General features: G+C 52.3%; 44 protein-coding genes and 1 pseudogene (2 of these 45 running past the window's edge). 24 read left to right on the forward strand and 21 right to left on the reverse strand.

The window, feature by feature from the left end; genetic code table 11:
• The 3 genes in view from treZ to glgX are tightly spaced (at most 35 nt apart) and all read left to right on the forward strand, a layout consistent with a single transcriptional unit that may run on beyond the window.
• Positions 1-1628: the 3' portion of a malto-oligosyltrehalose trehalohydrolase gene (gene treZ / locus ACYAC5_RS22735; RefSeq protein WP_462063139.1), read on the forward strand. It extends 157 nt beyond the left edge of the window; the window shows 1628 of its 1785 coding nt (coding positions 158-1785); the start codon falls outside the window, past its left edge; the stop codon is at positions 1626-1628.
• The gene (gene treY, locus ACYAC5_RS22740; RefSeq protein WP_137387022.1) at positions 1625-4111 is read left to right on the forward strand and encodes a malto-oligosyltrehalose synthase; all 2487 of its coding nucleotides are present in this window, start codon (positions 1625-1627) and stop codon (positions 4109-4111) included. Before treZ ends, treY begins: the two co-directional genes overlap by 4 nt.
• A 35-nt stretch (positions 4112-4146) precedes the next feature.
• A complete protein-coding gene (gene glgX / locus ACYAC5_RS22745; RefSeq protein ID WP_192412792.1) occupies positions 4147-6219 on the forward strand; it encodes a glycogen debranching protein GlgX in 2073 nt (690 codons plus the stop codon).
• 73 nt (positions 6220-6292) lie between these two features.
• On the opposite strand, the gene ACYAC5_RS22750 is transcribed toward glgX, so the two are convergent.
• Positions 6293-9589 (reverse strand): autotransporter outer membrane beta-barrel domain-containing protein, encoded by a 3297-nt coding sequence (locus ACYAC5_RS22750; RefSeq protein ID WP_462063140.1) that lies wholly within the window; start codon positions 9587-9589, stop codon positions 6293-6295.
• Between the two features lie 289 nt (positions 9590-9878).
• On the opposite strand from ACYAC5_RS22750, the gene ACYAC5_RS22755 reads away from it, so the two are divergent.
• The 4 genes from ACYAC5_RS22755 (at position 9879) to ACYAC5_RS22770 (ending at position 13027) form a co-directional block, all read left to right on the forward strand.
• On the forward strand, positions 9879-11522 hold the full coding sequence (locus tag ACYAC5_RS22755) for a methyl-accepting chemotaxis protein (protein WP_462063142.1): 1644 nt from the start codon (positions 9879-9881) through the stop codon (positions 11520-11522).
• 215 nt (positions 11523-11737) lie between these two features.
• The gene (locus tag ACYAC5_RS22760; RefSeq protein WP_462063143.1) at positions 11738-12205 is read left to right on the forward strand and encodes an STM2901 family protein; all 468 of its coding nucleotides are present in this window, start codon (positions 11738-11740) and stop codon (positions 12203-12205) included.
• On the forward strand, positions 12199-12525 hold the full coding sequence (locus tag ACYAC5_RS22765) for a DUF1493 family protein (protein WP_192235129.1): 327 nt from the start codon (positions 12199-12201) through the stop codon (positions 12523-12525). Before ACYAC5_RS22760 ends, ACYAC5_RS22765 begins: the two co-directional genes overlap by 7 nt.
• Before the next feature lie 16 nt (positions 12526-12541).
• The gene (locus ACYAC5_RS22770; protein ID WP_192235130.1) at positions 12542-13027 is read left to right on the forward strand and encodes an Hcp family type VI secretion system effector; all 486 of its coding nucleotides are present in this window, start codon (positions 12542-12544) and stop codon (positions 13025-13027) included.
• Positions 13028-13080: 53 nt separating this feature from the next.
• Here the strand turns inward: ACYAC5_RS22770 and ACYAC5_RS22775 are convergent, their stop codons facing one another.
• A complete protein-coding gene (locus tag ACYAC5_RS22775; protein ID WP_101761317.1) occupies positions 13081-13563 on the reverse strand; it encodes a cold-shock protein in 483 nt (160 codons plus the stop codon).
• Positions 13564-13753: 190 nt separating this feature from the next.
• On the opposite strand from ACYAC5_RS22775, the gene ACYAC5_RS22780 reads away from it, so the two are divergent.
• The gene (locus ACYAC5_RS22780; RefSeq protein WP_462063144.1) at positions 13754-14452 is read left to right on the forward strand and encodes an RluA family pseudouridine synthase; all 699 of its coding nucleotides are present in this window, start codon (positions 13754-13756) and stop codon (positions 14450-14452) included.
• Positions 14453-14472: 20 nt separating this feature from the next.
• On the opposite strand, the gene ACYAC5_RS22785 is transcribed toward ACYAC5_RS22780, so the two are convergent.
• Complete coding sequence (locus tag ACYAC5_RS22785) at positions 14473-15012, reverse strand: DUF2058 domain-containing protein (protein WP_101761315.1); 540 nt, start codon at positions 15010-15012, stop codon at positions 14473-14475.
• 306 nt (positions 15013-15318) lie between these two features.
• Between ACYAC5_RS22785 and ACYAC5_RS22790 the strand changes: the two genes are divergently transcribed.
• Positions 15319-16299 (forward strand): DUF1852 domain-containing protein, encoded by a 981-nt coding sequence (locus ACYAC5_RS22790; RefSeq protein ID WP_110867169.1) that lies wholly within the window; start codon positions 15319-15321, stop codon positions 16297-16299.
• 29 nt (positions 16300-16328) lie between these two features.
• Positions 16329-17360, forward strand: a complete 1032-nt coding sequence (locus tag ACYAC5_RS22795; protein ID WP_101761313.1) for a methionine synthase — start codon at positions 16329-16331, stop codon at positions 17358-17360.
• Positions 17361-17420: 60 nt separating this feature from the next.
• Here the strand turns inward: ACYAC5_RS22795 and ACYAC5_RS22800 are convergent, their stop codons facing one another.
• Entirely contained in the window at positions 17421-18890 is a 1470-nt protein-coding gene (locus tag ACYAC5_RS22800) for a glucosyltransferase domain-containing protein (protein ID WP_280173032.1), read from the reverse strand.
• Positions 18891-19100: 210 nt separating this feature from the next.
• Here ACYAC5_RS22800 and yajD point away from each other — a divergent pair, with 210 nt between their 5' ends.
• Positions 19101-19448: an HNH nuclease YajD gene (gene yajD / locus ACYAC5_RS22805; protein ID WP_101761311.1), complete on the forward strand. Its 348-nt coding sequence runs from the start codon at positions 19101-19103 to the stop codon at positions 19446-19448.
• A gap of 198 nt (positions 19449-19646) precedes the next feature.
• Here yajD and fliD read toward each other — a convergent pair whose 3' ends face one another.
• Positions 19647-21059 carry a flagellar filament capping protein FliD gene (fliD, locus tag ACYAC5_RS22810; RefSeq protein ID WP_110867167.1) on the reverse strand — a complete coding sequence of 471 codons (1413 nt, stop codon included), beginning with the start codon at positions 21057-21059 and terminating at the stop codon, positions 19647-19649.
• Positions 21060-21353: 294 nt separating this feature from the next.
• Between fliD and licT the strand changes: the two genes are divergently transcribed.
• Positions 21354-22217 (forward strand): BglG family transcription antiterminator LicT, encoded by an 864-nt coding sequence (gene licT, locus ACYAC5_RS22815; protein ID WP_462063147.1) that lies wholly within the window; start codon positions 21354-21356, stop codon positions 22215-22217.
• Positions 22218-22256: 39 nt separating this feature from the next.
• Here licT and ACYAC5_RS22820 read toward each other — a convergent pair whose 3' ends face one another.
• The 4 genes from ACYAC5_RS22820 to ACYAC5_RS22835 form a co-directional block, all read right to left on the reverse strand.
• A complete protein-coding gene (locus ACYAC5_RS22820) occupies positions 22257-23651 on the reverse strand; it encodes a glycoside hydrolase family 1 protein (protein ID WP_277975259.1) in 1395 nt (464 codons plus the stop codon).
• Between the two features lie 15 nt (positions 23652-23666).
• Positions 23667-25535, reverse strand: coding sequence for a PTS beta-glucoside transporter subunit IIABC (gene bglF, locus ACYAC5_RS22825; RefSeq protein WP_462063148.1), 1869 nt, complete (start codon positions 25533-25535; stop codon positions 23667-23669).
• A gap of 214 nt (positions 25536-25749) precedes the next feature.
• Positions 25750-26454 (reverse strand): YoaK family protein, encoded by a 705-nt coding sequence (locus ACYAC5_RS22830; RefSeq protein ID WP_110867163.1) that lies wholly within the window; start codon positions 26452-26454, stop codon positions 25750-25752.
• A 64-nt stretch (positions 26455-26518) separates the two neighbouring features.
• Complete coding sequence (locus tag ACYAC5_RS22835) at positions 26519-27967, reverse strand: sugar porter family MFS transporter (protein ID WP_462063150.1); 1449 nt, start codon at positions 27965-27967, stop codon at positions 26519-26521.
• Between the two features lie 242 nt (positions 27968-28209).
• On the opposite strand from ACYAC5_RS22835, the gene ACYAC5_RS22840 reads away from it, so the two are divergent.
• From ACYAC5_RS22840 to map, 3 genes are all read left to right on the forward strand, one after another.
• Positions 28210-28395, forward strand: a complete 186-nt coding sequence (locus ACYAC5_RS22840) for a con-10 family general stress protein (RefSeq protein ID WP_176972698.1) — start codon at positions 28210-28212, stop codon at positions 28393-28395.
• Between the two features lie 112 nt (positions 28396-28507).
• On the forward strand, positions 28508-28750 hold the full coding sequence (locus ACYAC5_RS22845) for a ParD-like family protein (protein ID WP_008106304.1): 243 nt from the start codon (positions 28508-28510) through the stop codon (positions 28748-28750).
• On the forward strand, positions 28750-29532 hold the full coding sequence (map, locus tag ACYAC5_RS22850; protein ID WP_462063152.1) for a type I methionyl aminopeptidase: 783 nt from the start codon (positions 28750-28752) through the stop codon (positions 29530-29532). Before ACYAC5_RS22845 ends, map begins: the two co-directional genes overlap by 1 nt.
• 43 nt (positions 29533-29575) lie before the next feature.
• Here map and ACYAC5_RS22855 read toward each other — a convergent pair whose 3' ends face one another.
• Positions 29576-31078, reverse strand: coding sequence for a methyl-accepting chemotaxis protein (locus ACYAC5_RS22855; RefSeq protein ID WP_462063153.1), 1503 nt, complete (start codon positions 31076-31078; stop codon positions 29576-29578).
• 492 nt (positions 31079-31570) lie between these two features.
• Positions 31571-32065: a DUF892 family protein gene (locus ACYAC5_RS22860; protein ID WP_110867160.1), complete on the reverse strand. Its 495-nt coding sequence runs from the start codon at positions 32063-32065 to the stop codon at positions 31571-31573.
• Between the two features lie 425 nt (positions 32066-32490).
• Between ACYAC5_RS22860 and ACYAC5_RS22865 the strand changes: the two genes are divergently transcribed.
• Together ACYAC5_RS22865 and uraH are read left to right on the forward strand one after the other, a co-directional pair.
• Complete coding sequence (locus ACYAC5_RS22865; protein WP_064740224.1) at positions 32491-32694, forward strand: con-10 family general stress protein; 204 nt, start codon at positions 32491-32493, stop codon at positions 32692-32694.
• 587 nt (positions 32695-33281) lie between these two features.
• Positions 33282-33704, forward strand: a complete 423-nt coding sequence (gene uraH / locus ACYAC5_RS22870) for a hydroxyisourate hydrolase (RefSeq protein WP_192412768.1) — start codon at positions 33282-33284, stop codon at positions 33702-33704.
• Positions 33705-33741: 37 nt separating this feature from the next.
• Here uraH and ftrA read toward each other — a convergent pair whose 3' ends face one another.
• The gene (gene ftrA, locus ACYAC5_RS22875) at positions 33742-34746 is read right to left on the reverse strand and encodes a transcriptional regulator FtrA (protein ID WP_192414470.1); all 1005 of its coding nucleotides are present in this window, start codon (positions 34744-34746) and stop codon (positions 33742-33744) included.
• 116 nt (positions 34747-34862) lie between these two features.
• Between ftrA and ACYAC5_RS22880 the strand changes: the two are divergent.
• Positions 34863-35846, forward strand: a pseudogene (locus ACYAC5_RS22880) (MFS transporter); the annotation flags it as partial.
• On the opposite strand, the gene ACYAC5_RS22885 reads toward ACYAC5_RS22880, so the two are convergent.
• The 6 genes from ACYAC5_RS22885 to ACYAC5_RS22910 form a co-directional block, all read right to left on the reverse strand.
• Entirely contained in the window at positions 35832-36380 is a 549-nt protein-coding gene (locus ACYAC5_RS22885) for a pyridoxamine 5'-phosphate oxidase family protein (protein ID WP_312463691.1), read from the reverse strand. The pseudogene ACYAC5_RS22880 and the gene ACYAC5_RS22885 sit on opposite strands and share 15 nt — an antisense overlap.
• A 28-nt stretch (positions 36381-36408) precedes the next feature.
• On the reverse strand, positions 36409-36984 hold the full coding sequence (locus ACYAC5_RS22890; protein WP_192414474.1) for a TetR/AcrR family transcriptional regulator: 576 nt from the start codon (positions 36982-36984) through the stop codon (positions 36409-36411).
• The gene (locus ACYAC5_RS22895; RefSeq protein ID WP_217547949.1) at positions 36981-37574 is read right to left on the reverse strand and encodes an NAD(P)H-dependent oxidoreductase; all 594 of its coding nucleotides are present in this window, start codon (positions 37572-37574) and stop codon (positions 36981-36983) included. Before ACYAC5_RS22895 ends, ACYAC5_RS22890 begins: the two co-directional genes overlap by 4 nt.
• Positions 37575-37708: 134 nt before the next feature.
• Positions 37709-42274 carry an autotransporter outer membrane beta-barrel domain-containing protein gene (locus ACYAC5_RS22900; RefSeq protein WP_462063154.1) on the reverse strand — a complete coding sequence of 1522 codons (4566 nt, stop codon included), beginning with the start codon at positions 42272-42274 and terminating at the stop codon, positions 37709-37711.
• Positions 42275-42576: 302 nt separating this feature from the next.
• Entirely contained in the window at positions 42577-43977 is a 1401-nt protein-coding gene (locus ACYAC5_RS22905) for a YfcC family protein (RefSeq protein ID WP_192414478.1), read from the reverse strand.
• Positions 43964-45106 (reverse strand): M20 family metallopeptidase, encoded by a 1143-nt coding sequence (locus ACYAC5_RS22910; RefSeq protein WP_462063155.1) that lies wholly within the window; start codon positions 45104-45106, stop codon positions 43964-43966. The genes ACYAC5_RS22905 and ACYAC5_RS22910 overlap by 14 nt, the downstream gene beginning before the upstream one ends.
• 111 nt (positions 45107-45217) lie before the next feature.
• Here ACYAC5_RS22910 and ACYAC5_RS22915 point away from each other — a divergent pair, with 111 nt between their 5' ends.
• Positions 45218-46138 (forward strand): LysR family transcriptional regulator, encoded by a 921-nt coding sequence (locus ACYAC5_RS22915; protein WP_192414483.1) that lies wholly within the window; start codon positions 45218-45220, stop codon positions 46136-46138.
• A 124-nt stretch (positions 46139-46262) separates the two neighbouring features.
• On the opposite strand, the gene ACYAC5_RS22920 is transcribed toward ACYAC5_RS22915, so the two are convergent.
• Positions 46263-46766, reverse strand: a complete 504-nt coding sequence (locus ACYAC5_RS22920) for a DUF2569 family protein (protein WP_462063157.1) — start codon at positions 46764-46766, stop codon at positions 46263-46265.
• Between the two features lie 564 nt (positions 46767-47330).
• Here ACYAC5_RS22920 and eptB point away from each other — a divergent pair.
• A complete protein-coding gene (gene eptB / locus ACYAC5_RS22925) occupies positions 47331-48998 on the forward strand; it encodes a kdo(2)-lipid A phosphoethanolamine 7''-transferase (protein ID WP_192414487.1) in 1668 nt (555 codons plus the stop codon).
• A gap of 24 nt (positions 48999-49022) precedes the next feature.
• Positions 49023-49559, forward strand: a complete 537-nt coding sequence (locus ACYAC5_RS22930; RefSeq protein WP_192414489.1) for a GNAT family N-acetyltransferase — start codon at positions 49023-49025, stop codon at positions 49557-49559.
• Between the two features lie 2 nt (positions 49560-49561).
• On the opposite strand, the gene ACYAC5_RS22935 is transcribed toward ACYAC5_RS22930, so the two are convergent.
• The gene (locus tag ACYAC5_RS22935; protein WP_192414491.1) at positions 49562-50440 is read right to left on the reverse strand and encodes a LysR family transcriptional regulator; all 879 of its coding nucleotides are present in this window, start codon (positions 50438-50440) and stop codon (positions 49562-49564) included.
• A gap of 138 nt (positions 50441-50578) precedes the next feature.
• Here ACYAC5_RS22935 and ACYAC5_RS22940 point away from each other — a divergent pair, with 138 nt between their 5' ends.
• Positions 50579-51412 carry an MBL fold metallo-hydrolase gene (locus tag ACYAC5_RS22940; protein WP_225614569.1) on the forward strand — a complete coding sequence of 278 codons (834 nt, stop codon included), beginning with the start codon at positions 50579-50581 and terminating at the stop codon, positions 51410-51412.
• A gap of 20 nt (positions 51413-51432) precedes the next feature.
• On the opposite strand, the gene malT is transcribed toward ACYAC5_RS22940, so the two are convergent.
• Complete coding sequence (gene malT / locus ACYAC5_RS22945; RefSeq protein WP_462063158.1) at positions 51433-54135, reverse strand: HTH-type transcriptional regulator MalT; 2703 nt, start codon at positions 54133-54135, stop codon at positions 51433-51435.
• Between the two features lie 274 nt (positions 54136-54409).
• Here malT and malP point away from each other — a divergent pair, with 274 nt between their 5' ends.
• Complete coding sequence (malP, locus tag ACYAC5_RS22950) at positions 54410-56803, forward strand: maltodextrin phosphorylase (protein ID WP_277975239.1); 2394 nt, start codon at positions 54410-54412, stop codon at positions 56801-56803.
• A protein-coding gene (gene malQ, locus ACYAC5_RS22955) for a 4-alpha-glucanotransferase (RefSeq protein ID WP_277975238.1) crosses the window boundary here: on the forward strand, positions 56800-57671 show its 5' end (the start). 1174 nt of this gene lie beyond the right edge of the window; the window shows 872 of its 2046 coding nt (coding positions 1-872); the start codon lies at positions 56800-56802; the stop codon falls past the right edge of the window. The genes malP and malQ overlap by 4 nt, the downstream gene beginning before the upstream one ends.

Here is a 57671-nt window from a genome sequence, read left to right on the forward strand (position 1 = left end):
TGCAAGTCAGCGGCGTGGCGCCCGGTGCAGAGTATAACTTTGTGCTGGACGATGGGACGGTGGTGCCGGATCCCGCCGCGCGTGCGCAAAAGGCTGATGTTAACGGCCCTTCACTGGTGGTCGATCCGCAAAGCTATCGCTGGCAGCACACCGAATGGCAAGGTCGTCCGTGGCATGAAACGGTGGTGTATGAAATGCACATCGGTACCTTCACGCCCGAAGGCACTTTCCAGGCGGCGATAGCTAAATTGCCGTGGCTGGCCGAATTAGGCATCACGCAGCTGGAAGTGCTGCCGGTGTCGCAGTTTGGTGGCAATCGCGGTTGGGGCTACGACGGCGTGCTGCTCTACGCTCCGCATGCGGCTTACGGATCGCCGGATGATTTCAAAGCCTTTATCGATGCCGCGCACGCGCACGGTTTGTCGGTGGTGCTGGATATCGTGCTCAACCACTTTGGTCCGGAAGGCAACTACCTGCCGCTGCTGGCACCAGCGTTTTTCCACCAGGAACGCATGACGCCATGGGGCGCGGGCATTGCATATGATGTCGATGCTGTGCGGCGCTACATTGTCGAAGCACCGCTCTACTGGCTGCAGGAATTTAATCTTGATGGCCTGCGTTTTGATGCCATTGACCAGATTGAAGACAGCTCCAGTAAGCATGCGCTGATTGAGATTGCCGAACGCATCCGTCAGGAAATTCCCGAGCGCCCTATTCATCTCACCACCGAAGATTGCCGCAACGTTATCTTCCTGCATCCGCGTGACAAACAGGGCAACGCACCGCTGTTTACCGGTGAGTGGAACGATGATTTCCACAACGCGGTGCACGTGTTTGCAACCGGTGAAACACACGCCTATTACGAAGATTTCGCCGACGTGCCGGAGAAGCTGGTGGCGCGCGTACTGACTGAAGGCTTTGCTTACCAGGGCGAACTTTCACCGCAGAGTGGGCAGCGGCGCGGCGTGCCGAGCGCCAGCCAGCCGCCGGTGGCGTTTGTTGATTTCATCCAGAACCACGATCAGGTGGGTAACCGCGCGCAGGGCGATCGTTTGATCAGCCTGGCGGGCAGCGATCGCACCAAAGTGCTGCTGGCGACGCTGCTGCTGTCGCCGCATATTCCGCTGCTATTTATGGGCGAAGAGTATGGCGAAACGAATCCCTTCCTGTTCTTCACCGATTTCCACGGCGATCTGGCCAAAGCGGTGCGTGAAGGGCGCGCGAAGGAGTTCACCGGGCACGCCGGGCATGACGAAGAGGTGCCGGATCCTAACGCCGAGCAGACCTTTACCCGCTCAAAACTTGACTGGGATAAGTTACAAACGTCTGAAGGCCAGAGCTGGCTGGCGCTCACGCGCGAGCTGCTGGCGCTGCGTCAGCAATATATCGTGCCGCTGCTGGCCGATGCGGGCGGCAACAGCGGCAAAGTGCTCGCCACCGCTGAAGGCTTTGTGGCAGTCAGCTGGCATTTCCCACAGGGCGAACTGTCGCTGGCGCTGAATATCGGCAAGCAGACGCAACCTTTACCCGCCACGCCAGGTCGCACGATTTTCGCCTGGCCGCAAGAAACTGAAGCATTATCACAAAACGCCATCGTGGTGCGTTTGGATCAGGGAGCAACAAAATGAGTATTCCAACCGCGACGTATCGCATTCAGTTTCGCAACGGCATGACGTTTGATCGCGCCGCGGCGCTGGTGCCCTATCTGCAACGCCTTGGCATCAGCCATCTTTACGCGTCGCCGATATTTAGCGCCACCGCCGAATCCACCCACGGTTACGACGTCATCGATGCTAATGAGATCGAACCGGCGATTGGCGGCCGCGACGGCTTTAATCGTCTGGTTGAGGCGTTGCAGGACGCGGAGATCGGCTTGATTCTCGACATCGTGCCAAACCATATGGCGGCCTCGCTGGAGAATGCCTGGTGGCGTGATGTGATCGAGTATGGCGAGAGCAGCCGCTATGCCAATCATTTTGATATCGACTGGACGCGCCGCCTGACGCTGCCGTTTCTCGGCGACAGCTTCGAGAACGTGCTGGAAAACGGTGAGCTGAGCATTAAAGCGCATCCGCAAACTGGCCATCCCGCGTTGGCGTATTACGACAGCTTTTACCCGCTGACGCCCGCCAGCTGGCAGGATCGCGCCGACGAGGTGCTGGCGATGACTGAAGCCAAAGCGATTGCTGAACTGCATGAGCAGCAGCCGTGGCGTTTGATGAGCTGGCGCGATGCACGCAGCGAGCTCTCTTATCGCCGCTTCTTTGAGATCACCGGTCTGGTCGGCGTGCGCGTTGAAGATGAAGCGGTGTTTGCCGATTCCCACCGGCTGATTCTTGAACTGGTGCGCTCGGGCGCGGTCAGCGGCCTGCGCGTCGATCACGTTGATGGCCTTGCCGATCCACAAGGCTATTTGCGCCAGCTGCGCCAGGCCACCGGCCCGGATTGCTATATCACGGTAGAAAAGATCCTCGCCGAAGGGGAAAAGATCCCTGACGATTGGCCGATTTCCGGCACCACCGGCTACGAATTTATTGCCGCGCTGTCGCACGCGCTGGTGGATGATTCGCAGATCGACACGCTGCATCTCGCCTATGAAGCCACCACCGGACAACGCAACGACGTTGAAGGCGGACTGCGCGTGGCGCGTGAATTGATGGTTGACCGCAATTTCGCCGGTGAGTTTGCGCGTCTGCTTAAGCTGGCGACGCAGATTGCCGGTTCCGAACATCGCAACCTTGGCGAAGCGGAACTGCACGTCGCACTGCGCGAAATCCTCATCGCCTTCCCGGTGTATCGCACCTACGGCCAGCAGGACGGCATGCCGCTTGAGGGCGAAGAGCTGCTGCAACAGGTGCTGGAAACGGTGAAAAACAGCGCGTCGCCAACGGTGTTGAGTTTGCTGCAGGCGATGCTGCTGGGCGCGGTTTCTGAAGAGAGCGAAAAAGACGCGCACGAATTCCGCATGCGCTTCCAGCAGCTGACCGGACCGCTGATGGCGAAATCGGTGGAAGACACGCTGTTCTTCCGCAATCACGTCGCGTTAGCCATCAATGAAGTGGGCGCAGAACCGCTGCCGCACGCCTTCTCGCTGGCGCATTTCCACAGTGAGATGCAAACGCGGCTGCAACAGCAGCCCGATGGCATCTCATCCACCTCAACCCACGACACCAAGCGTGGTGAAGATGCGCGTGCGCGGCTGTATACGCTAAGCGAAGCCCCCGCGCTGTGGGCGGAACACGTAGCGCGCTGGCGGCAGATTAATCAGGCGCAGGTAGTGGAACTGGACGATGGCGCCGCGCCGGAACCGGCAGTGGAATGGATGCTGTATCAGGCGTTAGCCGGCGTGTGGCCGACCACCTTGCAGCCGCAGGATGCCAGCCAACTCGAAGAGCGCTTTATTCCTTTTGTCGAAAAAGCGTTACGCGAAGCCAAACTGCGCACCGACTGGGCAGAGAGCAACGAAGCCTACGAAAAAGCGGTGCTGGATTACGCGCGTCATCTGCTTTCACCGGCCAATCAGTTGTTCCTCAGCGATTTCAGCCACGCGTTGCAACCGTTTATTCAGGCCGGATTAATCAATAGCCTGACGCAAACGGTAATTAAACTCACCGCGCCGGGCGTACCGGATATCTATCAGGGTAGCGAAGCGCTGGATTTCAGTCTGGTCGATCCCGACAACCGCCGCACGCCGGACTTCGCGCTGCTGGAGCAGCAGCTGGAAGAGTCCGCTTCGCCCGACTTCAACGACGCGCAAAACTGGCTGAGCGGCAAACTGAAACAACAGGTGATTGCACGCCTTCTGCATCTGCGCCGCGATTATCCGCAGCTGTTCCGCGTGGGCGATTATCAGCCGCTAGACGTCAGCGGCGAGCATCAGGAGAAAGTCATCGCCTTTGCGCGTCAGGACAGTAATCACGCGCTGCTGGTGATTCTGCCGCGCCTGAGTTTTGACAACGCGCAGTGGACGCAAACCGAAGTGGTACTGCCCGAGTCACTCGCCCATCGCCACTATCGCAACTTATGGAGTGGCGAAACCGTGACGATTGGCGATTACATCGCGCTGGATGAGGCGGCCTCAAGTGCGCCGTTAGTGCTGCTGAGCAGCTGATGCATTACCCGATTAATCTGTGTGGAGAATAATGGATGACAAGTAAGCCTCTAGAAATTACAGCAGGTTCGGGACAAGTGCTTGGCGCTAACTATGATGGCCAGGGCGTGAACTTTGCGCTGTTTTCGGCCTGCGCTGAGCGGGTCGAACTGTGTTTGTACGATGAGAGCGGCGAAAACGAAATCGCCCGCTTCGATTTGCCGGAATACACCCATGAAGTGTGGCACGGCTACATTCCCGGCTTGCAGCCCGGCGCGCTCTATGGCTATCGCGTACACGGCCCGTACGAGCCGGAAAATGGCCATCGCTTTAACCCTAACAAACTGCTGCTCGACCCTTACGCACGCGAACTGGCGGGCGAATTGCAGTGGGACGAGTCGCACTTCGCGTATGACCTGCTGCATGAAGATAAGGATTTGAGTTTCGATACCCGCGACAGCGCACCGTTTACGCCCAAATGTGTGGTCATCGATCCCAATGAATTTGACTGGCAGGATGCTAATCGACCGAATATTCCGTGGTCGAAAACGGTCATTTATGAGGCCCACGTTAAAGGTTTTAGTCAGCTTAATCCGGCGGTACCCGAAGAGATGCGCGGCACTTACGACGGTTTAAGCAATCAGGCTTCGATCGATTACATCAAAAGCCTGGGCGTAACCACCGTGGAGCTGCTGCCGGTGCACGGTTTCCCGGACGATCAGCATCTGCTGGATCGCGGTCTGAAAAACTTCTGGGGTTACAACACGCTGGCGTTCTTCGCCCCGGCCACGCGCTACTTTGGTCCGCGCGGGATTCAGGGCTTCCGCGATATGGTGCGCGCCTTCCACGATGCTGGCCTCGAAGTGATCCTCGACGTGGTTTACAACCACACCGCCGAAGGCAATGAACTCGGCCCCACGTTGTCGTTTAAGGGCATCGATAACTACTCTTATTACCGCACGCTGCCGGATCAGCATCGCTACTACATCAATGACACCGGTACCGGTAACACCGTGAATACGTCGCATCCGCGCGTGCTGCAGATGATTTTGGATTCGCTGCGTTATTGGGCCGAATCCATGCACGTTGATGGCTTCCGTTTCGATCTCGGCACCGTACTGGGCCGTGAACCGGAAGGCTTTGACCAGCGTAGTGGCTTCTTCGATGCCATCATGCAGGATCCAGTGTTGTCCAAACTGAAACTGATCGGTGAGCCGTGGGATATCGGGCCGGGCGGTTATCAGGTTGGCGGCTTCCCGCCGGGCTGGGCGGAGTGGAACGATAAGTATCGCGATACGGTGCGTGAGTACTGGAAAGGTGACATGGTCACTAATGACTTCGCCGCGCGCCTGCTCGGTTCTGGCGATCTCTACGATCAGCGCGGTCGCCGTCCCTGGTCCAGCATTAACTTCCTTACCGCGCATGATGGCTTCACGCTCAACGATTTGGTTTCGTACAACGAGAAACACAACGAAGCCAACGGTGAAGATAATAATGACGGCCATAACGAGAACCGTTCGTACAATTACGGTGCGGAAGGCCCGACGGACGATGAAGGCATCAACGCGGTACGTGAGCGGCAGAAACGCAACTTCCTCGCCACGCTGCTGTTCTCGCACGGCACGCCGATGTTGCTGGCGGGTGATGAGTTTGGTCGCAGTCAACTCGGCAACAATAACGGCTACTGCCAGGACAGCGAAATTTCCTGGCTGCATTGGGAAAACCTGCCGCCTTCTGCTGATGCGCTGCGCGACTTTACCCGACATATTCTGGCGTTACGCGCTCAACAACCGCTGCTGCGGCGTGAAAGCTGGCGCGATGGTATGGAAATCAAATGGTTTAACGCCGGTGGCGGCTTCCAGCAGGATGATCAATGGGACGATGGCACCACGCTCGGGGTGTATCTCGGTCGCCCGGATTTAGAGCCGGAGGAAGGCATCTGGCATGACGTGTTGATGCTGTTTAATCCGTATGAAGGCAATGTGCCGTTCAGTATTCCACAGTTTGGTGAAGGCGGCTGGGTGCTGGAGCTTTCGACGTCTGACAGCGTTGAGAAAGGGTTAGTGATTACCAAGGAGAAGGATTTCGAGCTGGAAGGCCGCAGTATGGCGCTGTTCCGCAGGCCGTAATTATATAAATTTGCGCAATAAACTGCGCCGCTACAGAAGCATGCATGCATTCGTAGCGGCGCGATTTGTGTTATCAGAAATTAACTTTCACGCCCACCATCGCGCTGTTATCGCTGTAACCCTTATCCCCCATCTGCTGACCCATATTGCCCCAAAGATTAACGGTTTTATTCAGCTTCGCATCGACACCCACTTTCACTTCACCGAGGTTACGCGCTCCGGCTTGCTGCACGCTGATGCCATTCATGCTGCTGCCAAAGGTTTCGGTGTTGTGCACCCAGTTGGCTTCGATAAACGGCTCGAAGGTGCGGTTTTTACCATCATCAATGGCATTGTGGCCTTTGATGTAAGCGCGAACACCCAGACGCGTTTGCAGATTGTTGTCGCCTTCACCCACCACGCGCGTGCCATTTTGCTCTTGATGATCTTTCGCTTTCACGCCCATCCAGGTCACCTGCGCCTTCGGCTGCAGATAGACGCTGGAACGCTCGCTCATCTCCGCGACTTTGACGCTGTAACCGGCTTCAACTGACGCGGTGATGCCTTTCGATTGGTAGCTCTCTTCCGCGATGCCATCACCTTTCACGCTGTTATCAAACCAGTTGTAGAGCATCCAGCTGTCAACATAGGCACCGGTCTTGTCAGCGTTGTCCTGCAACCAGGTCGCGTAAACGCCCGTGCTGTAACCGTGCACCTGACCTTTTGCGGTGTAACCTGTCACGTTGGAGTGTGTGTTACTTTGCGCATTAGCGTAGCCGCCCATGACACCCAGATGGAAACGGTCCGCACCATTACTGCTCCACTTGGCGATATTGCCGCCTAACTGCATCACATAACGGTTACCGGTGGTTTTCAGCTGGCCGGAATTATCGCTGAAGCGCGTGTGTCCACCTGCGTTACGCAACCACAAGCTGGTGGCGTGTTTCTTACCGTCTGCGCCAATGTAGTGAGTCTCACCCAGACGATCATCCAGCGAGGTGGTGAATAAGGTATTCGCCGCAGCGAGGTTAGCCGCATAGCTGCCCGCTTCCGGACGCGTAATCGGGAAGCCTTTAACCGGCTTGCCCACATCGCCCGCATTACCTGAACCACTGCCCGGCGTGCCGGTATCATCGCCTGGCGTGCCGGAGCCGTTGTCAGGATCGCCAGGATTAACCGGATTGCTGCCTGGATTGCCCGGTGCCACGTTGTTGCTGTTGCTCTCCAGTACCCATTTATTGGCATCCTGCACCAGATGATAATCGTAAGCACCGGCCACAATACGGCCCTGCTGGGTGAACGTACCGTTTACGTTGCCATCGACGCGAATCAGCTCGATACCATCGATGGTTTGCGCGCCGGTGCCGCCGGCGTTCTGCACCACCACGTTGCTGTTACCGTTGTAATCACCGGTGATGTGCAGATGATCGGTCTCTGAGTGGTCATCCATCAGATGGGTTTTGAAGTCGATGGTACCGTTGGTGCTGTTCAGGCTGCTCAAGGTCACCTGGCTAAAGCCGGTGCCGGGCGCGGTCATATTCAGCGTGGCGTTATTCAGCGTCAGATTATCCACCGCAGAGCTCGACGTAACATTCCACTGGCTGCCATTCGCCAGGTTCAGATTTTCCAGTGAGCTGGTCGCACCACTCCAGACGGAGTTGTTATCGAGGTTGATGATGTTAGTCGCGGTGTTGGCGCGATCGATGATGACATCACCGTTAAATACTGAGCCGTTATCACCGGTCAATGTCACATTGCTCACCGTGCCGCTATTGCCAATGCCTGCGGATAACAGCGTCGCGCCGGTTAATGCGGTGCCGGAAGTGGTGACTTTGGTATCGGCAGTGCCGGAAACCACCATTGCACTACCTTCACTCGCAGTAACCGCGCTGTTGCTCAGCGACACGGTGTTGTTGCTGACCGCATCAGACTGGAACAGCATACCCGCACTGTTCGCGCCGGTGAGCGTGATCTGTGAATTGGTTAAATCGACGCGGTTGTCACCATCACGCATCCCCATCCAGATACCCGAAGACAAAGCTGCGCCATCCTGACCCGCGATATTCACGCTGACACGGTCGCCCCTCAGCGTTCCACCCTTAAGAACAGCCAACCCATCAGCATTACTAACGTGGTTGAATTCAACATTATCCAATTCAACCAGGGCGCCTTCGCTAACGCGAACGCCGAGTAAATTTCCACGTGTACTGTTGACCTGGACATTCTTCAAGCTGGCTAATCCACCAGTATAACGGGCTGCCACTGCGGCTCCTAAGCTCGTCAAATCGTTGGTCACCATCGTATCAGGCGCCTCAAGGCCATTATTATTAATAACGGTATTAAACGCTGTTACTGTGCCTGATGTTGCTGCAAGACCCAGAGCTGAGGTATTTATCGTCGCGTTACGAATGTTTACTTCACTGCCCGCATTTAGTGCCTGAACGGAAGTGGTGGGTCCGGAGGTAGTAATTGTGCCGTTATCATAATTCACTACCGCTCCGCTGCCGCTAGCACGTAATCCATAAGAGTTAATTCGGTCGGTAAAAATGGTTGTGTTGGTTAAATTGACCGTGCCACCGTTCTGCGCCATTACCGCTTCTGAAGAAGACCCAGTCGTGCTTATTTTGCTGTTAGTAATATCTATTTGACTTCCAGCTCCTGTCGCATAGGCACCTAATGCCAGATGTCCGGAAGTTGCGAGTGTGCTGCCATCGATGGTGATTTTTCCGCCTCTTGATGCGTAGGCAGAATGACCGCGTTCACCTGAAGTGCTGGCAATGGTGTCGCTAAGATTAATATTGCCATTAGAACCTTGCGAAACCAGACCATAGGCCGATGATGTAATTGAACTATTGCTGAGCGTGGCTGAGCCATCAACAACATGTACACCGTAGCTCGATGAGCCGCTGGTGTTGATATGGACGCCATCCGCATTAATGTTGCTGTTGTTTTGCGACATCATGCCCTGCGCAGAGGACCCCGAGGTCTTAATTTCAGTGTTCTTCAGCGTGATGGTTGCGCCCGTATTTGCCATCGCACCCACACCGGCGGTGCCGCTGGTGGTCAGCGAACCGTTGGTAAAGGTGATCGAACCCTTATTCGATGCGCTCAAGCCGCGCCCGCTTTCACTGTTGTTTGCGGTCGAGACGATATCCTGTCCGTCGTAGTTTAAGATTGCACCGTTGGCGATAATCGCCGCGGCGAATACGTTGCTGACAGGTAATGTGACAGCGACAGCCATCGCCAGGCCAGAGAGCACCGCTGTTTTCCGCGCTGCACTGCCCATCGCATTACCCGAAGATTGGGATTTAACTTTGCCCTTAGCCAGCTCCGAGGCCACCACATAACGCTGCGTTGCAGCATGCCAAATCACGCGGAAAATTTTATTCATGGGATTTTACTCTCTTTAAGTTCAGAAACTTTCACGATTTCCGAAATCATAGAGAGCGGGTCTGTAAGGCAATATCGGAGGGAGCGCGGAGTTTTGTAGTCCTTTACTTATCCGATGCAATACAGCGCTGGTAGCCGGCAAAAATGTTAAAAATTAGCGTGATAACCAGTTGAAGACTTAAACCCTGAATAAAAAAATTAACTAATTTCCTCAATCTGCCGATGGTTATTAATCTGCCCTCTTCCCTACGCGGCTTTTGCCGGGACGCTTTAAGATTAAGGATAATAAAATGAACATCTCTCAACGTCTGTTTGCCACCTTTTCCATACTGTTTGGCGCCATCATCCTGCAAGCGATACTCGCCATTTCCTTACTCTCTGGTTTTCAGGATCGCTTTGAATATGTACAGGCCAATGCGATTCCCTCGATTAAAGATCTGGGAAAACTGATTGATGGCAGTAACCAGTTGGCGTTAACGCTCTACAAACACAAAAGCCAGACCGACGACAGCAAAATGCCGGCTATTGAGGACGAGATCCAGAAACAGCTGGCGGATTTGAAGGCGCAGACCGATTACTACATGGCGCACGATATCTCCAGCGATGAAGATAAGCGCTTAACCGAAGTCGCTTATGCCAATATTCAGCACGTCACCGCCGCACTGGCGCCATTTATCAACGCCTCGCGTGCGCATCAAAATGATATCAGCCTCAATCTGATTGATGGACAAACCGGTATCGGAGCCGCCATTCGCCAGCTGATTAGCGATTATCAAAAACAGCTGCAGCTGAATATCGCCATTGGCGATGAACTGCGCGCCACCAACCGCAGCACGTTCCACTCGGTGTTATGGACGACCATCACCGGCGTTATCGCCACCGTGCTGATTTTTGGCGTGCTGTCGCTGTTCACCGTATTGCGCATTCGTCGCAGCTTGTCTGCTGCGGGCAAAGTGATGATGACTGCCAGCGAGAACCTCGATTTAACGCTGAAAGCAGATGAGAGCCGTCGTGATGAAGTGGGCAACATGGCGCACTCGTTTAACGTCCTGATGGATCGCGTATCAGGCGCGCTCTCTTCGGTGCGTCAGGCGTCACAATCAGTGAGCAGCGCATCGGTACAGATTTCCGCGGGCAATGAAGATCTCTCATCACGCACCGAGCAACAGGCGGCATCGCTGGAGCAGACCGCGGCCAGCATGACCGAGCTGAGTGAAACCGTACGTCAAACCGCGGATAACACGCGCCAGGCCAGCCAGCTCGCCGCTAACGCCAGCGGATTGTCAGAGAAGAGCAGCACGTCACTGACCACCATGCTTTCAACCATGGATAACATTCGTGGTAGCTCGCGCAAAGTGACGGAAATCGTTTCGATCATTGAAGGCATCGCCTTCCAGACCAACATTCTGGCGCTGAACGCCGCCGTTGAAGCCGCACGTGCCGGTGAACACGGCAAAGGCTTCGCCGTTGTAGCCGGTGAAGTGCGCAGCTTGTCGCAACGTTCAACCACCGCCGCGCGCGAAATCAAAACGCTGATCGAAGAGTCACATCGTCTGACCGAAGCCGGTGCCGCGCAGGCCAGCGACGTAGGCCGTAATATGAGCGTGATGAACGATGCCATTCATCAGGTAAGTCAGCTGGTGGAAGAAATCGCCGCTGCCGCTGTCGAGCAGAGTCAGGGCATCGTGCAGGTGCAGCAAGCGGTGAATCAGATGGACGACGTTACGCAGCAGAACGCCGCGCTGGTGCAAGAAGCCTCTGCCGCTTCGCAATCGCTGCAGGAACAGGCCGGGAATTTGAATCAGCTGGTGGGTAAATTCCATGTCGCGGCGGCTGGCGAAGTTCAGCAAAAGCAGGCTGTGGTGCGTACGGCTTCATTCGTTAAACCCTCGCGCGTTGCGGTGGTGAATGATGCGGATTGGCAGAGTTTTTAAGCTGATTTAGCCGGTGCGCATAAATGTGCACCCTACGAAAACGCTGGGTCGCCAATCATGGTGACCACGCTGCCTTTGCCAGGCAAACGCTGCCATAATCTCCCTAAACTCTCCAATAGTTAACCCGCTATTAGTGGTTCCACTCCTCTCTTTTGAACAAAAAATAGCGTTCATCACGTTGTAATCTGGCCGCCTGTAATTCAGGGAGGATGATTATGGATACGGTTGAGCAGCTTAATGGGATGTACTTCTATGCTGGACGTTCGAATCTAACGAGCAGTGAACTCTTTTTTATGATTTTTTGTGAAAAGGTTGTCGAACAATATGGACTGGGTGTTGCTGATTTTTCAGCTGTTGCGGCTATCGTTTCAGGTAGAAATAACTTATCAACGAGAGGGAAGATTGGTGGTAATACCACGAAAGGAACTTCCTATGCCTCTAAGGCTTCACGAGCCGTATTCAAGAAAGCTAAATTCCCTTATGGGATTGAACTTCCAACATGGTTAGGGGGTTATACCCCATGGACTGCAAGGAAAATCTATGTAAGGAATATTGGCACTTTTGTGGGGCGAACCGTTCCACTACTCGGTGTCATTATACTCGCTGCCGATATATCCCAAATAGTTTACTGTACAATCAGGGACTACAACTTTATTGTCTCAGAAGCAGATAAAATATGGTAAGTAATATCGAACAGCAAATATATGATTTCATTCGGCCGTATGCCGGAACCTATTTGTTCAACATTAGAAAAGTGATTCTTACCCATGAGACTGATCTCGATACCGATCTGAGTATTGATGAGTATGAGGTTGAGGAGTTAATGAAAGAGTATTTTACGAAATTTAACGTTGACCCCGCTGGTTTCGATATCAAAGTTTATTACCCAGACATCCCATTTTCCTGGAATCCTTTTAAGAAAACTACTCCAGTTCAGGTTCCCGACTTTACGATAGGAATGTTAATAGAGTCCGCTAAAGCAGGCTGTTGGTTATATAAATAATACAAGGAGAATTGACATGGCAGTTCCAGTTCATATGTGGATTAAAGATGATGGCGGTGCTGTAATTCGTGGTGGTTCTGATGTGATGAACCGAGAAGGGAGTATCGAGCTGAGGGGTATTCACCATAATCTCAGCATTCCCACGGATAACAGCTCCGGCAAGTTGACTGGAACCCGGCAACATGCTCCGTTTCAGTTCGAGAAAGAAATTGATTCTGCCTCCCCTTATCTTTACAAGGCAGTAGCCACAGGCCAGACGCTGAAAGCTGCGGAACTCAAATGGTACCGCATCAGTGACGCCGGTCAGGAAGAAGAGTACTTCAACATATTAATGGAAGACGTAAAGGTCATCTCGATATCGCCGATCATGCATGACACGCGTAATTGTCCAGGAACCGGACATATGGAAAGCGTTGCGCTGCGTTACGCGAAGATCACGTGGAAATATGTTGATGGAAATATTCAATTCACCGACGCATGGAACGAAAGGCCAACGGCATAATCAATGCGGAAATCCTGCGTGAGGATTTCCGCTGAGAATTAATCACAATATCTTCACACCTTAAGCATTTTCACCGTGGCATCAATATCAATTTCATCCGCCGTGAAAATCAAAGTCGTTCCCTGAAAGGTGGTTACCGCCAGTTTTTTCAGTGAGCGCGTTTCATCCGGCTTAACGTCTGTTTTCGGCTTGATGCTATTCATCAGAATACCTACCGACAGCACGGTATTCTCTTTATCGATGCGCGTTTCAACCGGCACGTCTTCGCTGTAAACCACATAAGATTTGATCGAGGTGAGCTTCAGGCGCTCGCCGGCAATATAGATGTATTTGCTCTCAGGTGAGACCTTCACCGCATACGCGGACAAACCTTTGTTATTGGTGGTGGGTTCAAAGGTCACCGCCGCGTCTTTCTTGATCAGCTCAGGGTTAGCGACCTTAATCACATGGAAATAGCGGTTATCGCCATTTTCATCTTTGATAAATCCAAAACCTTTATCCTGAAACCAGGTTGTGATCGTTCCGTTCATCGCCATTGCCGCCTACCTAATCGTTATCTACTCAGTTTTTTCAGCGCGCAGTGTAAAGCACATTGCCTGCGCAGACCACGTCTTTGCTTTAAGTCTGGACGATAAATTTCGCCTGAGCGAAAAGACACATGCCCGGATTCGCCAGTTGCCGCAAAATTCGCTATTATCCGCATCCCTTCGCCAGCCGGGCAGCCTGATGTCTACGATTATCGATACCTTTATTGCCCCGCAATGTCTTGAAGAGATTGAGATTCTCTACCAGGACGATCATCTGCTGCTGATCAATAAACCAGCTGGTCTGCTCAGCCTGTCGGGGAAGAATCCGCGCAATCTCGATTCTGTGCATCATCGGTTAGTGAAGCTTTTCCCCGGCTGCACGTTGGTGCATCGTCTGGATTTCGGCACATCAGGGTTAATGGTGATTGCCCGCAATAAGGCGATCAATGCCGCAATTTGCCAGCAGTTTAGCCAGCGCAGCGTGACCAAGATTTATCGTGCACTGTTGTGCGGGCATCTGCATGACGACGAAGGTGTGATTGACGCGCCGATTGCCAAAGATCCGACGCTATTTCCATTGATGTCAATTTGCCCAATCAATGGTAAGCCAGCTCGCTCACGCTATCGGGTGATTGAGCGCACTCATCACCTATTGGAAGATAAGACGTTCATGCCATTAACGCGGGTGGAACTTACGCCAGAGACTGGACGCACCCATCAGCTGCGTATCCATTGCCAGCTGTTGGGCCATCCGATTTTGGGTTGCGACCTGTATGGCGGTCTTATGCTGGCGGGGACCGAACACGCCCCGCGTCTGATGTTACACGCCAGCGAGTTGAAGTTTGTTCATCCGGTCAGCGGCGAGTGCCTAAACGCCCGGTGTGCCTGCCCGTTCTGACAGCGCAACCGGCATTGTGCTTACCACATTAAATCATCAGGCACTTTGAAATCAGCGTACGGATCGTCTTCATCCTGCGCTTCCTGACTCAATGCACTATTCAACACGATGCTGTTCGCATCACGCTGCGCAATTTTATCGGCGACGCTGGCAGGAATAATCGCGTATTGGCTCTCGCCTTTGCTATCGACGGCCAGGCGCGCAATCGCCAATCGGCCATTAATCAGTTGTGTCTGCGTTTGCTTATCGACGTCGATTTTTTTGATCAAATTATTGTCGGTGAAATTAAAACCAATATTGCCTTTAGAGATATCGATTTTGTTCATTTCGATCAGCTGCTTAACCTGCGCTTTGTACTCTTTCGATAACGCCGCTTGCTTTTGCTGTTCGCTCAACTGCTTATCACGCTCAAGCTGAGCCTTTTTGTTCTCTTCCACCGCTTCTCTGGCCTCACGAGCCTGAACGCGTGATTTCTTAGCGGTTCTCTGGACCTTGTCCATTTTTTTGCTGCTGACTAAGCCTGCTTTCAGCAGCTGCTCTTGTAAGGTGAGTTTTGCCATTGTCGTGTCTTAACCGGTTAAAAATTTGTGGAAGAGTATACCTTTAATTGTAGAGCCTCTGCCAGGTTGAACAGGCTGGCTACAGTGAGCGCCGTTCATCCTCCTCTCCTCATCATGAAATTCCTTCATGTTCGATGAAATTAAATCACTTTTTTTCAACCAGTGACTCAGGCATAAAAGTACCATTGTTAATAACTTAAAATAATATCAAGCCTGCTGAATGAAAGTACCCTGCAAAAGCATTGGGAAATCCTGAAATCCAGCGACAGCAAGGCTTTTTATTGGTAACCGGGATAGCAGACTAAAATGAACAACGCCTTTACTTTTACTGTTAAGAGCCTTCGTTTCGACGAAAATTACAATCCTTCTGGCAATACACGCATCACCACCAATTTTGCCAATTTGGCGCGTGGTGAAAAGCGTCAGGAGAACCTGCGCAACGCCTTAGTGATGATTGATAACCGTTTCAATTCACTGGCGCATTGGGACAACCCTAAAAGCGATCGTTACGCGGTTGAGCTAGAGATTATTTCTGCTGAGCTGAATCTGGGTGCCGAGGGCAACAACAGCACCTTCCCGGTGATCGAAATATTGAAGACCAATATCGTTGATAAAAAAACCAACGAACGCATTGAAGGGATTGTTGGTAACAACTTCTCTTCTTACGTGCGTGATTATGATTTCAGCGTTTTATTGTCTGAGCACAACAAGAACCATACTGAATTCCGCACGCCAGATAATTTTGGCGATCTGCATGGCAACATCTTCAAGCATTTCGTTAACTCAGAAGCTTACAAAGCGAATTTCAATAAAGCGCCGGTTATTTGCCTGAGCGTATCCAGTAAAAATACCTATTACCGCACCGGTAATGAACATCCGGTGTTGGGTATTGAATATCAGCAGGATGAACTTTCTCTGACTGACGAATATTTCGGTAAAATGGGCCTGCGGGCGCGCTATTTCATGCCGGCAAACAGTGCTGCGCCTCTGGCATTCTATTTCCATGGCGATTTACTCAGTGATTACACCAATCTTGAGCTGATTAGCACCATCAGCACCATGGAGACGTTCCAGAAGATTTACCGCCCTGAGATTTACAATGCGAATTCTGCAGCTGGTAGACACTATCAGCCAAGCCTGAGCCATCAGGATTATTCTTTAACGCGAATTGTTTATGATCGAGAAGAACGTAGCCATCTGGCTATTGAACAAGGAAAGTTCACTGAAGAGCGCTTCATTAAGCCATATCAAACTCTTCTTGAGCAATGGTTTACTCCCGTTCTTTGATTACCGATAAAAATATAAGGTCACCTGCTATGAAAAAATTATTACCGACTTCCACTGCTGGTAGTTTACCGAAACCATCGTGGCTGGCTCAGCCGGAAACGTTGTGGTCACCGTGGAAATTGCAAGATCAGGAATTAACCGACGGCAAACAAGATGCGCTGCGTTTGTGCCTGGACGATCAACAGCAGGCAGGAATTGATATCGTCAGTGACGGCGAGCAAACCCGCCAGCACTTCGTCACCACCTTTATTGAACATCTCAACGGCGTAGATTTTGAGAAGCGCGAGATCGTTAAAATCCGCGATCGTTATGATGCCAGTGTGCCGACCGTTGTGGGTCCGGTGAGTCGTCAAAAATCAGTGTTTGTTGAAGATGCAAAGTTTTTACGTCAGCAAACGGATCGTCCTATTAAATGGGCGCTGCCGGGTCCAATGACCATGATCGACACGCTTTATGACAACCACTATAAAAGCCGCGAAAAACTGGCATGGGAATTCGCTAAAATTCTCAATGAAGAAGCGAAAGAGTTAGAAGCGGTGGGCGTCGATATTATTCAGTTTGATGAGCCGGCATTTAACGTCTTCTTCGACGAAGTGAATGATTGGGGTATCGCAACCTTAGAAAGAGCCATTGAAGGGCTGAAATGCGAAACCGCAGTGCATATTTGCTACGGCTATGGCATCAAAGCGAATACCGACTGGAAAAAGACGCTGGGCACAGAATGGCGTCAATATGAAGAGATATTCCCTAAACTGCAAAAGTCGAATATCGATATCATCTCACTGGAGTGTCAAAACTCGCATGTGCCGATGGAGTTGATGGAACTGATTCGCGGCAAAAAAGTGATGGTTGGTGCCATTGACGTGGCAAGCAATACCATTGAAACGCCAGAAGAAGTTGCAGCAACGCTGCGTAAAGCCCTGCAGTTTGTTGATGCTGATAAACTCTACCCTTGCACCAACTGCGGCATGATTCCTCTGCCACGCGGTGTGGCAAGAGGCAAGCTAGATGCATTGAGTGCAGGTGCAGAAATTGTTCGCAAAGAACTGTTGAATAAATAACACCAGATAAAAGCTCAGTCCGGGATTATTACCCACCCGCAACCGGACTGAGCCGTTGAATTAAAGTTTATTAATCTGCCCACCCGATTTTCTAAAATCAATCACCATCGTTTGCCCATCCTGAAAGGCGTCATAATCGGGTCCCTGCGCCAGAACCTGACGCGGTTTAATTACTCTCATTTCATCCGTTGCTTTCACCGCTTTCAATCTCAAACCTACATGTTTAATCAGCGCCAGCCATATCCACGGTTCAGACTCACCCAACATTTTCATGCGGATATGATCGATGATGGGGAAGTTACGAATATTGGTTTGTACTTCTGGAGCATCATTCAACTGCCCAATAAAGGCGAGTGAATCAATCGATTGGGCAGCGGGAGCAGAAAGCGTGATTTTGATCTGATTCATCACCTCCATTTGATAACGTTGATCGTTAACTACAGTGTTAAAAGTGACCAGCATCACCACCAGATGATAAAACAGCAATATCGCACTCAATCCCGCCAGCCAGCTTCTTATTGCAGGTAATGAATAAACGGCTACATAGAAACAGAACAGGAAAGTAATGCTGCATGCGCCCAGCATACGCGGTGCAAATAACGGCGTGGCTAAGGCCAATGAAAGCCCGGGGATGGCGATGATGACGATCAATCCCGCACTGAACAGCATTAAGACCGCACTTAGCGTCAACTTCTGCTGCTGTTTTAAGTTTCGAACCATCAAAACAAGGCCTGAAAACATTATCAGCATAGGCAGCCCTATAAATACCATCATGCCGCGCGGATAGGCGCTGAGAAAAAGGTCACTGAACGCCTTAATAGTGTTGATAAGGACTTGCAGAGAATCGGAATTCAGTGATAACAGCTTGCTGTGTTTCATGCTGTACCAGTCGATCTTCACCGGCAATAAATAATTCATCGCGAGTTTATAAGTTAGGATGGCAATGCCCAGCGCCACTATTTTCCCGCACAGCCACTTCCAGCTGGATTGATCATTTACCAGTCGAGAGACGACCAGCAAGGCTACACAGGCAATATAGACATTGAGCCCTGGCTGATAGAGTGTCTGAATCAGCAATAATATCAGCGCCGTGTAAACGATCTCCTGAAAAGGCTTTGCGCGATTAACCATGCTTGCCAGCATGGCGCCTGCAAATGACAGAAGTATGGTGAGACTGTCATAGGTATAGAGCATTCCCTGCGTCAGAAAGGGATTAAGAATGACAAATAGCGGCGGGAGAAATGACCAGAAACCCGCCAGCGGAATTCTCAATCTTTCCGTGAAAAATACCGCAGCAATACTTAGCGCCAGCAATCCGAGCAGTAAATTAAGCGGAGAAATATCGCTGACCGTATCACCAAAAGAGATCAGGGATTGTAATAACCAGGTGCCCGGCCTCCCGTTACTTAGCCATGTTGATCTATCCCCATCTAATATCCGGTAAAGATCATCCCGATAATAAATTTTGTTAGTCCATAGAGGGATGGTGGCCAGCAATGCCACCATCATCGTCAAAGCGATACGTTGCATCCGGCTTACCGACGGAGAATCATTAACGGGCATCATTTTATGAGTGAATTTCCATCGAACGGGGTCGGGCGGTCTTTTATTTCCGCGTAGTTACAAACTAGTGTAGGCGGTTTTTTAGAACGGATGCTCAGGAATGATAAACATCATTGGCAGCTGCGGGATGTGCAGATAACATGTCGCTTTATCTCTTTCTAACAGGTAACGTCTGCAATGGCTCTGATCCCTAAAAACTACTCGCGGCTGGAAAGCGGCTATCGTGAGAAAGCATTGAAAATCTATCCGTGGGTATGCGGCCGCTGCTCGCGTGAATTTGTTTATTCCAACCTGCGCGAATTAACCGTTCACCATATCGATCACGACCATACCAATAACCCAGAAGATGGCAGTAACTGGGAGTTGTTGTGCCTCTATTGTCACGATCACGAGCACTCGAAATACACCGAAGCGGATCAGTACGGCACACGTGTTGTGGCAGGTGAAGATGCGCAGAAGGATGTTGGTGAAGCCACCTATAATCCTTTTGCCGATTTGAAGGCCATGCTGAATAAGAAAAAGTAAGGCTAGTTTCAGAAATAGCGATCGCCATAAATGGTGTAACGCTCGCCAGTTAAGACATGAAAATCCCTCATTACCGAGAGCACACATTTTAGCGGCGCAATTCATTGCGCGATAAATCGCGCCGCTACGGAAGGTGCGGTGATTTGATACGGCGGTTAACTGATCGACATTACGCCATTTATGGCGACCGCGTTACGCTTACTTATTGGTCTTTGTACTATTGCTAAACTGCTCGGTGAGATAGTTGCTGGTGTTATTCAGCACGCTGACCATCTTATCCAGATTGGTGAACTGCTTTTTATACCGCGCAATCGTGTCATCAATACGTTTGCTGGCGGTATTGTACTGATCGGTTAGCGTATTCAGTTTTTTACTGATGGAATCCGTCGCGCCCTGCAACACACCTTTACTGCTGAGAAATGCGGTGAATGTGGTGTTCAGCACCGTCGAAACACCGGTTTTTTTGCCATCACCGACAAACATGTCCCGAATCGCTTCTGGTTTCACTTGCAAGCTGGTGGTCAGTTTGGTGGCATCCAGCTTAAGTTGGCCGTTAGTGGGATCGGTAGTAATGCCCGCCTGAGATAGCGTTTTATAAACACCTGAACCCGAGCTGTTGGCCAGAATACTTTTCAGTTGCACCTGAATATTACGCAGTGTGCCATCACCGAGTAGCGCTCCATTCTTCCCGTCCGGATCTTTACCCGCATCCACTGGCGTGTATTTAGTCAAACTCGCCATCGTATCCTGCAGCGAGTTATAGGCATTCACCCAATCGGTAATGGCGGTTTTCGCCTTGTTGGTATCGCTGCTCACCGTCAGCGTTTGGTTGCCGCTGGTTTCATCGTTAAGCTTCAGCGTGATGCCTTCCACCGCGTCGGTGATAACGTTGCTGCTGCTCTCAATCGCCACATTGTTTACGGTCAGCTTGGCATTCTGCGCCTCGACGCTTTGCGCCATCCCGCTGCTGGCCGCATCTGATGCATCAAAGCCGATAAAATCCTGCAAGGTATCATCGCCGGTCACGCTCAGCGATTTCACCGCATTGGCGGTGCCGGATGCCGATGATGTCAGCGACAAACGGTATTCCGTGGCGGAGACCTTGATCAGGCTTGCAGTAACGCCAACGTCGGATTTGTTGATGGTGTCACGAATCGCCGAAAGCGAAGTCTGATCTTTGGTTAGCGTAATGCTTTTCTCTTTACCTTCCGCGTTAACAAATTTCAGGGTTCTGGACGCGGCATCGCTACCTATCGCCGCTTTGATATCGGTTTTCGTCTCGCTGGTTAGCGTCTGGGATTGCGCCAGCTTCTGCACGCTGATGGTATATTTTCCCGCCAGCGCATTGCCGTTGGAATCGGCGCTAAACGCACTGGAACTGGATGCTGTGGTCGTCGAAGTATAAAGCGCGGCATCGTTTAATTTATTGTTTGCCGTCTGGAAGGTCTGAATCGCGGTTTTAAGGGTGCCGTAGGCGGACAACTTCGCGGTCGCAGCGGATTGTTGTTTGGAAATCGGTGCCAGCGATTGTTTTTCTGCCGCGGTCAGTTTGTCGAGAATGGTGCTTAAACCCAGTCCTGAACCGACGCCTAATGTTGAAATCCCAGTCATGTACGCAACTCCTGTTAATTTAACGTTACGGTACTATCGGCAGCCTTAACGCAAACTTTATAGAAATCTGATCATTTCCTTACGTTATCCTTACATTCATTAAATTGCGCCATCAACGCATCTGATTAATTGCGCTGGAAATATGATGCGTTTCACATTTAACTGTCGCTCTGCTTGTCGGGAAAGCAGAGCCGATTATGATCTGGCGAGATTGTTACTGCGTTCAGCGCAGGCAAAACCTGACACGCCGTCCTCCCGGTGGGTCAGGTTTTTTATTTTCAGGGCAGATAAAAAATGAAAATCGCGAAAATCCTCAACAATAATGTCGCGGTGGTGCTGGGCGACAACGGCAAAGAACAGGTGGTGATGGGACGCGGTTTGGCGTTTCAGAAGCGCGTTGGCGACGAACTGGATGCACAGCAGATCGAAAAAGTGTTTGCGCTACAAAGCGACACCTTAACGGGCCGGCTCAGCGAACTGCTGTCGGATATCCCGCTCGAGGTGATCACCACCAGCGAACTGATCATTGCCAACGCACGTCAGCAGCTGGGCCAGCCGCTGCATGAAAGCCTCTCCATCGCACTGTGCGATCACTGCCATTTTGCGATTGAGCGCCATCAGCAAGGCATCCCGATTCGTAACGTGTTGAAGTGGGAGATCAAAACGCTCTATCCGAAAGAGTTTTCATTGGGTATCGAAGCGTTGGAACTGATTAACCAGCGGCTGGGCGTAGCGTTGCCGGAAGATGAGGCCGGATTTATCGCGTTGCATCTGGTGAATGCGCAGCTTGGTAGTGATTTCGCCGATGTTTCGCACATCACGCAATTTATGCAGGAAATCCTGCATATCGTGAAGTATCGCCTGCAGCTGGATTACCGCACAGAGAGCCTGAGCTACAACCGTTTCGTCAACCATCTGAAGTTCTTTGCGCAACGCATGTTGGGCAAACGCGGCGTGTGGAGCGAGGATGAATCTTTGCATGATGTGGTGCGCGACAAATATCCGCTCGCCTATCAATGTGCAGTAAAGATTGACCAGAATATTCAGCAGAAATACCTGTATCAGCTCTCCAGCGAGGAACGCATGTTTCTCACCATTCATATTGAGCGGGTACGCAAAGAGACGCTGGCGTTGCAGGATGATGCGGACGAGGCGTAAACCAGGTGCGCATGATTGCGCACCCTTCATTCAACTCACTTATTTCAACGCTGCACCATGGCTACGAATCACGTCCTGATACCAGAAGAAACTCTTCTTACGTGAACGCGCCAGCGTGCCGTTACCCGCGTCATCGCGATCAACGTAGATAAAGCCGTAACGCTTGGAGAACTCGGCTTTTGACGCGCTGACCAAATCAATCGGCCCCCAGCAGGTATAACCCAATACCTCGACGCCATCTTCAATCGCTTCACGCACCTGCACCAGATGATCGTTGAGATACTGAATACGGTAATCGTCGTTAATTTGCCCGTCCGCTTCCACCACATCTTTGGCACCAAGCCCGTTTTCTACGATGAACAATGGCTTCTGATAGCGGTCATAGAGGATGTTAAGCAGAATGCGCAACCCTTCAGGGTCGATCTGCCAACCCCAATCGGAACTCGGCAGATGTGGGTTCGGCACCATCGAGAGAATGTTGCCGCGCGCTTTCTGGTTCTCCTCTTCGTTAGTGGTAACGCAGCCGGTCATGTAGTAGCTGAAGGAGATGTAATCGACGGTGTTTTGCAGGTCATGCTTATCGGCATCGGTGATCTCAATGCTGATGTTACGATCGGCGAAGAAGCGCTTCATATAGGCCGGATACGCGCCGCGCACCTGTACATCGCCAAAGAACAGCCATTCGCGGTTCTGTTGCAAGGTTTCCAGCACGTCCGCCGGACGGCAGCTCAGCGGATAGAGCAGCGCGCCCAGCAGCATGTTACCGATTTTGCCGTCCTTAACGATTTCATGGCAGGCTTTCACCGCGCGCCCGCTCGCCACCAGCTGATGATGAATCGCCTGATAGATTGCCTGCTGATCGCTCTCTTCCGCCAGACCTACGCCGGTGAACGGCGCGTGCAGCGACATGTTGATCTCATTAAAGGTCAGCCACAGCTTCACCTTGTGCTGGAAGCGGGTGAACACCGCGCGCGCATAGCGTTCGAAGCAATCAATGGTGATGCGATTGCCCCAGCCGCCGTACTTTTTGATCAAGCCGTACGGCATTTCGTAATGTGACAGCGTCACCAGCGGCGTGATGTTGTATTTCGCCATCTCATCGAACAGGCGATCGTAATAGGCTAATCCCGCTTCATTGGGTTCCGCTTCATCGCCCTGCGGGAAGATGCGCGTCCAGGCAATTGAGGTACGCAGCACGGTAAAGCCCATTTCGGCGAACAGTTTGATGTCCTCCGGGAAGCGGTTATAGAAATCGATGGCGGTATCCTTGATGCCAAAATCGTCATCGCTGCGCTCGACGCGTGCACCAAATATGCCCTTGGGTTGCAGGTCGGAGGTTGATAAACCTTTGCCGCCTTCCTGATACGCGCCTTCAACCTGGTTTGCGGCAACGGCGCCGCCCCATAAAAATCCGTCCGGGAAACGTTTAGTCATCTGTTTACTCCTCTATTATTTCAGCACGGCCAACAACGGAGCGCCTTCGCTCACGGCCGTGCGGCTCAGGGTTAACACATCCACAAAGTCATCGCTATTACTCACCAGCACTGGCGTAGTGAGGTCAAAGCCTGCGGCTTTAATCGCATCGAGATCGAACTCCAGCAGCAAATCGCCCACCTTGACCGGCTGATCGTTCACTACTTTCGGAGAGAAATAGTGTCCATCGAGCTTCACGGTATCGAGGCCAACGTGGATCAACACTTCTGCACCCTGCGCCGATGTCAGGCCAATCGCATGGCCGGTGCGAAACATTGACGACACCACGCCATCGATCGGCGATACCACACGGCCCCGCTGCGGGATAATCGCCGCGCCTTTACCGAGCAATCCGCTGGCAAAAGTTTCATCTTTAACCTGATCGAGCGGAATGACATCGCCCGACATCGGACTGACCACGCTTTCGCGGCGCGTCAGGCTGGTGGGCGGAGCAACCGCTGCCGGCGGCGCAACCGCTTCGGTTGCGAGCTCGGTCAGACCGAACAGATAAGTGCTGACGCAAGCGAAGATCAGCGCCACCGCCGCACCGGCAAATGCCGCCAGCACGCTGGCATCAATGCCGCTGTTTGGCACCACCTGAATAAAGGTGAAGACACTCGGGAAACCAAAGGAGTAAATGGTGGTGTGCCAGAAGCCAAGGATCGCCGCGCCCAAGGCGCCACCGATGCAGCCGAAGATAAACGGACGACGACGCGGTAGCGTCACGCCATATACCGCCGGCTCGGTGATGCCGAAGATGCTAGCGGTAAAGGCTGATCCCGCCATCGCTTTCAGTTTCGCTTCGCGGGTGCGCAGGAAAATACCAAGCGTGGCGCCCGCCTGGCCCAGCACCGCAGGCATCAGCAAGGGCAGTAGCGTGTCGTGACCAAAGTTGGCGAGGTTGTTCAGCATGATCGGCACTAAACCCCAGTGCAGACCGAAAATCACGCACACTTGCCAAATCGCGCCCATCACCGCACCCGCGATCATGGGGCTCAGGCTGTAAATCCACAGATAACCTTCGGCCAACATGCGGCTCAGCCAGGTCGCCGCCGGACCAATCGCCAGAAACGTCAGCGGCACGGTGATCAGCAGGCAGCACAACGGCGTAGTGAAGTTACGCACCGCGCTGGGCGAACGCGGATGCACCCAGCGTTCAATCAGGCTGGAAACCCAGGCCGCGAAAATAATCGGAATCACCGACGAGCTGTAGTTCAGCACTTCGAGCGGGATGCCGATGAAGGTCAGCGCATTGCCCTGCTGCTGCTGCTGCAGCACTTCGAGAATCATTGGATGCACCAGCGCAGCGGCAATCGCCATGCTGACAAACGGATTACCGCCAAATTTTTTACCGGCGCTGTAGCCGAGCAAAATCGGCAGGAAGTAGAACAAACCGTCGCTGGCGACAAACAGCACTTTGTAGCTGCCGCTGTCGGCACTCATCACGCCGAGCACCAGCGCCAACGCTAGCAACCCTTTGATGATGCCGGTGGCAATCATCACGCCGATAAAGGGGGTAAAGATGCCGGAAACCAGATCGATAAAGCGGGCAAATAAGCCTTGCGGTGCAGCGTTATCTGCGGCCTCGTTCTGATTATCCAGCGCATGGCGCGCGGTGAGTTCGCGATACACTTCCGCTACCTGATTGCCAATCACCACCTGATATTGGCCGCCGCTCTCTACCACCATGATCACGCCGGGATTGTCCTTTAACGCGGCGGTCTGCGCTTTTTGACTGTTTTTTAGTTTGAAGCGTAAGCGCGTGGCGCAGTGCATCACGCTGATGATGTTCTCTTTGCCGCCAACACCGGTAACGATGTCATCCGCCAGTTCCTGATATTGCATCACTCTTTCTCCTGAACAATGCCCTAAACTCATGCCCTGAATTTCGCGCAAAAAAAAACCTGAGACGCGCCCTCTTCAACTGAAAAAGGGCGCGTCTCAGGTTTTGCCTGCCGAACAGTAACAATCCTTAACGGGCGCTATCATGCTAACAGCGCGGAAAAAGTGGCAAGCAGTTTTAGCGAACGATGCGGAAAACTGTGAAGCTGCTCACCGATCAGATCCGTTTCAGTGCCGCTAAAGCCAGCACGCTGAGCAGCGCACCGATCACCATCAGCAGCAGATAACTCATCCACTGCAGCAGCCAAATTCCCAACACACCGCCGCCCAAAAACGCCAGCACGGTGTAAAAATGCAGCTTAAGCCGCTCAATGTAGAGCGGCGCATCTTTGGGGGATTCTTTGCGGCGCAGCACATCAAACAGCATCGCCAGCTCAATGCCGATATCGGTCGCGGTGCCAGAAACGTGCGTGGTGCGCACGCGGGCGTTGGAGATGCGCGTCACAACGGCGTTTTGCAATCCCATCAAAAAACTCAGGCTCAGCACCAGCAGCACGCCAGAGCCGCTAAAGCGAAACCAGCTTTCAATCACGCCGAGCAGCAGCAAAGCGATGCCTTCAATCAGGATGTTGATGGCGTAGATGCCGCGAATCTGGCGCCGTCTGCCGGAGTTGATTATTAGCGTTGAGACGGAAGATCCGGCGATAAACAGCAACACGATGAGCAGAAAAAACAGGCCGACGTGCAGATTAGCTTTGGCCAGATGGTCGGAAAGTGAGGAGACATTGCCGGTCATGTTCGCCGAGAAGAAGCCGACCGTTTCAAACGCTGCGGTGTTAAGTGCGCCCGCAACCGCGGCCAGCGTGCAGGCCAGGCGAATGTCGGTATTGAAGGTGCGCGTGTTCTCGGCGGTGATTAGCATGGGAAATCCTGGCCCGGTGAAAGATGCGTATCTTCCTCCCGTGACCAGGAATTCTCAAGCGCCGCTACGCGGTTTGCTGATCCTGCTCCTGCTCGCTGAACCGCTCGCGCATCTCATTTTCGATCTGCTCGAGCGATTTGCCTTTGGTCTCCGGCAGCATAGTGATTACGAAGATCAGCGAGCCGACGTTGATGGCTGCAAAGATAAAGAACGCGCCATTGCCGGTGGCGGAGAGCAGCGGCGGGAAGGCAAACGCCACCGCCGCGTTACAGATCCACTGGAACGAAACCGCAGCGCCGGTCAGCACGCCGCGCACTTTCATCGGGAACAGCTCCGACATCAGCAGCCAGTAAACCGGCGAAATGCACATCTGCATAAAGAACAGGAACACCAGGATCGCCGCCAGCGCGAAGATGCTTTGCGTCATGTCCTGTGGCATCAACAGCAGCACGCAGCCCAGTACCAGCTGCATGGCGATCACTACCGACAAACCGGTCATCAGCATAGTACGACGTCCAAAACGTCCCACTGCTTTGATGCCCACCATGGTCGCCAGCACCGAAACAATGCCGTTACCGATGGTCGCCGCAATCGAGGCGTTGGTGCCCATACCGGTGGTTTTCAGAATCACGGGCGTATAGTACATAAAGGCATTCACGCCGGTGAACTGGATAACAATGCCGAGCCCCGCGCCCACCAATAACAAGCTAAGAATCCATTTCTCTTGCAGCAGTTCACGCGCTGACGGCCCCTGACGCGCCGCTTTAGCGTGCTGGCGCATCTCCGTCATCTCCTTTTTCACTTCGCGTGGCGTTTCACGCAGTTTGTGCAGGATACGGCTCGCTTCTTTGATGCGCCCTTCTGCCACCATCCAGTGTGGCGACGCTGGCACAAAGAAGGTGCCGATAAACAGCAACGCGCCAGGAATCATCGCCATCGCCAGCATATAACGCCACAGATGCGGATCGTTAAGCGTGAAACTCATCACCGCGCTGACCACATAAGCCAGCAGCTGACCGGAAACAATCATCAGCTCGTTGCGGCTCACCAGCGGCGCACGCCGTTTTGGCCCGGCAATTTCGGCAATAAACACCGGTACGGTTGAGGAACCGCCACCCACCGCAATCCCCAGCAGAAAACGCATCGCCACCATTACGTGCAGGTTTGGCGCTAAGGCGGTACCAATCGCGCCCAGCACAAAAATTAGCGCCAGAGAACGCAGCGTAATGCGTCGGCCAAAGCGATCGGAGAAATAACCACTGAGGAAAGCACCCAGCGCGGCACCGAAGATCAGGGATGAAGTGACTAAACCTTCAGTGAACGGTGTGAGGTCAAGACCGCCCTGATCAGGCGGCAAGGTCATAAACGGCAAGGCACCCGAGATAATCCCGGTGTCATAACCAAAAGCCAGCGCACCCATTGTCGCTACGAGTACCACAAAGAAGATGCGCTGTTTAACGGTGAGATTACTTAGCGCTGAATCGTCGTCACTGTTTTGCTGCGATGTGTCCATTCCTATTCCCTGCATATTGAACGCGCCTTGTAGCGCAAAGGTTGAAACCCAAAAGGCAGAAGTATAGTCAGGAATTGTAAAATGTGACGAAGGTCACTATTAATTCGACAAATTTCATCGCGCTTAATGATCATTTTCAATGATCGGCGTTTACGGCCTGGCTTTAACGCAACGGCGAACTAAAATTGCAGCGTGACTAGCTAGTCCTCAAATCTAACGGAACATTGATAAGAGGTCTTCCTATGAACAAACAGAGCTACAGAGGCGGCGCAGGGAATTTTGCCAACGATCCAGAACGTGCGAAAGAAGCTGGCAGAGCGGGAGGCAAAGCCAGTGGAGGCAACTTCAGAAACGATCCTGAACGCGCCGTTGAAGCGGGAAGGAAAGGAGGCAAAATAAGTCGTCGTCCTCCAACGAAGTCTGAGTAAGGCGCCTTAGGATTTTGTCCGCCATGGATTGGCTTCACCCCCTTTTTGCATATCCCAGCCTAAAACGGTAACCTATATACATATCACATACGATTCATATATAGGTTGCACCATGGGCATCGTAAAAATCTCTGACTTAATGCATGAGAATCTGCGCATCGCCAGCACGGCGATGAGCCGTTCCATCAACGCGCAGGCGGAACACTGGATGAAGATCGGCATGCTGGCCGAAATTTATCCGTCACTCAATCATCAGGAATTGACGCGCTTGCTGATGCGCGTTGAACGCGACAGCGGCGCGGATTTAGCGCAACTGCTCGACCATCCTTTATTCACCTCGCAGGGAATCGCGTAATGAGCATCAAACTGCACACCGCTGAAGAGATCGAACTGGCGCGTGCCGCTGGACACGCCGCCGCTAAAGTGCTGGAGATCATCACTCCGTACGTTAAACCGGGCGTCACCACCGATGAACTGGACGCGATTTGTCATGATTACGTGGTAAACGAGCTAAAAGTGGTGCCAGCAAATATTGGCTATCACGGTTACAGCAAAACGACCTGTACGTCAGTGAATCACGTAGTGTGCCACGGCATTCCGGGCGAGAAAAAGCTCAAGGATGGCGACATCGTCAACATAGACGTCGGCATCATTAAAGATGGCTGGTACGGCGACACCAGCCGCATGTATTACGTTGGCCAGCCGTCGGTGCGCGCCAAACGTTTGGTGGATATCACCTACGAATCGATGGTGGCAGGTATCAAAGTGGTAAAACCGGGCGCGGCCTTAGGCGATATCGGGGCGGCCATTCAGCAGGTAGCGGAAAAAGCCGGTTTCTCGGTGGTGCGCGAATATTGCGGTCACGGCGTTGGCGAGGTGTATCACGGCGATCCGCAGATTCTGCATTACGGCACGCCAGGCACGGGATTGGCGTTACAGGCGGGCATGATTTTCACTATCGAACCGATGATCAACGCGGGTAAAGCCGGCACCAGCGTACTGTCCGATGGCTGGACGGTGGTCACCAAAGACCGCTCGCTGTCAGCGCAGTGGGAACACACCATCGCCGTGACCGAAACCGGCTTTGATTTGTTGACGCCGTGGCCAGAAGGTACCGGCGAATATCCGGCAATTTAAAAAAAGATCCAGAACGCATATGCCGTTCTGGATCACACTCGCATTAAGCGGTTTGACGCAGCGTAAACACGCTCACGCTATTCACCATATTCGCCGCCTGCTCGCTCAGCATCGCCGACGCTGCCAGCGATTGTTCCACCAGCGACGCATTCTGCTGCGTGGTGATATCAATCTGGCTAATCGCGATGTTGATTTGGCTGATGCCGTCGGCCTGCTCGCTGCTGGCCTGATTGATCTGCACCAGCAACTCTTTCATCTCAGCCACGTTCGACATCATGCCGTTCATCAATTTATTGGCATCCGTCACCATATCGCGCCCATCGGCAATACGCGTGGACGACTCCTCAATCAAATTACGGATCTCATGCGATGAGGTGGCGGTTTTCTGCGCCAGCGCGCGGACTTCCTGCGCCACCACGGCAAAACCGCGACCATGTTCACCCGCGCGTGCGGCTTCTACCGCAGCATTGAGCGCCAGAATATTGGTCTGGAAAGCAATGGAATCGATCAGGTTGATGATCTCCGCCATGCGGCTGGCAGAATCATTGATTTCGGCCATTTTGCTGGCGACGTTGTCCATCATGCTGGCATTACGTCCTACCGTGGTTTCCGCCTTAGCGGAGAGATCGGCGGCAACGTGGGTATTATTACGCGTGTTGCTAATGGTGGCACTGAACTCCTCCACCGAGGCCGCCGTTTGCTCTACCGAGCTGGCCTGCTCTTCCGTACGCGCCGCGAGATCGTTGGTGCCCGACATGATTTCGCTGGCGCCGCCGGAAATCTGTTCTGCGCTAATGCGAATATGGCTGACAATATCCGACATCTTTTCCTGCATCTGCTGGATGGCGTTAATTAACTGCCCCATTTCATCCTTTCGCTGTTCATGAAAATCAGAACTGAGATCGCCATCCGCCACTCGACCAAGAAAGGTGATCACTTTTTTCAATGGCACTGTAATCGAGCGAATAATAATCCAGCCAATAAATGCTGAAAGTAAAATAGCCACTACAAAAATAATCAGCATGGAAATTTTAGTTTTGCCGTATGACGCCATAAAATTATTATAGGAGCCATCCATTTGCTGCTCTTGCAGGGTAATGAACCCCTCAACTTCATCGATATAATTTCTTTGCGCTAAGGCAAGCGTAGAAAAATAGAAATTCACTGCTTTTGTCACATCACTATTCACTAAATCGAAGAATACATTTCGCTCTTTAAGGAACTCTGCTCGCCTCACTTCCACGCGCTTGAGAAATGCGATTGATTCATCATCGGTAGCCAGCTTATTTAACTGCTTATAGGTTTCGGTAATTTTCTTTGAGGCATCCTGAAGATTGCTCTGAATCGTTGTCCGGCGTTGCGCATCAATCGGGCTCAGCAGCAGCGCCTGCTGCTGCACCGTTACGTTGATCTCATCAATTAATCGGTTGCCCAATGCAATAGTGGGATAATCGTCTTTCATCATGCCGTTAACGCCGGTTTCAGCTAAGAACAGCGAATTTAATCCGAGTAACGCCACTAAAAGTAGCATCGCGATATTGAGCATAGAGGATATTGTAAGTTTGGTTCGCAACTTTACATTACGTGAAAATCTTTGAACTACGTCCATTTAGAAACCTCAATGATTTTGATTGAAAAGTAGTGAAGACAATAATGTTATTTTAAAAAACAGAAGAGGCTACGGGCGTTAATCGGCAGCATCTCTGCTGTTATCGTCAGCAATTTCATTAACATTAGAGACGATGATTAATAGGGTCACATTTCAAATATCAGACGCGGAGTGTTATTTTGCTGAAATCGATTTCATTGATCAGTTCCATTTACTGATAGGGAATAACATAAAATTCTAAGCCTGGTTTTTTTGCTTAATTTAGAATAAAGGTTCTCGCCAGGCTAACAAATAGCAAAGAATGATCCTGATTTTATTATTTGCAGCAATTTGACTAAGGGAAAACAGTTAGTTTATCTGTAGCGTTTAACCTGCAAGCCAAATTGAGCGGTCAGCAGAGCAAGGCTGCCGACCGCTTATAGTTATCCGTCAGACTGTGGCTACCGCGCTATGCAAAATGGCCTCATTCGCCACGTCCGGCAACTGATGAAGAAGCCAATCTGCCATCTGGATTTCATGTTGCAGGATCAGCTGGAAAGTCTTAATGCCTTTGCTGTCCGCCGCCTGCTGCGCTGCGGCCAGTAATGCGGTGTAGGTTGCCACTTTATAGTTACAGAACACGTAGCTACTCACCGCAATGCGCACGCCCTCTTCATTGCGCAACATATCGCTCGCAGCTTGCCCAACGATCGACAATCGTCCTAACGCGTCTTTCAGCGCTGACCAGTTACTGTCGTAGCGTTTCAAAACGTCTTTCACCCACTGCTGCTGTTCAGCGGTTTGTTGTGCATATTGCTTCATACGTGCCTGCAACAGCGGGAACTCCTCCAGCCGCAGCGTAGCTGCCTGCAGCAAAGGCTCTGCATGTTTTTCCATCGCATGCGCATCGCGCAACCAATCCAGATATACAAATTCCTTGGTCATCAATTTGCTCCGGTAGTGAGAAGAACATCGACAGTTAGCTGCCTGATGGGTATGACATCAGCTCATTTAGGCTAATTGAGCAAAATAAGCGAAGCGTTAATTTAGGCTAAACAAGAAGATTAATTAAACGTAGCAAGCAAGCGTCAAGCTGCAAGTAATGTGCGCAAGAATTGCGATTGAGGTTATAAGTAAATGCGCTTACCGCTTCGCTTATTATCTGGCTAGAGAAGCTTTCTTTTTAATGTTAAAAATCTTAAGCAACTAACTAATGGTAGTTACATTTAGAGAGAAGTGAAAATTTAACTGGAAGTAACATAAGCAAGCCTCTTAGAATTAAGACTTACGAGAAACCCAGGCTTGAAACTGGAAAAAATGGCACTACATTTATTTTGCATCATGTTGGTATTTAAAAAAGAGGAGAACCAATGACGGACGCTAAGAAGCTACCCGATGAGGAAGAAAAAAAGCCGCAACGTCGTGGTGGTGCAGGCAACTTCGCAGAGAACAAGGAACGCGCGGCTGAAGCCGGGCGCAAAGGCGGTCAGGCTAGCAGCGGTAACTTCAAAAACGACCCGGAGCGCGCCATTGAAGCAGGAAGAAAAGGAGGGAAAATCAGCCGACGCAAATAACATTCTTCCCAAAAGAATAAACATCTAACATCGTTTTACTTCTGCACAACACTCTCCTGATACTGTATTTACGCTTCGCTTAAATACAGATTTATCCATGTCAGGAGGGTTATTTCCAGCTAAAAATCCGTATAATCGATTATTTCTTGATCAACTTCAATTTATTTACCGCTTCGCTTATCCAGGCTTTACCCTTCGCTTATTAACCACAAAATTACATTTGCAAGCTAATAATAAATGCCTGACTCAAAATTATATATGTACATGTTACTTAAACTGGTACAACTTTTAGAGAAGAATTCTGACAGATGACTCAGAATAATCGGAGGTGGATTAGCGTAGTTGTCGCTCGCTGGTAATTAAATTAACCGCCATTTGCACTGAGGGAGTGACAACAACAATGACCTGCATTACGTATGCTCGCCCTTCATGGCAACCAGGTTTGCATCAATGCCCGCTAAGATGTCAGCACTTGGTAGATTGCTCGTCAGATCTCAGAAATTTCACATTTAGTCTTATCTATTATGATTTTGTTGTCGAAGCATCCAGGATTGCAGCACATTCACCTGCTTAAAAAGGATATTTTAATGAAAACTCTCTTTACCTCAGCCAGCGCCATCCTGATTGCGACCAGCCTGTCAGCGGGAGCAGCACAACCGGCAGCACCAAAAAATCCGCTCAGCGTACATGTTTTGAACCTGCAAACAGGCTCGCCGACAGCGGGTATTGAGGTTGAACTCGATCAGAAACAGAACAATAACTGGGTGAAATTAGCCAGCGGCAAAACCGACAGCAACGGCAGGATTAGCGCGCTATTCCCGGAAGATAAAACCGCCAGCGCAGGCAGCTATCGCGTGGTGTTTAAAACCGGTGACTATTACAAAATGAACAACCAGAAAACCTTCTTCCCGGAAATTCCGGTCGAGTTCAATATGGAAACCACCGGCGAGCACTACCATATTCCGCTGCTGTTGAGCCCGTTTGGTTATTCGACTTATCGCGGGAATTAAATGTAAAACGGTCGCCATTAATGGCGACCCACGGAAACTACTGTGTTATCCCTCTTTCACTAAATGACTTGCGCCAATGAGTCGGCGTAGTGTTGAGCCGCTGTCTGAAGTGATGACGTAAGGTTTCTGGCGATCCAAATCCCGCCTGTTCAGCAACCTGATCAATGCTCAGCTTGCCGCTCTCCAGCAGTGCGCAAGCTTTTTCCAGCCGCACGCTTAACATCCATTCTCCCGGCGTGGTGCCGGTAGCGTCATGGAAACGGCGTAAAAAGGTGCGGCGGCTCATGCCAGCTTGCCTGGCGAGTTGGTCAATCACCAGCGGCGTATTGAGGTGATTACGCAAATCATCAAGTAACGGCGAAAGATTTTTTGCCGCACGCTGCGGCACCGGCTGCTGAACCAACTGCGCCTGATTGCCTTCGCGCAGCGGCGGCGTCACCATGCGGCGCGCGGTGCGGTTTGCCACTTCAATACCATAATCACGGCGGATCAGATGCAGGCACAAATCCACGCCCGCTGCGCCACCCGCTGACGTAATGATGCTGCCCTCATCAACATAAATCATACCGTGCTCAACCTGCACCTGCGGGAAGCGTTGCGCCAGAATCTCGGTGCTGTTCCAGTGTGCGGTCGCGCGCTTACCATTTAGCAATCCGGCAGCGCCCAACACGAAACTGCCTGCACAGATCGAAACAATACGCGTGCCGTTGCGATGGGCTTTTTGTAACGCGGCGATAAGTTGATCCGATGCCGGTTCATGTACGCTGCGCCAGCCGGGAATCACGATAGTGCCCGCCTCTTCCAGCAGCTCAAGTCCGCCGTCGACCACCAGCCGCACGCCACCTTGCGCGCCGAATACGCCCTCTTCCACCGACGCCACGCTCAAATCGTATAAAGGCTGGCCGAACACTTCGTCGGCACGCCCGAAAGCCTCAACGGCGATGCCGAACTCAAAGGTACACAGACATTCATACGCCAGCAAAACCAGTCGGCGGTTGAACGGTGCAGGCGAATGGCCATGAAGCGGAGCAATCATTTGCATTAAAGGTCACCGGAGAAATTGGCACGATCTTGACGATATATGGCATGCAGGCAGATTTCCACTCGCACGCCAATCTTTCATGCTGGCACGCTCTTAACGTATCGCAGGGATTGAGTATGAAGAACATGTTGGCGCTGATGGCGGTTTGTCTGGCCGCATTGATGTCGGGACTGGAGATATCCAGCGTACCGGTGATTTTGCCGGTGCTGGAAAGGGAGATGCACGCCAGCTTCCGCGAATTGCAGTGGATCATGAACGCCTATACGCTGGCCTGCACCGCGGTGTTAATGGCAACCGGCACGCTGGCCGACACTTATGGACGCAAGCGCATCTTCATCATCAGCATTATCGCCTTCGGCGTGACATCGGTGATGTGCGGACTGGCGGGCAATGCGCTGTGGCTGATTGTCGGACGTTTGCTGCAAGGATTAAGCGGTGGCGCGATGTTAACCTGCCTGATTGCTATTCTGTCGTTCCAGTTTCCGCAGGGCAAAGCGCGTAGCCGTGCGTTCGCCGCGTGGGGCATTACCTTTGGCTTTGGGCTGGGATTCGGGCCGATCATCGGCGGCATACTGGTCGCCTGGTTTAGCTGGCAATGGGTGTTTCTGGTACATGGATTTATCGCGTTGCTGACGCTGATCCTCGCGCTGAAAAATGTGGTGGAATCGCGCGATGCTGAAGCCCAAAAGCTCGATCTCAGCGGCCTGATTACCTTATCGCTCAGCGTGGTCGGCTCCACTTATCTCATTACGCAGGTCAGCTGCCTCGGCTGGAACAGCGTCGCGGCAAAACTGATTTTGCTGGTTACACTACTGAGCGCGCTGCTGTTTGTATGGATTGAGAAGCACCATCCACATCCGATGTTTGATTTCTCCGTGTTCCGTATCCGCGCCTTTTCCGGGGCATTAATGGGCTCGATTGGCATGAACTTCAGCTTCTGGCCGCTGATGATTTATTTGCCGGTCTATTATCAAAGCGGCCTTGGCTACAGCAGCATGGCAACCGGTTTGGCGCTGCTGGCTTACACTTTACCAACCTTACTGATGCCGCCGCTGGGCGAGAAACTGGTGGTGAGCTTTGGCGCGCTACGGATGCACCCATTTGCTGCTGACTAGCGCGCCGTCGTCGGTGTAATTCAGCAACGCTCTTTGATTATCTTCCCGCGCCAGCAGGCACCAATCCAGTTGGGTAATTCGGATTAGCAACACGCCAAAATTATCCTCGGCGTTAGCGACATCATTGGATTGGTGGTCAATGTCACTTCCCGGCGCAGCGCCAGCATAGGTTTGCTGCGTACGGCGTGATAATCGTTGCCACGCCGCTTCAGCTACTGAGCTGTGCGCGGCGTGCAGCTCGACCTTTCCCTGCAACCGCAGCTGCGTTTTTGCGCTGTATCCCAGAACCGTAACGTCTGAATTAACCGCCAGCGCCTGCCATTTCGGGCTGCGCATATCGGTGTGCAACTCCAGCGTGCGTTCGACGCGGTCAACCGCGCGCAGCACCAGCGTCCTTGCCTGCGGCTTGCCCTGTTGATCAACCGACGCGAGCGTTAAGAAGTGAAAACCGGCATCGGGATCGCTTGCGCCGGTTTCCAGTTGTTGCCAGCAATCGCTATCAATCTCGCGTAATGACATCTGTTGTTCCTGTTGGCTGGATAAAAGGTTACTGGTGACGTTCCACCAGCGCCAGAATCAGCGCCTGAAGTTCGGCTAATCCTTGCTGCTGGCTGATGTCACCGCACACCACCGCATGGGAAATCGCATCGGCGGCGCCTAACATTCCCCACATGCTGGCTTGCGGCAACGTTGCCTCCGCAAACCAGCTGCGGAATTTTTCAATGAAATCGAGCTGATATTTACGTTTCACTTCCGCCAGTTCCGGCGTGCTATCGAGCGCCGACAGCACATCGGGAATTTCACGTCCCTGCGTTAACACGCAATCGACGTAACTCGACGCCACCACATTAGCCCGCTCGGCAAGGCTGGCACCGGCAGCATGCATCGCCGCCTCGATAATCGCGTTCTGGCGCAGATCAAAATCTTCATACAGCGCCGCGAGCAGACCGTGGCGCGTACCAAAATGATCGTAGACCACCGGTTTACTGACGCCCGCTTCTTCCCCCACGCGTCCTAACGTCAGCGCATCGCTGCCCTGCTCGCGCACCAGATTCCACGCCACGCCAATTAGTTGCTGACGACGTGCCTGATGTGACATGCGCTGGCGAGTGGGTTGATTCATGCCATTTCCTTCACGTCAAAAAGTCGCTGTCCGAGTTGGTTTGCCAGCGTGTAATGCGCGTCGGGATAATGTTCATCGGTTGGCAGCAGCAATTCGCTGGTCACCACCGGCGCGCCGCAATAGCCAAAAATCCCCTCATCGATCTGCGTGCGCATGCTGCTGAAATAGCCCCGACGCACATAGGTGCGCTGGCTCGCCGCGCCCAGCGCCAGCAAATGCACCTGCAAATGGCCGAGCTTTTTCACCACAGTTTGGCCATCATCATCGTACGCCCAACCTTGGGTGAAAACGCGATCGATCCAGCCTTTCAGCTGCGCCGGAAACGACCACCAATAGATGGGATAAACCAGAATCAATGCATCGGCGCGATCCAGGCGTTGCTGTTCCGCCAACACATCTGTCGGCGATGGCGCACCACTTTTGAACTGATCGAAATCGGCCTGATTGAAGCGCGGATCGAACTGCTCCGCCGCCAGATCGGCAATTTCATAGCTGTGGCCACCAGCAGCAATTCCTTGTGCCACCTGCGAGACGATGTGGTGCGTGTGTGAATGTTGGTCCGGATGAGCAGTAACGATCAGAGCATGCATAGCGACAACCTCCGTTATGAGTAAGCTACTAGTAGTAACTTACCATTGGTAGGTTGTCAATTTTACTGCGTTCGTAACAGGTAAAAAAGCCCGCCGTCAACTAAACCGGCGGGCTTGTGAGGGTAACCGTTTTATCAAAACACCCAGCGTACGCCCGCGTTGTAATTCCAGCCTTGCACGCCGTTGCCGTCGATCTCTTTGCGGTAATTGGCTTCGGCATACAGCGAGACATTGTTGGTGAAAGCCGCATTGCCGCCGATGCCGGCATCCCACATCTGGCCGAACTTGCCGCTGTTGAAGTTATCGCTAACCTCGCTGTTACTGGCACCAACATCCACTTTCGCCGTGCCGCCCCAACCGCGATAGTAGTTAGTGCGCAGATACGGCGTATATTGCCCGCTGCCGCTATCGTTCCAGGTCCGTGCCAGACGTGCGCCGACGCGGCCAATGGTTTGGTCATAATCGTCGTAAGAGACTTGGGTTTGATCGTCGTCGGTGAAGTCATCCAACTTCAAATGCAGATGCAGCAGTTGCGCTTGCGGCTCAAGACGAATGCCGTTCGCCAACTGAAACGGATAACCACTCTCCAGCGATGCGGTCCAGCCTTTGCCTTTCAACTTCGCCACCTCTTTTTGTCGGGCGATATCGGTGTCGCCACGATGCCAATCGAGTGAAAGCGCGCCATCCAGATAGAAGCCACTTGCGCGCTGCCAGGTGCCGTAAATCGCCAGGCTGTCGCTGTCGAAATCTGTTGAGCTGTAACCATCAGCTGCATTCGGTCGGATGCGCGCATTGCCGCGCGTGTAAGCCAGGCCGCCGCGTAGACTATCTTGCTCGCCGTCCAACCGCAGTAGGTTGCCGCCAAACTGCACCGCGCTGTAATCGAGGTCAAAGTCGTAACCGTAATGCGCCGTATCAAGGTTAGTTTTGTACTTCTGGTTGGAGCCGGAATAACGGATGAACATTTCCGCTGATCCGTCTGGATTCTGCCGCAATTCGCCCAGGCGTTGATGTAAATCACCAATGGTTGCCAGGGTGTAATACGCCAATCCGACCGGCGCCGAAATGTACGAAGGAAGCTGTGGAATGACCGCCGGGCGCAGCGCGCCGCTGCCTGCTGTCTGCGGCTGACAAAGGGAACTATCTTTACAAACGTAGTTATTGGCCAGACGATAATCCCAGGTTGTATTGCCATTCTCGGGGGCAAAGCTATAAAGCCCGTATTGCCACGGCCCTGCCGCGACATAACCCCGTTGCAGCGCGAAGCTATTGGCGCTGGCGCTACCAGCAACCTGCACCAGAGAAACGCCTTCATTGGCGGAGATCACGCCATCTCGATTGCTATCCGCCAGCGTGGCAGCACTCAGCGCATCATTGATAAAGGTAGTGCCGGTCACGTTGCCGTTAACGCGTAAAGTGTCGCTTTGCGCGCCCTGCGTCCGCAACGCCAGCTTGCCGCCCGCCGACGCCAAATCACCGTTGATGGTCAACGTGTTGCCCGCCGCGCCGCTGCCGTTGGTGAGATTCAACGTACCGGCGTTATTCACCACCAACGAATCGTCAGTCTCGCCCGACAAAACCGGATTGACCTGATCGCCAACAAACAGCGTTGAGCCGCTATCCACGTTGATGGTGCTGTGTGCCAGTTTGAGATTATCGGTAAGGGTAAATTGCGTGTTGTAGAAGTTGATGGTGCTCCAGCCTGCGCCGAGGTTAACGCCGCGCGCCAGATCATCGTTGCTGAACGAGCCCCCGCGCGCGTTAATCTCACTAAAGTTCAGCGTGCTGCCGCTGCCGCCTGCGATAGTGATGTGACGCGTGTTTGCCAGACTGACGTTGGCGATCGAAGCCACATTGTTAACACCGGTTCCCATCGTCACGCTGCCGTCAATGGTTCCGCCGGTGAGTTCGACCACGTCGGTGCCGTTGCCGGTGTTCACATCGCCCACCACGTTGCCATCGACCAGCGCGATCTGGTCATTGGTGGCGCCACCAGCAACCACTACCGTTTCCGGGTAAGGCGCGGTGACGTTGCCTTCATTGATAAATACGGAGTTGCCGCCACGCAGATCGATAATTGGTGAAACCAGGCTGAGCGAAACGATGGTGCCGCGGTTGATCACCTCGCTGGCGGTGCTGGTGACAATCGCCGAGCCGCCATCGGAACTGTTAACGATGATGTTACCGTTGGCGATCACCCGCCCGGTGGTGTTGGCGCGCACGCCGGTTGCCGGGCCATAGACAAAGAAGCTGTAACCTTGTGGGATGATCAAATCGTTGCTGGTGGTAGAACCATCTTCTTTGCTAAACACAAAACCTGTCGCGCCTGCACCACTCACGGTACCCAGCATATAACCGTTGGGATCGAATGAGGTCGCGGAGCGAATTAACGTGCCGCCATCGGTGTTCATCCCGACATCTTGCAACGAAATATTGCTGGTTTCCGCGCGGTTGTTGAGCACAGTGCCGCCGCCAGAATTGTACAGTCCGATGTTGCTGGCGGTTAACAATGCTGCGCCTTTATCCAGCAAGATGGTGTCTGCGCCCGCATTGGCATTGATGGTGCTGTAGTAAAAATTCGGCCCGGCAGTATCACCATTAATCGTTAGCCCGCCATTATTGCCAACGCGCACCGCAGCAATGCCGCCCGCACTCAATCCGCTGTGATCGGTCCAATAAACGGTATTGCCTTCGGCGGTATCCAGCGCGATACCCAAGGCTATGTTGGTGCTGGATCCATCAAAGATATTTCCGCCGCCGCGAATACGCACACCGATGCTGTTTGGCCCGGTAAGATTGATGGTGCCACGCGGCGTGGACTGATAGATCACACCATCGCTGATATCAAAGGCAGTGGCATTGGTTCCGTTGCCGGTGATCGGCGCCACGTTGGCGAAGAATCCACCTTGCCCGGTGCCCGCAATGGTATTGTTGCCGTTCAGCTCAATCGGGTTGGTGATGGTCACGTCTGCACCCTCCGAGCTCTGAACCGCAATCGCCCCTTCGCCGTTAACGTAATAGCTGTCGGTGCCGTACAAGGTGGTGCCGTAAAGTCGTGAACCGGCACCTGAAGCGACAATGCCGCGTGTGTTGGCACCGCTCAACGTCACGTCGGCAGCCACCACCGGATTAAAGATCACGCCATCACTCAGGCGATACAGCGCCGAACCTGGCGTGGAGACATCATAACTGCCGCCGTTGCTATCGATGTGCGCATAGTTGGTGGCTTGATAACCGGTTTGATTCGGCGCGGAAAATTGCAGTGAACTGGCATCGCTGATGGTTAATCTGGCGTCATCGCGCACATCAACACCAACCGCATTTTCGCCGTACAAATTGATTTTGCCGTTCTGGGCAAAATTGGCCTGGCTGCCCGAAACGGCAACGCCCGTCGCGCCCTTGCCTTTAACATTGATGGTGTCGTTATTCGCACCGCTGGCATCCTCGAGACGGATGCCGGTGCTGTTAATCGCGGTATTGATCACGCCATTATTGGTGAAGCGGCTGCCACCGTTGGCATACACGCCGGTGCCACCCGCACCAACGGTCGAGGCATCGACGCCGTTGCCATCGGCATTATTGAAAAAGCCGCTGTTTATGACGCCGTTGTTAATGCCGGTGCTACCGTTCAACAGTTCCAGTGCGTTGCTGCCAACGCTGGCCAGTTTGCCGTCAATCACCGCCGTCGCGCCGTTGCTGGCGCGCATCGCCGCGCTGCTGGCATTTACCACTTCCAGTATGCCGCTGCTACCAATGGTTGCCCTGGCATTGGGGCCATCAGCGCTTAACACAATGCGTTCGCCAATCGGCTGCGTCACTTCGTCGTAGTATTCATCGGCATCGATCACATAGGCGATGACATCGCTGCGCAAGGAGAGCGCTTTATTAAACTCGCTGCTGTAGCTATCGGCGGCCAGATTGCCGTTTTGCAATTGCTCAATCAGCCAAGTGTTGTAACTCTGCAAGCTGCTGACGTTGGAAACGTTGAATGAAGTGGTGGCATTGTCCAGCGTGGTGACGCTAAACGCGCCGCGCCAGGAGACCACATTGTCGAACCATTGCCCCAGTTGATAGGTATAAGGCGTGTAGGAACCGAAAAATGAGATGCGATTAGCGGAATTCCAGTTCATGGTGCCGCTGCCGCTGGCAGTAAACAATTCGCTCTGTTTCGCCGCCATCGACCAGCCGTTGGTGCTGGCGGTGGTCGCAGCGCCATTCTGCCCGATATCAACATTGATAGTGCCATTGCTGACCTGCGCAACGCGCGCGTTGATATATTGCCCATTATTAACGTTATAAAAATTTGGCAAGGTATTGGTTTCAATGGCGCTAATCGCGGCGGAGTTATATACCTGAACGCTATTACTGCCGCTGCCATTGGCATCTGGCACGTTAATCACATAATTCTGCGCGCCCAGATCGACGCGACCTGAATCTTGCCAGGAATACGAAATAATTCTGCCGCTGCTGAGCAATTCTCCGATGAATATGGTGCCACCGCCGTCCTGACCGGGCGCAAACCGCTGATTGCCACTTAAAGTTTGAGTCGAGCCATTGCAAATACAAAACACGCCGGCGCGGTTGTCATTTAATTCCGGCGTAAAAGGCTGAAGCGTCGCCGCCCAAACTGGCGAGGCTGGATTAAACACACCGTAAGCGGCAATAAGGCTAATAAACAGCGGATGCAATCGAAACATCATCGTTCACTCCAGAGAAGCGTGCAACGCTGCCGCGATGCGTAAAGACATCGCCAGCAATGGGTTTGGCTAATATTAATTTGTGTAATTGAACGTAAAGAAATTCTGCGACGCGGCAATAACATCACTTTACGCGAGACAGTTCCAGCGCGACTTAAGCCAAATAGCGATGATGAGATAACTTTAAGAAAAGGCCGGGGATTGAATGCAATTATTCGTGGAACTGAAATAGCGGAAAGGATGTTGATCGTGTTAACAACAATATAAAAATAAGAAGCCACCATTAAGTGGCTTCTTACGATTTATTAGAATGGTCCCCAGTTGATCGCCACACCAATTAATAAGGTGACAACACAAATGGCAAGCCAAATCGCCACTACCGGCGCAACGAATTTAATCCATTTGCTGAAAGAGATATTGGCGGTGGCCAAGGCTGCCATTAACACGCCAGAAGTTGGGCTGATGGAGTTGACGATACCTTCACCCAGCAACACCGTTTGCACCGTCACCTGACGGGTTAAACCGAGGTTATCGCCGAGCGGCGAGAAGATCGGGATCAGCAAAGCGGATTCACCGGAACCGGATGAAATACCGAAATGCATCAACGCCGCGCTAATGAACATGCCCACCGCCGCAATGGCGGGATGAACCGGTGCCAGTAAATCAGACAGGAAGCCAACAATCGGATCAAGAATATTGCCCTGTTGCAACACCACGGAAATCGCGCCAGCCATACCCACAATGAAGCCGCCTTTTACCAATTGCGAGCAACCCGTAAGGAAGGTGTTGGCAATGGCAGAACCCGACATGCGACCCATCATGCCGACCATAATCGACAGAATAATAAACATCGCCGACATTTCATTGGTGGCCCAATGTAATTGCACCGTGCCAATCATAAATACAATCAGCGTTGCGGCGCAGGTGATCAAAATCAGTTTATGCCGACCAGTAATCGCCAATGATTCGTCATTCTGCGCAGTTTGTTCTATTCGCACTTCACCATTATTTCGCGCGCGTTTCACCGAGATAATCAAATAGGTCATCACCGTTAACACGAACAATAAACAGGTGATGCCGCGCAACAACATGCCGGAAAACAGCGGTAACTGCGCCAGATGTTGGGTTAATCCGGTGGTAGCTGGACCTAATACCGCAACGTTAAAACCCGCCGCACAGGTTAAATACACCAGCGCCATACCAATCATTGGCGATAAACCCAACGATCGCGCCACTAATAAACCAATCGGCACAAACGCCACTACCGAGTTTTGCACCACGCCGGTGGTGCCGAGAATGGCGAATATCACACCAAAAATGATGATAATGCGCGTATCGCTTATTTTGGTACTGCGCGACAGTGAATTAAGCGCCGTGGCAATAGCACCGGTCGATTCGATAACGGCTAATAACCCGCCGGTAAACAGAATCAGGAAAATGATCGGCGCGGCTTTGATCACCCCTTGCACAATCGCCATGAAGATTTCGCCGGGATAAACGCCCGAACGCGCGACTTCATGCAAACTTCCCTTGATGGCAAAAGTGATGCCATTGCGGGTTTCATGGTCAAACTTGCCCGCCGGAATAATCCAGGTTGCCACCGCCGCCAGCACCAAAATAATAAACAGCAGCAGATAAGGACTTTGCTCGGTTTTCGCTGCTGGCGGTTGCCGCAGTGTATTTTTCTCAACATTAACCTGAGACATGCGCATCACCTCCGAGGATCAATCCCGCCACCAACGCCGCGCGCGGAGCAATATCGGCAATAATGATATGTTCATGACGTGCATGAATACCTGCGCCGGTTGCGCCCAAACCATCCAAGGTTGGAATGCCCAACGCAGCAGTGAAATTGCCGTCGCTGCCGCCGCCAACCGCTTTGCCTTCCACCTCGAAACCAAGCTGTAAGGCAACCTGCTGCGCACGTTCCATCAGCAGCAACGATTCCGGTGTTTGACGCATTGGCGGACGTGATTGTGCGCCGCTAATATCCAGCGTGATGCCGGCTAAATGTGGCGTGATCTGGCTGATTTCGGCGTGGATGCGCTCGGCTTCTGCTTCGCTGGTAACGCGCGTATCAATGCCTAACACAGCTTTATCCGCCACCACATTGATGCGGTTGCCGCCACGCGCGATTCCCACATTGACGGTGGTGCCGCGCTCCGGCGCGTTTAAGCTGTGCAAGAACATGATCTGATGCGCCATTTCTTGTACCGCGCTGATGCCCTCTTCGGGATTGTTCCCGGCGTGCGCCGCTAATCCGTTGAGGGTGATTTCATATTGTCCGGTACCTTTGCGCGCTGTTTTCAGTGCGCCCGTTCCCGCCACCGCAGGCTCAACCACCAGCACTTGCACCGATCCCAGGGCGTGCTGCGATAACCAGGCGCTGGAGCTTGGGCTGCCCACTTCTTCATCGCTGCCGCAGAGAAACACGATGCGTTTACCCGCCAGTAAATCGTGTTGTTGCAACGCGCGCACAGCCCAGATGGCTTGCACCAGACCGGCCTTCATATCCAACACGCCAGGTCCGTAAAGCTTGCCGTCTTCTTCACGCATTACCAACTCGCCTTCATCCCAAACGGTATCGAAATGCCCGAGTAACACGGTTTGCTCGTCACCGCTTCCCAGCGTGAATTTCAGGTGATTGCCGTAATGCGGTTGCTCATCAATCTCTGCTACCACGCCCAAACGTTTGGCAAACAGCGCTTGTAAGACTTCGCCACAACGATCCACGGCCGCCTTGTTCATTGATGGAGATTCCGCCGCGACCAATTCCTTGATATCCAGAAGAATTTCATCGGCATGTTGTTGCAGGTAATTTTTTATAGTTTTCATTTGTACTGCCCTCGCATAGTGAATCTTCGAGTATGGAGATAAAAATGCGCTTAAAAAATGGAGATAAAAGGCTATTATTGTTGACCTCAGATCAACGGATAAGAAAAACCTATGGCGATGCTGCTCTATCCAGAAAAATCCATAAGGTATCTGTATGAAGTGGGCAATTACGGCGGTATTCGTCGGGCGGCGGAAGCCCTGGATGTTGATCCCGCCGCCATCAGCCGTCAGTTATCGCAACTGGCGCGGGAGATGCAATTGCCGCTGTTAGAGCGACGTGGCCGTAATGTGGTGCTGACCGAAGCTGGAAAGTTATTAGCTGAAGATTACGCGCACACTCATCAACGGCGCAGCCAGTTGGATCGTCAGTTAAAAGATCTGCGCCATAAGCGCGGCGGCTCAATCAAATTACGCGTCGGGCAGGGCATGGTGGATGAAGTTGTCAGGCATGTGTTACAGCCGTTTTCGCAAACGTATCCCGACGTGTTTATCGATATCCTGTCGGGCGATATGCAAACCACCGTTTCGCTGATTGCCAAAGGCGACGTTGATATGGCGGTGGGTTTTGGCCCGATTGGCCCGCCCGGCCTGAAGTGTTTGAGTTTTCACCGCGGACCAATCTGTGCGGTGGTGCACAGCCAACACCCCATCGCGGATTATTCGCAAATCGAGGTGGCCGAACTGGTCAATTATTCATTAATTGGCATGGACAAAAATTTTGGCATTCAAAGTTATATGAATGCCATGTTCAGTCAGGAAGGATTTATATTCAGCCCGGCTTATAGCTGTAATCTGTTTTCCAGCGCCATCGCCTTAAGCCAGGCCGGCATGGGCATCGCGTTTATGACCGCCAAAGTGGTTAAAGACGACCTCATCGCTAAGAACTTAGTCGCCGTGCCGATTCACCATCGCATCGCCCGTGAAAGCCAATGCCACTTATTACGCAGCGCCGATCACCGCTTCACGCCCGCCGCGCAGCATTTATGGCAATTGCTGGTGACGTTTTTTGAAGGTACGGCGGGAGCGGTTTAATCGCTGCTTATTTGATTACAAATCTAATCAATTTTGAACTCTTAAGGATAACGCTTACCGCTCATAAACACCTCAGAGCCATCTTAAATGACTCTGAGGTGTCTGTTAAACCCGTGGCGATTTACTACTTTATGAAGGTCCTCTTTACCCGAACAGACACGGTGAAGTACGGGATCCATATCAATGCTGATATTAAACTGCGGAAGATAGGAACCAATTCATCATACCCAATTTTGACGCCAGGAATTAGCACATAGAGCGTGTAGGTATTAATCGACAATGTTATAATTATAGCGATCAAAAATGAAATATATAAATTAGGGAGCAACTTCTTTCTTTTTAAGAATTGTGATAGTGTGAACGCCGCAAATAAAAACATCACTACATAAATTGTAAGAGAAGAAATAAAAAACACCTTAGCATTTATATCTATAGATCGATAATTCTCTATAATTGCCTTAAAAGACTCATTTATATTCAACAGGTACGAGATAGCTGAAATTATCAATCCTACAAAAGGTATGTAAAGGAGGCCGCCAATTTTTCTAAATTGTATTTCTTCACATCCTGTGCAAAACTCCCTGTCCTGCGGTATTTCTTCTCCACACTTAATGCAACCCCATTCCATGATTAAACCTTTAAATATTATTAAATGACAGTGAAATTTGATGAATATTTTTAATCGACTTGATCTTTATAGCTAATTCATTAGACTTTGTTGCCACCTTGCATTTTGCAACAAGTATCTTTTTTAGCGTATTTATAAAAACACCAGGCACAATCGGTTGTCATTTTTAAGTTATGACATATACACATAATACCATAATTAATATCAGGATTTTCTTAAAACACTTATAAAATACCATCTTCCTGATTATTTATTTTTAGAAACCAGAAAAAACCTCCCTAACACAAATATCCGGTAATTATAATCGTTGACTCGGCATCAGTTGTTCAAAGGGTCATGGTTGACACGTTTAGTGATTAGAAAAATGGTTATTAAGAATCACGATTTTAGCTGTACTGATTAGCAGCTTTCTGGGAGAGATATGAACACTTCAGCAAGATTGTTACATTATAACATACTTTATGCCCAGCAACGATTGAACTGTTACCCAAATCCACCCTCTCACTAAAGGTTGTCAATTTTCAGGCAAGTGATTGAGTTGTCTATTATAAGAACGGGGAACACATGTTTATAAAGGGTTGGGTTAAACAGTTTTATCTACCGGCGTTTATTTCGCTCTATATTGGCGTACTGCTTAACATTCCGATTTTTATCCGCCGCTATACGCAACTGCAGTTTGATAATACCCTTTCATTAGTGACTGAGGTCATCGCTGCGTTTTGTTTGGTGATGCTGTTAACGTTGTTAACCTCATTAACCGGAAAATATCTGTCGCGTGTATTGATGACCATGCTGGTGATTTTCTCCAGCGCGGCCAGTTATTACATGATTTTCTTTAATATTGATATTGGTTATGGAATCATCGCCGCCGTTTTAGCCACCGATTCACTGGATCTTTCTAAGGAATCGGTGGGTTGGCACTTTGTGCTGTGGATGGTAATTATCAACGTCATTCCACTGTGGCTAATCTGGCGCGGAATGCGCAGTAAACCCGTTTCAAATATCAGCAAAAAGCGTTATTGGTCTTATAAAACTATCGCCATTGTGATTGCCGCATTGGGTTGCTGGTTACCATTGAATTTGATGGGCAAGGTGCAGGATGAACAGGACAAGAAAAATAACCGCATGATGGCCAGCTACGGTGGCATTGTTGCCGGCACTTATTCACCGTCTAACTGGTTATCAGGCGTTGGCTTGCTGGCATACAGTTCATTCAGTCAGGCTGAAGACAACCGTAATCTATACGATCCCGCTGAACACTTTAAATACGTCCCACCGAAAAATGCGGATAACTTGTATATCGTATTTGTGATTGGTGAAAGTGCCCGCCGCGATCATATGGGTTTATACGGTTACGATCGCGACAACACACCTTATCTCGATCACGAAAAAAACCTCGTTCACTTGCAGGGTTATTCCTGTGATACCTCAACCAAGCTCTCGCTGCGCTGTATGTTTGTCAGAGAAGGCGGCGCCTCAGAAGCTCCGCAGCGCACCCTGAAAGAGATGAATGTCTTTACTGTGATGAAGAAGCAAGGTTTCTCGGAAGATCTCTATTCCATGCAGAGCGAAGCCTGGTTCTATAACAAAGTCATGGCCGACAGTTATTCAATGCGCGAATCTATTCAGGCGGAGAAGCGTAATGTCGGTAAGCCGGTGGATGATATGGCGTTAATTAATGAACTGCAGGACTCCATTCAGCGCCATCCGCAGGGTAAACATATTGTAATTCTTCACACCAAAGGTTCACATTATATGTATACCGAACGCTATCCACGGGCATTCGCGCGTTACACACCGGAGTGTCAGGGTATTGATGATGCCTGCAGCACGCAGGAGATGATCAACTCTTACGATAATAGTCTTTTGTATACCGATTATTTTCTTAAGCAGACTTTCGATAGCCTGAAAGATAAAAATGCCATCGTGTTTTATGCCTCCGATCACGGAGAATCGATTTCCGACAATCTGCATTTCCACGGCACGCCACGCGATCATGCGCCGATGGCGCAGCGCACGGTGCCAATTATGGTTTGGGCATCCGATAAATTTTTAAGTGACAGTAATAACAAAGCGTCATTTGCCAAACTGCAGCAATTGCAGAACGACAAAACGCCGGTATTCCATGAGAAGTTATTCGACTCGATATTAGGCTGCGCTGGCTTTACCTCACCGGATGGCGGAATTAATTCAATGCGAAACTGGTGCGATCATTCTACTATTCAGAAGTAATTTGACGTTTCTTAGGGAGGAACTATGACGCCAGAAATCAAAACGCAACGATTAATCCTGAAGCCCCTGGAAAGCGGTGATGGGCAGGCGATGCAAATCGCCTTTCCGCGCTGGGAGACCGTGCGTTATCTCAATGCTGCCGTGCCCTGGCCTTATCCTGAAGGTGCCGCACAGAATTACGTTGATAACGTGGTGTTGCCCGCCGTTAAGGAAGGTCGAGGTTGGTGCTGGAGTATCAGACGTCAGGAGAAGCCTGAGGAATTGATCGGTCTGATCGAACTGCGCGATGCAGAAAATGATAACCGCGGATTTTGGCTGGTACCTGAGTGGCAGCAACGTGGCTATATGAGTGAAGCCTGCAACGCCGTGAATGATTTCTGGTTTAAAACGCTGGGCCGCGACGTATTACGTGTGCCAAAAGCGGCGGTGAATACAGGCTCAGTGAAGATCTCACGTAAATCCGGCATGCGTCTGATAGAAACCGGCAAAAAAGAGTATGTCGCGGGTGTTCTCGATTATGAATTGTGGGAATTGACCCGCGAAGAGTGGCTATCACATTAACATCAAGAGGGAACGTGTTCCCTCAATGCCGTCAGTAAGCGGCTGACCAGCGGTTTGGCCTCATTTCTCCGCCATACCGCATAGAGATTCACATACAGCGCCAGCCAGGGTACTTCAACAACAATGACAGACGACGAAGCAAGCCGCGCAAGACTTCGCTGAATAAAGGTAAATCCCAGCCCTGCTTCAACACAGGAGAGCGCCGCCAGTGGTCCGCTAACCTCAAGCCGAATATCAGGCGTGAACCCACTCCCTTCACACACCTCAAGCAAGCGGTTGGACACTGCCGTATTTAGACTTTGCTTATCGGCGATCCAGCGCATCATGTGTAACTGCTCAGGTTTGGGATCCCTAATTGCCTGTTCTATTGGCATAGCCAGCACCACCGGCTCAACTAACACGCTTTGAAAGGCAAAACCGTCATCCTCTTCCGGCTCGTTATAAACCAGTGCCAGATCCAGCGCATGATTCGCTAGCGCATCGATTTGTGCCTGTGAGCGTAAGGCATGGAGCTGTATATCAACTTTTGACGAGCAATTTAACCGGGCAAGGCTTTCAGGAAGTAGAAGTGAGTGAATGGCCGCTTCGACATAGCCAATATCAAGCCTGCCCGACTGACCATTCTTCAAACTTTTACCCAGTCCATTCAGACGATCATGGTGCAAAAGCAATGCCTTCACTTCTGTCAGGAATTGCTTGCCCTCGGCGCTGAGATAGAGACGTTTCTTTTCCCGATGAAAAAGTGCCACACCTAACTCATCTTCCAGTTGCTGAATCTGGCGGCTCAAAGGGGATGCTGAAATATGCAATTTCTCAGCTGCCTGACCGATGTGCTCGAGTTCGGCGACGAGAGCAAAAGAGCGCAATAACTTAATGTCCATAACTTTTCCGGTCACAACTCAGTCGAGAATGATGATAGCCACACAATAAATATTGCCGCAACATCTTAAGTAATGCGACGTTTAATTAAGCAAACAAAGTCATCTTCTATTTTAATATCTACATTTGACGAGGTAATTTTGACGAACGTATTCAGCACAAGGAATATCGGCAATTATAAGGTCACTGCGCTTAGTGATGGCGTGATGAAAGCCAGCCTGAGTCTGTTATCTGGAATAGAACCTGAAGCAGCGGTAAATATACAGCAACAAGCCGGAATAAAAGCAGCGGATGATATCCAAATTAATAGCTATCTCATCCGTGGAGCGGGACGAATAATATTGATCGATTCGGGTATGGGAAACCTCAATCATATCGGTGGAGAATTAAGACGAAACCTCCTTTTATCCGGCATCATGCCTGACGAGGTTGATACTGTGTTGTTGACCCACGCGCATCCCGATCATATTGGCGGTCTGCTGGGTGAGAATGGGCGACCCGCTTACCGAAATGCAGCACTCTACATTAGCAAAGCAGAAGCAAACTTCTGGCTGGATAATGAAAAATTAACTAGCCTGAGTGAACGCGCACTGATGAATGGTTCGCTGTTTCGTCGCACGTTCGAAGCTTATTCAACTGTTCGATTTACGGAAGAAACAGCGATTGCTGAAGATATCACCGCAGTCAGCCTACCGGGACATACGCCTGGTCACAGCGGCTACCTGATAGATTCCCGCGATGAAAAATTACTGATTTGGGGTGATATTACGCATTATCCGCATATTCAAATTGCCCATCCGCAAGTTTCAATCGCCTTTGATTACGATCCTGACCAGGCAGAGCAAACACGAAGAGCAATTCTTGAGCGCGCTTCACGAGAAAACCTATTGATTGCAGGTATGCACTTGGGCGTGTCTGGGTTTGCCTATATCCGCTCCCCTTCAGAGGGACATTATTTTCTGGAATATGTCTGAACCGCGAGCCGGTGTCCGCCTTAAACATACCCCATCATCCGCAGCATCGACTGCGCCTGATTCATCGCTTCCGCGCGGTGCGTTACGCCCAATTTTTGGTACAGATTGCGGATATGCGTTTTGATGGTAGTAGCAGCGACATCCAGCTCGCCAGCAATTTGGTCGTTGCTGTATCCTGAATAGATCAGCCCCAAAACCTGCCATTCGCGTTGGGTTAGCGGGCTGGTGCGAATCAGTTCCGGCACATCGGGATGATTAATCAGGCGGCTAACAAAGCCCTCGTCAAAATGGGCAAACTTATGGCGATGATATTTATTAATCTCGCTGAGAATGCGTCTGGCGCGATGATTATCGAGTTCATCCAGCGTGTTGAGCTGAATCAGCTGACGCAGCTGCTGCGCCATCGCTTCACCTTCAATCACAAAATGGCTGACGAAACCGGTGCTACGCGCCAGTTTTAATGCTTCGGTTAGCGCCTGCTGCGCTTCCGCTTTGCGCTGGGTTTGCCAGTAAATCTGATTTAACAGCAGCAGATTGCGATTCATATCGCTCATCAGGTTGAGCGCGCGCGCATTGTCATTCAGCTCATCGAGCACCACTTCGGCCTGGCTCATATTTCCCAGCAAGATCTGCGCGCGCGCGACATTGCGCCACTGACCTTGCAGGAAATGATTGTTGGCAAATTCCGGTTTCACCGTCTGGCGCATCCAGCTACTGGCGCTTTGGCTGTCGCCGGTCATCTGCCAAAAAATCACTCGCACTTTATCGGCATTGGCGATCCAGTCGCTGTGCAGCGATCCGTTGTTAAGCAGATTCTCCAGCCGACTCAGGTGGCTGCGCGCGTTATCGAGATTGCCGCGCGCCAGTGAACACTGCACCAACAAACCGAGGCACTGAATTTGCTGCTGCGGCTGATAGCCTTTCAGCACTTTTATCCCTTCGCGCGCCGCCTGTTCTGCTTCGTCGAGTCGGCCCCACGCCCACAACAGTTGCGCGCGAATTCGCAGCAGGAATTCATGCATCGGGAACTGTGTCAGATGCTGCTCTTTCACCAGCACAAATGCCCGCTCCTGTATCTCATATGCGGACTGTAAAAAACCCTGCGCAAAGAGAATCTCACTCTGCTGAATCAGACTCCACAACGCGTAATTCCACGCTTCCTCACGGCGCGCCATCTGCTCGGTCTGGCGCATCAGCTTCAGCGAACTGCTCAGCTCGCCTTTGCAGTGCATCACTTCGCCCAATACCGACGTCGCTACGATGCAGCTGTATTGACGGCTTTCCGGCAGCGCACCGAGCGCCAGCAACGCCAGCCGCTCGGCTTCTTCAGCGTTACCGTCATTTATCGAAACCTGTGCCAGCAGCGCGTTGAATTCGCCGCGCAGCACATCATCAATCTGTTCGCTGCAGGAGTGCTCAAAGCGCGTGAGCAAACTGCTCACCTCGGAAAACCGGTGCTGGCTTTGCATCAGCCACGCCTGTAACAGCACTAACTTTGGATTTTCCAGCAGAATCTCCCATGGCAGTGCCTTGAGAGAATCTTCCAGCAGCGTGAGTTCGCTCTGATTAAACAGCGTCCAGGCGTATTGCAGCAGCACATCGCGCAGCATCAACGCATCACCGGCGGCCAGCGCATGATGGATCGCTTCGCCAGGGAAACCCAGCCGCATCCAGCTTTCAGCCGCCGCGCGATGCAGCGCAGGCAGTTCCGCCGCCAGTTCCCACTGACAGCGCTGACGCAAAAAACTGCCAAACAGCGGATGATAGCTAAACCACTCGCCCGAGTTATCCATGCGCTGCAAAAACAGGCCCTGACGTTCAATCTCTTCCAGCCGCATCTGCCCTTGTTCTTCGCCGGTTACGCAGGCGATCAGCGTATCGTTCATCGATCGCAGCAGCGCGCTTTTCAGTAAGAAATGTCGCGTGGCGCTATCCACGTTATTCAGCACCTCCTCAACCAGATAATCGGCCAGATGGCTGGCGTTAATGCCGGAAAGACGGCGCGCGGAATCCTGAGCGGAGCTCGCGCCCTGACGCGTCGAGAGCGCGATCAGCTGCAGCGCCGTCGCCCAACCCGCCACGTCATCGCACAGACGCCCGCTCTCTTCCGATTCCAGCGGCGTTGTCAGGCGGCAATCAAAAAACTGTTTGGCTTCGTGATGGGTAAACGCCAGTTGCTGGCTGCCTAACTCAATCAGCTGTTCGCGCACGCGCAGGTTAGCAATGCCGAGCTGCGGCAGATTGCGCGACAGCAAAATCAGCGTCACATTTTCCGGCTGGTTACGTAAAAAGAAGCGCATTGCGTCGTGAATCGCGGGATTAGTGATGTGATGGTAATCATCGATGATCAGCCAAATCGGTTGCTGCCACGCCGCCAGTTCACTGAACAACTGGGCGAATAGCGCGTTCAGATTGATGTACTGCCGTTTCTGCGCCAGCGCTTCGCTCGAGGCGCAGCCGCCCTGCGTTGCCTGCTGCAGAGCCGCGATGAGGTAATCGACGAAGCGTTCAGGCTGATTGTCGCCCTCATCCAGTGAATACCAGCCCAGATTGGCTTTCCCCGCCGCCCATTGCGAGATCAGCGTGGTTTTGCCATATCCCGCCGGACTGGTCACCAACACCAAACGGTAATTGCCCGCCGCGCCGAGTTTTTGCATCAGGCGCTCGCGCGCAACCGTGTTCTCAAGGCGGACCGGTCGGCTAAGTTTGGAGGGTATTAACATCGGTAAACGCTTCTCCCTAAACGTGGCGCATCATTATTTTACGCTTCGTAATTAATAGTCACATACGTTCAGATATTCGTTTACCTAATGCAAGCTAACCCATTAAGCAGTCTTAACAAAAGCGACGGTTATCACATTCCTGTCACACTTTAAGATTTCCCTCAGCCTCTCCTCCCCGCTCATCCTCCCCGCTGAATTTGGTGCAGGAGGAGGAGCGCGTCATGGCTGACGCGCAGAATGAAGCACATTCACCTCCGCCCTGACAGGACTGATTATGAAATTTGATCGCACCCGTTTTAAACACGCGCTAACCCGACAATGGCAACGTTTTGGTCTGCACGATGCACAAGAGATGACGCCAAACCAATGGTGGCAGGCGCTGAGTGGCGCACTGGCCGACATGCTGGCGGAGATGCCTGCGCCGCCTGCGGCCACGCCGCAGCGTCACGTTAACTACATCTCGATGGAGTTTTTGATTGGTCGTCTCACCGGCAACAATCTGCTCAACCTTGGCTGGTATGACGAGGTGAACGAGGCGCTGGCCGAGTGGAATATCACGCTGAGCGACGTGGAAGCGTGTGAAACCGATCCGGCGCTGGGCAACGGCGGTTTGGGCCGGCTCGCCGCCTGTTTTCTCGATTCGATGGCAACCGTGGGACAACCCGCCACCGGCTACGGACTCAATTATCAGTACGGTCTGTTCCGCCAGCACTTTGTTGATGGTGCGCAGCAGGAGATGCCGGATGACTGGCAGCGCGACAGCTATCCGTGGTTTAACCACAACGCGGCGTTAACTGTGCCGGTGCATCTCGGCGGCAAAGTCAGCACCCATAATGGCGTTGCGCGCTGGGAGCCGGCGGTGCAAATTCTCGGCGAAGCCTGGGATCTGCCGGTGGTCGGTTATCAGAATGGCGTCACTCAGCCGCTGCGCTTGTGGCAGGCGAAACATGCGCAGCCGTTTAATCTGCAGCGCTTCAATAACGGGGATTTTCTGCGCGCCGAGCAGCCGGGCATCGAGGCTGAAAAACTCACCAAAGTGCTCTACCCCAACGACAACCACGACAACGGCAAAAAGTTGCGCCTGATGCAGCAATATTTCCAGTGCGCTTGCTCGCTGGCGGATATTCTGCGCCGTCATCAGCGCGCCGGACGCAGCATTGCCAGCTTGCCGGATTATGAGGTGATTCAGCTCAACGATACCCATCCCACGCTGGCGATCCCCGAGCTGATGCGCCTGCTGCTGGATGAATACGCGCTGAGCTGGGACGAAGCGTGGCACATTACCCAGCGCACCTTTGCGTACACCAATCACACCTTGATGCCTGAAGCGCTGGAGTGCTGGGATGTGCGCATGGTGCGCGCCCTGCTGCCGCGCCACATGCTGATCGTTACCCAACTCAATGCTCAGTTGAAGAAGCAGGTGGAAGCGCGCTGGCCGGGCGACGAAGTGACCTGGGCGAAACTGGCGCTGGTTCACAATAACCAGCTGCGCATGGCCAATCTCTGCGTCACCAGCGGCTTTGCGGTGAACGGTGTGGCGGCGCTGCACTCGCAGCTGGTGGTGAAAGATCTGTTCCCGGAATATCACGCGCTGTGGCCGGAGAAATTCCATAACGTCACCAACGGCATCACGCCGCGCCGCTGGATTAATCAGTGCAATCCGGCGCTGGCGGCGTTGATTAGCCAAACCCTCGATCAGCCGTGGATCACCGATCTCGATCAGCTGAAAGCGTTAGAAACCTACGCCGATCACGCCGCATTCCAGGCGCAGTATCGCGCCATCAAGCAGCAGAACAAGGTTGCGCTGACGCAATGGATCGTAGAACGCACCGGCATCCAGGTGAATCCAGAGGCGATGTTTGATGTACAGATCAAGCGCCTGCACGAGTACAAGCGTCAGCATCTGGCGCTACTGCACATTATCGCGCTGTGGCAAACGCTGGTGAGCGATCCGCAGGCCAACCTGACGCCGCGCGTGGTGCTGTTTGGTGCCAAAGCCGCGCCGGGTTACGTGCTGGCCAAAAACATCATCTATGCGATTAACAAAGTGGCGGCCACCATCAACAACGATCCGCGCATTGGCGATCGCCTGAAAGTGGTGTTTGTGCCTGATTACAACGTTACGGTTGCCGAGCGGCTGATTCCAGCGGCGGATCTCTCCGAGCAGATTTCTACCGCCGGCAAAGAGGCATCCGGCACCGGCAACATGAAGCTGGCGCTGAACGGCGCCTTAACCATCGGCACGCTGGATGGCGCCAATGTGGAGATCGCCGAACAGGTTGGGCGCGACAATATCTTTATCTTTGGTCATACCGTTGATCAGGTCAGCGCGTTGCAAGCAGAAGGTTACTCGCCTGACGCGTGGCGCAAAAAAGATGCGCAGCTGGATCGTGTATTGAAAGCGTTAGAAGACGGCACCTTTAGCGACGGCGACGTCACCGCGTTCGAGCCGCTGCTGCACAGCCTGAGCGCCAAAGGCGGCGATCCTTATCTGGTGCTGGCCGATTTTCGTCACTACCTCAACGCGCAGGCGCAGGCAGAAACCTTGTGGGCCGATCAGCATGGTTGGACGCGCGCCGCGATTCTCAACACCGCGCGCTGCGGCATGTTCAGCGCCGATCGCGCCATCCGCGACTATCAGCAACGCATCTGGCAGGCCGCGCGATGAACAGCACCATGACGCCAACCGCCGAAATCGCCAGCGAATACATTGACGCCCACGGCCAGCTGCAGTCGGTTTCTGCCGGTACCCGCCAGCGTTTGCTGGCGGCGATGCATCCCGCGCAACCGCACGCTTCGCCGCTACCGCCGGTATTGATCGTACAGGAAGAACAGGCGGAGATTGTGCTGCCTGCGCCCGGCATGGCAGGCGAATGGCAGCTGATCGCGGAACAGGGCGAACGCTGGCAAGGGCGCGCTATCGCCAACCAACCGATCGCTTTGCCTGCGCTGCCTTTGGGTTATTACCAGCTAAGCTTTAGCGCCCAGCAGCAGGCATTTCACTGTCGGATTATTGTCGCGCCCGTGCGCTGTTACGAGCCGCCAGCCATCCAGCAAGGGCAATCGCTGTGGGGCGCCTGCATTCAGCTGTATACGCTGCGATCGGCTAACAACTGGGGAATCGGTGACTTTAGCGACTTAAAGCAGATGCTGGTCGAGGTCGCGCAGCGCGGCGGTGCCTGTATTGGGCTGAACCCGCTGCATGCGCTGTTCCCGGCAACGCCGGAAAGCGCCAGCCCTTACAGCCCTTCGTCGCGGCGCTGGCTCAATATGCTGTATATCGATGTCGCCGCCGTTGAGGATTTTACGCTGAGTGAAGAGGCCCAGCGCTGGTGGCAGGCGGACAGTACGCAGCAGGCGCTACAGGCGGCGCGGGACGCTGAGTGGGTTGATTATTCAGCGGTTACTCACCTCAAGCTAGAGGCGCTGCGTTTCGCCTGGCAGCAGTTCAGGCAGCGCGGTGGGGATGATGGCCTGGTTGTCGCCTTTGAAAGCTTTATGCAGCAAGGCGGTGAAAGTCTGCTGCATCAGGGCGT

The sequence above is a fragment of the Pantoea sp. y20 genome (assembly GCF_054903455.1).

Bases quoted from the DNA above. Each gene is read 5' to 3' on its own strand.
- treY (WP_137387022.1), top strand. From the start codon at position 1,625: ATGAGTATTCCAACCGCGACGTATCGCATTCAGTTTCGCAACGGCATG.
- glgX (WP_192412792.1), top strand. From the start codon at position 4,147: ATGACAAGTAAGCCTCTAGAAATTACAGCAGGTTCGGGACAAGTGCTT.
- ACYAC5_RS22750 (WP_462063140.1), bottom strand. From the start codon at position 9,589: ATGAATAAAATTTTCCGCGTGATTTGGCATGCTGCAACGCAGCGTTAT.
- ACYAC5_RS22755 (WP_462063142.1), top strand. From the start codon at position 9,879: ATGAACATCTCTCAACGTCTGTTTGCCACCTTTTCCATACTGTTTGGC.
- ACYAC5_RS22760 (WP_462063143.1), top strand. From the start codon at position 11,738: ATGGATACGGTTGAGCAGCTTAATGGGATGTACTTCTATGCTGGACGT.
- ACYAC5_RS22765 (WP_192235129.1), top strand. From the start codon at position 12,199: ATGGTAAGTAATATCGAACAGCAAATATATGATTTCATTCGGCCGTAT.
- ACYAC5_RS22770 (WP_192235130.1), top strand. From the start codon at position 12,542: ATGGCAGTTCCAGTTCATATGTGGATTAAAGATGATGGCGGTGCTGTA.
- ACYAC5_RS22775 (WP_101761317.1), bottom strand. From the start codon at position 13,563: ATGGCGATGAACGGAACGATCACAACCTGGTTTCAGGATAAAGGTTTT.
- ACYAC5_RS22780 (WP_462063144.1), top strand. From the start codon at position 13,754: ATGTCTACGATTATCGATACCTTTATTGCCCCGCAATGTCTTGAAGAG.
- ACYAC5_RS22785 (WP_101761315.1), bottom strand. From the start codon at position 15,012: ATGGCAAAACTCACCTTACAAGAGCAGCTGCTGAAAGCAGGCTTAGTC.
- ACYAC5_RS22790 (WP_110867169.1), top strand. From the start codon at position 15,319: ATGAACAACGCCTTTACTTTTACTGTTAAGAGCCTTCGTTTCGACGAA.
- ACYAC5_RS22795 (WP_101761313.1), top strand. From the start codon at position 16,329: ATGAAAAAATTATTACCGACTTCCACTGCTGGTAGTTTACCGAAACCA.
- ACYAC5_RS22800 (WP_280173032.1), bottom strand. From the start codon at position 18,890: ATGCAACGTATCGCTTTGACGATGATGGTGGCATTGCTGGCCACCATC.
- yajD (WP_101761311.1), top strand. From the start codon at position 19,101: ATGGCTCTGATCCCTAAAAACTACTCGCGGCTGGAAAGCGGCTATCGT.
- fliD (WP_110867167.1), bottom strand. From the start codon at position 21,059: ATGACTGGGATTTCAACATTAGGCGTCGGTTCAGGACTGGGTTTAAGC.
- licT (WP_462063147.1), top strand. From the start codon at position 21,354: ATGAAAATCGCGAAAATCCTCAACAATAATGTCGCGGTGGTGCTGGGC.
- ACYAC5_RS22820 (WP_277975259.1), bottom strand. From the start codon at position 23,651: ATGACTAAACGTTTCCCGGACGGATTTTTATGGGGCGGCGCCGTTGCC.
- bglF (WP_462063148.1), bottom strand. From the start codon at position 25,535: ATGCAATATCAGGAACTGGCGGATGACATCGTTACCGGTGTTGGCGGC.
- ACYAC5_RS22830 (WP_110867163.1), bottom strand. From the start codon at position 26,454: ATGCTAATCACCGCCGAGAACACGCGCACCTTCAATACCGACATTCGC.
- ACYAC5_RS22835 (WP_462063150.1), bottom strand. From the start codon at position 27,967: ATGGACACATCGCAGCAAAACAGTGACGACGATTCAGCGCTAAGTAAT.
- ACYAC5_RS22840 (WP_176972698.1), top strand. From the start codon at position 28,210: ATGAACAAACAGAGCTACAGAGGCGGCGCAGGGAATTTTGCCAACGAT.
- ACYAC5_RS22845 (WP_008106304.1), top strand. From the start codon at position 28,508: ATGGGCATCGTAAAAATCTCTGACTTAATGCATGAGAATCTGCGCATC.
- map (WP_462063152.1), top strand. From the start codon at position 28,750: ATGAGCATCAAACTGCACACCGCTGAAGAGATCGAACTGGCGCGTGCC.
- ACYAC5_RS22855 (WP_462063153.1), bottom strand. From the start codon at position 31,078: ATGCTCAATATCGCGATGCTACTTTTAGTGGCGTTACTCGGATTAAAT.
- ACYAC5_RS22860 (WP_110867160.1), bottom strand. From the start codon at position 32,065: ATGACCAAGGAATTTGTATATCTGGATTGGTTGCGCGATGCGCATGCG.
- ACYAC5_RS22865 (WP_064740224.1), top strand. From the start codon at position 32,491: ATGACGGACGCTAAGAAGCTACCCGATGAGGAAGAAAAAAAGCCGCAA.
- uraH (WP_192412768.1), top strand. From the start codon at position 33,282: ATGAAAACTCTCTTTACCTCAGCCAGCGCCATCCTGATTGCGACCAGC.
- ftrA (WP_192414470.1), bottom strand. From the start codon at position 34,746: ATGCAAATGATTGCTCCGCTTCATGGCCATTCGCCTGCACCGTTCAAC.
- ACYAC5_RS22885 (WP_312463691.1), bottom strand. From the start codon at position 36,380: ATGTCATTACGCGAGATTGATAGCGATTGCTGGCAACAACTGGAAACC.
- ACYAC5_RS22890 (WP_192414474.1), bottom strand. From the start codon at position 36,984: ATGAATCAACCCACTCGCCAGCGCATGTCACATCAGGCACGTCGTCAG.
- ACYAC5_RS22895 (WP_217547949.1), bottom strand. From the start codon at position 37,574: ATGCATGCTCTGATCGTTACTGCTCATCCGGACCAACATTCACACACG.
- ACYAC5_RS22900 (WP_462063154.1), bottom strand. From the start codon at position 42,274: ATGATGTTTCGATTGCATCCGCTGTTTATTAGCCTTATTGCCGCTTAC.
- ACYAC5_RS22905 (WP_192414478.1), bottom strand. From the start codon at position 43,977: ATGTCTCAGGTTAATGTTGAGAAAAATACACTGCGGCAACCGCCAGCA.
- ACYAC5_RS22910 (WP_462063155.1), bottom strand. From the start codon at position 45,106: ATGAAAACTATAAAAAATTACCTGCAACAACATGCCGATGAAATTCTT.
- ACYAC5_RS22915 (WP_192414483.1), top strand. From the start codon at position 45,218: ATGGCGATGCTGCTCTATCCAGAAAAATCCATAAGGTATCTGTATGAA.
- ACYAC5_RS22920 (WP_462063157.1), bottom strand. From the start codon at position 46,766: ATGGAATGGGGTTGCATTAAGTGTGGAGAAGAAATACCGCAGGACAGG.
- eptB (WP_192414487.1), top strand. From the start codon at position 47,331: ATGTTTATAAAGGGTTGGGTTAAACAGTTTTATCTACCGGCGTTTATT.
- ACYAC5_RS22930 (WP_192414489.1), top strand. From the start codon at position 49,023: ATGACGCCAGAAATCAAAACGCAACGATTAATCCTGAAGCCCCTGGAA.
- ACYAC5_RS22935 (WP_192414491.1), bottom strand. From the start codon at position 50,440: ATGGACATTAAGTTATTGCGCTCTTTTGCTCTCGTCGCCGAACTCGAG.
- malT (WP_462063158.1), bottom strand. From the start codon at position 54,135: ATGTTAATACCCTCCAAACTTAGCCGACCGGTCCGCCTTGAGAACACG.
- malP (WP_277975239.1), top strand. From the start codon at position 54,410: ATGAAATTTGATCGCACCCGTTTTAAACACGCGCTAACCCGACAATGG.